At 70.9% G+C, this 42,747-nt stretch carries 41 protein-coding genes, 2 pseudogenes and 1 riboswitch; of the genes and pseudogenes, 13 read left to right on the forward strand and 30 right to left on the reverse strand.

Annotated features, from left to right (window positions below):
• Positions 1-56: 56 nt before the first annotated feature.
• Complete coding sequence (locus tag BM041_RS28410; protein WP_092963304.1) at positions 57-1,022, forward strand: IS481 family transposase; 966 nt, start codon at positions 57-59, stop codon at positions 1,020-1,022.
• A 426-nt stretch (positions 1,023-1,448) separates the two neighbouring features.
• Here BM041_RS28410 and BM041_RS28420 read toward each other — a convergent pair whose 3' ends face one another.
• From BM041_RS28420 to BM041_RS28435, 5 genes and pseudogenes are all read right to left on the reverse strand, one after another.
• Entirely contained in the window at positions 1,449-2,711 is a 1,263-nt protein-coding gene (locus tag BM041_RS28420; RefSeq protein ID WP_092963341.1) for a D-amino acid dehydrogenase, read from the reverse strand.
• 137 nt (positions 2,712-2,848) lie between these two features.
• Positions 2,849-2,949, reverse strand: a riboswitch (glycine riboswitch).
• A gap of 49 nt (positions 2,950-2,998) precedes the next feature.
• A complete protein-coding gene (locus tag BM041_RS32050; RefSeq protein ID WP_342713826.1) occupies positions 2,999-3,226 on the reverse strand; it encodes a pantoate--beta-alanine ligase in 228 nt (75 codons plus the stop codon).
• A 104-nt stretch (positions 3,227-3,330) separates the two neighbouring features.
• A pseudogene (locus BM041_RS32055) lies at positions 3,331-3,774 on the reverse strand (pantoate--beta-alanine ligase); the annotation flags it as partial.
• Positions 3,689-4,660: a Bug family tripartite tricarboxylate transporter substrate binding protein gene (locus BM041_RS28430; RefSeq protein ID WP_092963305.1), complete on the reverse strand. Its 972-nt coding sequence runs from the start codon at positions 4,658-4,660 to the stop codon at positions 3,689-3,691. The pseudogene BM041_RS32055 and the gene BM041_RS28430, both read right to left, overlap by 86 nt.
• Positions 4,660-5,349, reverse strand: coding sequence for a M20/M25/M40 family metallo-hydrolase (locus BM041_RS28435; RefSeq protein WP_175534231.1), 690 nt, complete (start codon positions 5,347-5,349; stop codon positions 4,660-4,662). Before BM041_RS28435 ends, BM041_RS28430 begins: the two co-directional genes overlap by 1 nt.
• On the opposite strand from BM041_RS28435, the gene BM041_RS30860 reads away from it, so the two are divergent.
• Complete coding sequence (locus BM041_RS30860) at positions 5,348-5,653, forward strand: hypothetical protein (protein WP_175534230.1); 306 nt, start codon at positions 5,348-5,350, stop codon at positions 5,651-5,653. The two genes, BM041_RS28435 and BM041_RS30860, sit on opposite strands and share 2 nt — an antisense overlap.
• A gap of 419 nt (positions 5,654-6,072) precedes the next feature.
• Here the strand turns inward: BM041_RS30860 and BM041_RS28445 are convergent.
• The 15 genes and pseudogenes from BM041_RS28445 to BM041_RS28515 form a co-directional block, all read right to left on the reverse strand.
• A pseudogene (locus tag BM041_RS28445) lies at positions 6,073-7,023 on the reverse strand (3-keto-5-aminohexanoate cleavage protein).
• A complete protein-coding gene (pcaD, locus tag BM041_RS28450) occupies positions 6,914-7,756 on the reverse strand; it encodes a 3-oxoadipate enol-lactonase (protein WP_092963307.1) in 843 nt (280 codons plus the stop codon). Before pcaD ends, BM041_RS28445 begins: the two are co-directional and overlap by 110 nt.
• Positions 7,757-7,781: 25 nt before the next feature.
• The gene (locus tag BM041_RS28455; RefSeq protein WP_092963308.1) at positions 7,782-8,492 is read right to left on the reverse strand and encodes an ABC transporter ATP-binding protein; all 711 of its coding nucleotides are present in this window, start codon (positions 8,490-8,492) and stop codon (positions 7,782-7,784) included.
• A complete protein-coding gene (locus tag BM041_RS28460) occupies positions 8,489-9,238 on the reverse strand; it encodes an ABC transporter ATP-binding protein (protein ID WP_092963309.1) in 750 nt (249 codons plus the stop codon). Before BM041_RS28460 ends, BM041_RS28455 begins: the two co-directional genes overlap by 4 nt.
• A complete protein-coding gene (locus BM041_RS28465; protein ID WP_092963310.1) occupies positions 9,235-10,239 on the reverse strand; it encodes a branched-chain amino acid ABC transporter permease in 1,005 nt (334 codons plus the stop codon). Before BM041_RS28465 ends, BM041_RS28460 begins: the two co-directional genes overlap by 4 nt.
• A 4-nt stretch (positions 10,240-10,243) precedes the next feature.
• Positions 10,244-11,104, reverse strand: a complete 861-nt coding sequence (locus BM041_RS28470) for a branched-chain amino acid ABC transporter permease (protein ID WP_092963311.1) — start codon at positions 11,102-11,104, stop codon at positions 10,244-10,246.
• A gap of 28 nt (positions 11,105-11,132) precedes the next feature.
• Positions 11,133-12,335, reverse strand: a complete 1,203-nt coding sequence (locus BM041_RS28475; protein ID WP_092963312.1) for an ABC transporter substrate-binding protein — start codon at positions 12,333-12,335, stop codon at positions 11,133-11,135.
• A 40-nt stretch (positions 12,336-12,375) separates the two neighbouring features.
• Positions 12,376-12,657: a muconolactone Delta-isomerase gene (gene catC, locus BM041_RS28480; protein ID WP_092963313.1), complete on the reverse strand. Its 282-nt coding sequence runs from the start codon at positions 12,655-12,657 to the stop codon at positions 12,376-12,378.
• Between the two features lie 11 nt (positions 12,658-12,668).
• Positions 12,669-13,826 carry a muconate/chloromuconate family cycloisomerase gene (locus BM041_RS28485; RefSeq protein ID WP_092963314.1) on the reverse strand — a complete coding sequence of 386 codons (1,158 nt, stop codon included), beginning with the start codon at positions 13,824-13,826 and terminating at the stop codon, positions 12,669-12,671.
• 117 nt (positions 13,827-13,943) lie between these two features.
• Complete coding sequence (gene catA, locus BM041_RS28490) at positions 13,944-14,873, reverse strand: catechol 1,2-dioxygenase (protein ID WP_092963315.1); 930 nt, start codon at positions 14,871-14,873, stop codon at positions 13,944-13,946.
• A 37-nt stretch (positions 14,874-14,910) separates the two neighbouring features.
• Complete coding sequence (locus BM041_RS28495; protein WP_092963316.1) at positions 14,911-15,714, reverse strand: 1,6-dihydroxycyclohexa-2,4-diene-1-carboxylate dehydrogenase; 804 nt, start codon at positions 15,712-15,714, stop codon at positions 14,911-14,913.
• Positions 15,715-15,721: 7 nt separating this feature from the next.
• Positions 15,722-16,762, reverse strand: a complete 1,041-nt coding sequence (benC, locus tag BM041_RS28500; RefSeq protein ID WP_092963342.1) for a benzoate 1,2-dioxygenase electron transfer component BenC — start codon at positions 16,760-16,762, stop codon at positions 15,722-15,724.
• Positions 16,763-16,777: 15 nt separating this feature from the next.
• Positions 16,778-17,299, reverse strand: coding sequence for a benzoate 1,2-dioxygenase small subunit (gene benB, locus BM041_RS28505; protein ID WP_092963317.1), 522 nt, complete (start codon positions 17,297-17,299; stop codon positions 16,778-16,780).
• Positions 17,300-17,310: 11 nt separating this feature from the next.
• Positions 17,311-18,663, reverse strand: a complete 1,353-nt coding sequence (benA, locus tag BM041_RS28510) for a benzoate 1,2-dioxygenase large subunit (protein WP_092963318.1) — start codon at positions 18,661-18,663, stop codon at positions 17,311-17,313.
• Between the two features lie 10 nt (positions 18,664-18,673).
• Entirely contained in the window at positions 18,674-18,919 is a 246-nt protein-coding gene (locus BM041_RS28515) for a (2Fe-2S)-binding protein (RefSeq protein WP_245762305.1), read from the reverse strand.
• 164 nt (positions 18,920-19,083) lie between these two features.
• On the opposite strand from BM041_RS28515, the gene BM041_RS28520 reads away from it, so the two are divergent.
• Complete coding sequence (locus BM041_RS28520) at positions 19,084-19,992, forward strand: LysR family transcriptional regulator (RefSeq protein ID WP_092963320.1); 909 nt, start codon at positions 19,084-19,086, stop codon at positions 19,990-19,992.
• A gap of 218 nt (positions 19,993-20,210) precedes the next feature.
• Here BM041_RS28520 and BM041_RS28525 read toward each other — a convergent pair whose 3' ends face one another.
• The 10 genes from BM041_RS28525 to BM041_RS28570 all read right to left on the reverse strand — a co-directional run bounded on the left by BM041_RS28525 (position 20,211) and on the right by BM041_RS28570 (position 33,019).
• Positions 20,211-20,825, reverse strand: coding sequence for an OmpA family protein (locus BM041_RS28525; protein ID WP_092963321.1), 615 nt, complete (start codon positions 20,823-20,825; stop codon positions 20,211-20,213).
• The gene (locus BM041_RS28530; protein WP_092963322.1) at positions 20,822-22,501 is read right to left on the reverse strand and encodes a DUF4384 domain-containing protein; all 1,680 of its coding nucleotides are present in this window, start codon (positions 22,499-22,501) and stop codon (positions 20,822-20,824) included. Before BM041_RS28530 ends, BM041_RS28525 begins: the two co-directional genes overlap by 4 nt.
• 93 nt (positions 22,502-22,594) lie before the next feature.
• Positions 22,595-22,942, reverse strand: a complete 348-nt coding sequence (locus tag BM041_RS28535; RefSeq protein WP_092963323.1) for a hypothetical protein — start codon at positions 22,940-22,942, stop codon at positions 22,595-22,597.
• A gap of 83 nt (positions 22,943-23,025) precedes the next feature.
• Entirely contained in the window at positions 23,026-23,349 is a 324-nt protein-coding gene (locus BM041_RS28540; RefSeq protein WP_092963324.1) for a hypothetical protein, read from the reverse strand.
• Positions 23,350-23,458: 109 nt separating this feature from the next.
• A complete protein-coding gene (locus BM041_RS32000) occupies positions 23,459-25,093 on the reverse strand; it encodes a caspase family protein (protein WP_092963325.1) in 1,635 nt (544 codons plus the stop codon).
• Positions 25,090-26,007: an OmpA family protein gene (locus BM041_RS28550; protein WP_175534233.1), complete on the reverse strand. Its 918-nt coding sequence runs from the start codon at positions 26,005-26,007 to the stop codon at positions 25,090-25,092. Before BM041_RS28550 ends, BM041_RS32000 begins: the two co-directional genes overlap by 4 nt.
• Positions 26,004-27,545: a trypsin-like serine protease gene (locus tag BM041_RS28555; protein ID WP_092963327.1), complete on the reverse strand. Its 1,542-nt coding sequence runs from the start codon at positions 27,543-27,545 to the stop codon at positions 26,004-26,006. Before BM041_RS28555 ends, BM041_RS28550 begins: the two co-directional genes overlap by 4 nt.
• Entirely contained in the window at positions 27,523-28,761 is a 1,239-nt protein-coding gene (locus BM041_RS28560; protein ID WP_092963328.1) for a serpin family protein, read from the reverse strand. The genes BM041_RS28555 and BM041_RS28560 overlap by 23 nt, the downstream gene beginning before the upstream one ends.
• Entirely contained in the window at positions 28,758-31,868 is a 3,111-nt protein-coding gene (locus tag BM041_RS28565) for a WD40 repeat domain-containing protein (RefSeq protein ID WP_092963329.1), read from the reverse strand. The genes BM041_RS28560 and BM041_RS28565 overlap by 4 nt, the downstream gene beginning before the upstream one ends.
• 11 nt (positions 31,869-31,879) lie before the next feature.
• Positions 31,880-33,019 carry an SH3 domain-containing protein gene (locus tag BM041_RS28570; RefSeq protein ID WP_217648884.1) on the reverse strand — a complete coding sequence of 380 codons (1,140 nt, stop codon included), beginning with the start codon at positions 33,017-33,019 and terminating at the stop codon, positions 31,880-31,882.
• Positions 33,020-33,235: 216 nt separating this feature from the next.
• Between BM041_RS28570 and BM041_RS28575 the strand changes: the two genes are divergently transcribed.
• From BM041_RS28575 to BM041_RS28625, 10 genes are all read left to right on the forward strand, one after another.
• Entirely contained in the window at positions 33,236-34,015 is a 780-nt protein-coding gene (locus tag BM041_RS28575; RefSeq protein ID WP_092963331.1) for a hypothetical protein, read from the forward strand.
• 79 nt (positions 34,016-34,094) lie between these two features.
• On the forward strand, positions 34,095-34,835 hold the full coding sequence (locus BM041_RS28580) for a hypothetical protein (RefSeq protein WP_092963332.1): 741 nt from the start codon (positions 34,095-34,097) through the stop codon (positions 34,833-34,835).
• Positions 34,825-35,409: a hypothetical protein gene (locus BM041_RS28585; protein WP_092963333.1), complete on the forward strand. Its 585-nt coding sequence runs from the start codon at positions 34,825-34,827 to the stop codon at positions 35,407-35,409. The genes BM041_RS28580 and BM041_RS28585 overlap by 11 nt, the downstream gene beginning before the upstream one ends.
• Positions 35,406-36,896 carry a hypothetical protein gene (locus tag BM041_RS28590; RefSeq protein ID WP_092963334.1) on the forward strand — a complete coding sequence of 497 codons (1,491 nt, stop codon included), beginning with the start codon at positions 35,406-35,408 and terminating at the stop codon, positions 36,894-36,896. The genes BM041_RS28585 and BM041_RS28590 overlap by 4 nt, the downstream gene beginning before the upstream one ends.
• Before the next feature lie 29 nt (positions 36,897-36,925).
• Positions 36,926-38,119 carry a DUF4384 domain-containing protein gene (locus tag BM041_RS28595; RefSeq protein ID WP_092963335.1) on the forward strand — a complete coding sequence of 398 codons (1,194 nt, stop codon included), beginning with the start codon at positions 36,926-36,928 and terminating at the stop codon, positions 38,117-38,119.
• Between the two features lie 417 nt (positions 38,120-38,536).
• Positions 38,537-38,716: a hypothetical protein gene (locus BM041_RS28605; protein WP_092963336.1), complete on the forward strand. Its 180-nt coding sequence runs from the start codon at positions 38,537-38,539 to the stop codon at positions 38,714-38,716.
• A gap of 111 nt (positions 38,717-38,827) precedes the next feature.
• The gene (locus BM041_RS28610) at positions 38,828-39,955 is read left to right on the forward strand and encodes a hypothetical protein (RefSeq protein ID WP_175534234.1); all 1,128 of its coding nucleotides are present in this window, start codon (positions 38,828-38,830) and stop codon (positions 39,953-39,955) included.
• A gap of 197 nt (positions 39,956-40,152) precedes the next feature.
• Positions 40,153-41,190, forward strand: coding sequence for a hypothetical protein (locus tag BM041_RS28615; protein WP_139226223.1), 1,038 nt, complete (start codon positions 40,153-40,155; stop codon positions 41,188-41,190).
• A 24-nt stretch (positions 41,191-41,214) separates the two neighbouring features.
• Positions 41,215-41,505 carry a hypothetical protein gene (locus tag BM041_RS28620; protein WP_092963339.1) on the forward strand — a complete coding sequence of 97 codons (291 nt, stop codon included), beginning with the start codon at positions 41,215-41,217 and terminating at the stop codon, positions 41,503-41,505.
• Between the two features lie 36 nt (positions 41,506-41,541).
• Positions 41,542-42,624 carry an IS5 family transposase gene (locus tag BM041_RS28625; protein ID WP_092963340.1) on the forward strand — a complete coding sequence of 361 codons (1,083 nt, stop codon included), beginning with the start codon at positions 41,542-41,544 and terminating at the stop codon, positions 42,622-42,624.
• The last annotated feature ends 123 nt before the right edge of the window (positions 42,625-42,747 follow it).

A 42,747-nucleotide genomic window follows, 5' to 3' on the forward strand; every position in this document is an offset into this window, starting at 1 on the left:
TGTTCAGTCCCCGGGAGTAGTGGTGCATCTTTGACCCGCGAGGGGGAGGATGCGCTGTGGCAGCAGGTCTTCATGGCTTAGCCAGAACGACGCCGCGTGTTCGAGCCGAGTTCCAAGCGTCGCAAGCGAGCACCCGCGCCCTGGCCTCGCGCTACGGGCTGAACCCGAAGACCGTCGCCAAGTGGCGGAGCCGGACGGGTACGGCCGATGCCGCCATGGGCCCGCGCCAGCCGCGCAGTTCCGTCCTGACCGAAGCGGAGGAGGCGATCGTCGTCGAGTGCCGCCGGCGTACCCTGCTGCCGCTCGATGACATCCTGGGCTGCCTCCGCGAAACCATCCCAACGCTGTCCCGCAGCGCGCTACATCGCTGCCTGGTGCGGCACGGCATCTCTCGCCTGCCGCATAACGAGGAGAAGACCTCGAAGCGCCAGCGCTTCGCCGAGACTGCGATCGGCTACGTCCATATCGACGTCTGTGAGCTACGCCTCGCCGAGGGAAAGCTCTTCATGTTCTTGGCCATCGACCGAGTGTCCAAACTCACCCACGTCGCCTTCCTGAACGCCAACACCACGATGAACGGTGCCGCCTTCCTGCGCGAGGTCGTCGAGACCTTCCCCTATCGGATCCACACCGTGCTGACCGATAACGGCATGGCCTTCGCCGATCTGCCGAAGTACCGCGACGGGGCAACCGCGCGCTGGGTGGGCCATATCTTCGAGCGCGTCTGCGACGAGAACAGCATCGAGCACCGCCTGACCAACCCCTACCACCCCTGGACGAATGGCCAGGCGGAGCGGATGAACCGTACGGTCAAGGACGCCACGATCAAGGCCTTCCACGATCCCAGCCTCGACGCGCTCAAGGCCCACGTCCTTGCCTTCGTCCAAGCCTACAACTTCGCCACGCACCTCAAGGCGCTGAAGTGGCGAACCCCATTCCAAGCCATCTGCGACGCCTGGACCAAGGACCCGTCCATCTTCAAAATCAAACCGCACCACCTCATCCCGGGACCAAACACTTAGTACGCGCATCGTGCAGCCTGGACCTGCAGGGCATCACTCTGACGGCCTGGGTCAGTGCGGCTGGGACGGCCTCCGACCGGTTCCAGAGCGGGACGGCGGCGGCGATCGATCTGGGGAGCGCGACGCTGCGGGTTGCCGCCGGCGCGACGGCGAACATCGACGTGACGGTCCCCGCCGCGCGGCGGGGCGACTTCGCGGACGCCTCGCTCGACACCAGCAGCATCGCCCTCGTGCTCGACTGCCATGTCTGGTCGAACAAAAGCGTGCGCGTCACTGTGCGGAGTGTCAGCGCATGCACGGTGGATGTAGCGGCGGCACCTCTGTCATCGCAGATGGTGAAGCGGCGTATTCCGTAAGAAGTTGCACGCGCCGGAAAGGGCCCGGCGCCAAGGATCGCCGGGCCACGCTGTCCTTCCAGCCTGCCGTTCAGGCGTTCGCGCGGGTGCTCATCAGCGCGGCCACAGTCTCCGCCGTCGCGGCCGAAAGAGTCCAGCCGAGATGACCGTGCCCGGTGTTGTAGAACACCCGCGGGTTCCGGCCGCGTGCCACGCGCGGCATCATGTCCGGCATCATCGGGCGCAGGCCCGCCCAGGGCACGGCGTGGCGCGTGCTCATGCCCGGGAAGTGCGCGCGGCACCAGGCGACGAGCGGGGCGATGCGCTGGGCGCGGATGTCGCGGTTGTAGCCGTTGAACTCCGCCGTCCCCGCCACGCGGAACCGCCGCGCGCCGAGACGGCTGGTCACGATCTTGGACTTGTCATCGCGCAGGCTGACCCACGGCGCGGCCGCCTGGTCCGCCGGATCGTCGAGCTGCACCGTGATGGAGTAGCCCTTCACCGGATAAACGTTGATCCGATCGCCGAGTGTCTCGCCGAGCTGGCGCGACATGACGCCGCCGCAGACCACCACATTGTCGAAGCGTAGCGTCTCGCGCGGGTGCGGGGCGCCGTCCGTCTTCGGCTCCGTCGAGCGGCAGTCGAGCGTGACGCCGTCGGCGCCCGCATCGGTGGCGAGCACCTCCGTCGAGAAGCGCATCGCGACGCCGTGGCGCGCGCAGGCCAGCGCAAGACCGTTGGTGAACTTGTGGATGTCGCCGGTGAAATCCGACGGCGTATAGAAGCCGCCGTAGACATCTCCCCGCAGTGCCGGCTCGATGGAGCGGATCTCGGCGGGCGTCACCGCGCGTCGCTCCAGCCCGCCCTTCGCCAGCAACTCGGTGACGCGCGCGGCCGCGTCGAAGTCGCGCTTCGTCTCGTAGAAATGGAGGATGCCGCGGTCCTCGGCATCGAAGTCGATGCCCTCCTCCTCGGCCATGCGGCGGAGATGCGCGCGTGCCTCGAGGGCGAGGCGGGCGGTCGTGACCGTGTTCTCCTCGTAGCGCGGGATGGAGGCGACGAACTCCGCCAGCCAGGACAGCTTGTGCCAGGACGGCCGGGGGTTCACGAGCAGCGGGGCGCCGGGGGAGAGCATCCACTTCATCCCCTTCAGCACGGTGGCCCAGCTGTTCCAGACCTCGGCGTTGGACGCCGAGAGCTGGCCGCCATTGGCGAAGGAGGTCTCCATCGCGGCGTAGGGGTGGCGGTCGAAGACGGTGACCACGTGGCCGCGGCGCGCGAGGTTGTAGGCCGTGGTAATGCCGGTGATGCCGGCACCGATCACGGCGATGGTCCCGGATTCTGAACAGGACATGCGCATTCTCCGCCCGCGCGCATCGCGCGGGTTCGAATGCCCCCTCTGTCATTGGCCTGAGAGCATCGCCGCCGTCCCATCGCGGGCCAGGAGCTTACACCGTCGGCGGGAGCTGCTGCTCCACTTTTCAGAGTTCAAGAACGGTCGCGGTACGTGGGCCTGAGAGTTTCCGGGGCGGTTGCTCCTTCGGCGTCAACGTCGGCCTCGCGACCGACGCGGACTCTCCCGCGAGTGCTCAATGCCGAACAACGGAGCCGCGCGTCAAGCCGAATGCGCGGCACCGCGCGTCAGCTCACCGCGACGTTGTCGAGCAGGCGCACCCCGCCGAGCCGCGCGGCGGCGATGGTGGCGGCCGCACGGGTGAGCGCAGCGTGCAGCAGCGGTGCACGCGCACGCTCATCGGGGGCGAGGAATCGGCTGCGCGAGGACAGCGCCAACCCGGCCGCCTCCCGCACCGTCGGCACGGGCAGGATGCGGATCGGGATGTCGAGGTCGCGCGCCGCGCGGCGCACCACCTGCAACTGCTGCCAGTCCTTCTCGCCGAAGGCCGCGACTCGGCGCCGGTCTGCAGGAACAGCTTCGTGCAGACGGTGGCGACGCCGTGGAAATGGCCGGGCCCGGCCGCGCCCTCGAAGCCCTCGGAGACACCCAAAACCTCCACGGATGTCGCGCCGCCCGTGGGGTACATCGTATCCACCGTCGGCAGCAAGGCGAGGTCGCAGCCGGCCTCGCGCAGCTTCGCGAGGTCGCCCACCTCGTCGCGCGGCTAGCGCGACAGATCCTCGTTCGGCCCGAACTGCGTCGGGTTCACGAAGATCGAGGCGACCACCACATCTGCCACCGCCCGCGCCGCCGCGACCAGCGCCAGGTGGCCCTCGTGCAGCGCGCCCATGGTGGGCACCAGGGCGAGCCGGGCGCGCCATCCGCCGAGGGCGGCCCGCAGGCCCGGGATTTCGCGATGGATCAGCATGGGCGCGTCATTCCGGCTGGATGCCGGCCCGCCGGATGAAGACGCCCCAGCGCGCCGTCTCATCGGCCAGCAGCCGCGCGAGCGTTCCGGCATCGCCCGTCATCGGCTCCGCGCCGATCCGCGCCAGACGCTCGGCGACGGCCGGATCGGCCAGCAGCCGCGACAGCAGCGCCGAAAGCGGCGGCCGCGCCGCCGCCGGCAGGGCACGCGGCGCGAGCATGGCGAACCACGGGTCCACCGCGAAGCCCGGCACCCCGGCTTCCGCCATCGTCGGCAGGTCCGGGAAGGCCACGATCCGCTGCGCCGTGGTCACGACGAGCGGCACGAGGCGGCCGGAGGCGATGTGAGGACCGGCGGAGGTGACGCTGTCGAACATCATGTCCACGCGGCCCGCCACGAGGTCCGTCACCGCCGGCGCCGAGCCGCGATAGGACACATGCTCGATCGAGATCCCGGCGAGATCCGCGAACAACGCGCCGGCCAAGTGGATCGAGGTGCCGCTGCCGGCCGAGGCGTAGGTCAGCGCACCGGGCCGGCGACGCGCTTCCGCGACCAACTCCGCCACGCTGCGCCACGGCCGCACGGCGGGCGCGACGAGGCTGTTCGGCACCACCGCGACCGGCCCAACCGGCACGAAATCGGCCTCGGCATAGGGCAGGCGCGGATAGAGCGCGGGGTTCACCGCATGCGCGATCGAGACCATCAGCAACGTGTGCCCGTCGGTCGCCTGCGCCGCGGCGCCGGTGCCGGTTGTGCCCCCCGTGCCGGGCCGGTTCTCCACGACCACCGGCTGACGCAGCGCCTCCGCCATCGGGCCAGCCAGGATGCGCGCCATGGCGTCGATCGCCCCGCCCGGCGGGAAAGGCACGACGAGGCGCAGTGGGCGGTCTGGCCAGGGGCGCAATTGCGCGAGGGCGGGCAGCGCCAGGGGGACCAACGGAAGGCCGGCGGCGCAGGCCAGCAAGGATCGGCGGTGCATCACGCCACTCCGCTGCCGGTTGCGTCGGCGACCAGGTGCAGCATCGCTCGCAGCCCGACAAGCAGCCCGGCCTCGTCCACGGTGAAGCGCGGGGAGTGGTTCGGCGCGGCGCGCGCAGGGTCCTGGCCTGGCGGCGTCACGCCGACCCAGAAGAAAACGCCGGGCGCCTGCTGCGCGAGGAAGGCGAAATCCTCGCTCGCGGTATGCCGCGGGTTGATCCGCAGCCCATCGCGCCCGGTGACCCTCGCGAGGCTCGGCGCCATGCGATCGGCCAGCGCCGGATCGTTCACCAGCGCTGCATAGCCGCCCGGCTCCCATACCACCTCCGCCGCGCCGTCCATGCCCTGCGCAACGCTTTCCGCAAGCGTGGTGACGCGGCGCCGCATGAAGGCGCGGCGGCCTTCGTCATAGGTCCGCAGCGTGCCGCTCATCTCGACGCGGTCGGGCACGATGTTGTGCCGCGCGCCGCCATGGATCGTGCCGATGGTCAGCACCGAGGGATCGTTCACGTCCACCTGCCGGCTCTGGATGGTCTGCAGCGCCGTCACGATCTGCCCGGCGATGACCACCGGGTCCACCCCGTCCCAGGGCATGGCACCATGCGCCTGCCGACCGCGCACGACGATGCGGAAGGTGTCGGAACTGGCATGCGCCGGGCCGGGGCGATAGGCGATCTGGCCGGTCGTCATGCTCGTCAGCACATGCAGGCCGAACATCCATGTCGGGCTTCGGGGCATCGAAGGCGCCCTCGGCCAGCATGCGGCGCGCGCCGCCGATCTCGCCGCCGGGCAGGCCCTCCTCGGCGGGCTGGAACAGCAGCACGGCGGTGCCGCGGAGATCAGCGCGATGCTGCGCCAGGACCTCCGCCGCAGCCATCAGGATGGCGACGTGGCAGTCATGGCCGCAGGCATGCATCACCGGCACCTCAGCGCCGTCCCAAGTGGCGCGGCGGCGCGAGGCGAAGGGCAGGCCCTCCGGTTCCTGCACCGGTAGCGCATCCATGTCGGCGCGGAGCGCGACGGTAGGCCCCTCCCCGGCACCGCCCCGCAGCACAGCGACGACGCCAGTCGCCCCCACCCCCTCGCGCACCTCGAAGCCGAGGCGGCGGAGATGCGCAGCGACCAAGGCGGCGGTGCGGTGCTCCTGGTTGCCGAGTTCCGGGTTCGCGTGGATGTTGCGCCGCCAGCCGATCATCCGGCTCTCGATCGCCGAGGCCGCTGCGTCCAGCCGGCGGTGCAGGCCGGAGGCCGCGCCGGGCGTGACCTGCGCCGCGGCAAAGCGGGGAGCGAGCGCGCCGGCGGCGCAGCAGGCGCAAGCGGCCAGGAAGCCGCGCCGCGTGGTGGCTGGCGTGACCGCCTCCGCCAGCAACGATGTGCGGGACGCAGCGCCAAGGAGGGAGCGGAGCCGGCGCATCACGCGGCCCTCCGCATGGGTACGGGCGGCAGGCCAAGGATGCGCCGCGCGGTGGCTGCATCGGCCACCGGACGGCCGGCCTCGGCGGCGAGTTCCGCCGTGCGGCGCACCAGCGCGGCGTTGGACGGCGCCAGCGTGTGCCGGTCCATCCGGATGTTGTCCTCGAGCCCGGTGCGGACATGGCCACCGCGGGCCAGCGCCCAGCGGGCGACGGTGAACTGGTCGCGCCCGATTCCGGCCGCCGTCCAGGTCGCGCCCGGGATCAGCTTGCGCATCAGGGACAGCTCAAAGTCCAGGATGTCCTCGCGCGGCGGCAGAGCGTGCTTCACGCCGAAGACGAACTGAACATGCGGTGGCGGCAGGATCAGTCCCTCGACTACAAGGTCCGCGGTGTTGGTGAGCATCGCCAGGTCGAACACCTCGATCTCCGGCTTGATGCCGAGGTCGCGCATGGTGGTGGCCAGCGTGCGCACGAAATCCGGCGGATTCTCGTAGACGATGGTGGGGAAGTTCACGCTCCCGGTGGCCAGGCTCGCCATGCCGGGGCGCAGGTGCAGCATCGCGCCACGCGCTTCCAATGCGCGGCCGCGGCCACCGGTCGAGAACTGAACGATGATGTCGGGGCAGTGGCGGCGGATGCCGTCCTAGAAGGCGGCGAACTTCCCCGGGTCGCTGCTCGTCGTCTCGTCGTCGTTGCGGACATGCACGTGAACCAGGGTCGCACCGGCCTCGTAGGCGGCGTGGGTGCTCTCGATCTGCTCGGCCACCGTGACCGGAAGCGCCGGGTTGTCCTTCTTGCGCGGCACCGATCCGGTGATCGCGACAGCGATGATGACGGGGTCAGTCATGGTTGTCTCCGGACGCCGACATGGCGTGACTAGCGTCGGCAGTGCGAGCGCCGCATTCCGCATCGACCGATAGGAAACCAAGGATGGCTTCGGCGACGGCATTAGGACGCTCCAGCGTCGGGATGTGCGCCGCCCCCATAATCATCTTCAGCTCGGCGCCGGGGATCGCGTCGCGCAGCACCTCTGCACTGGTGCGCGGGGTGGCCTCGTCGTGCTCACCGACCAGCACCAAGGCCGGCATGCGCAGGCCACGCGTCGTCTCGGTCAGGTCAGCGGCGGCGATCGCCTCCGCGGCGCCGGCATAGCCCTCGGGCGCCGTGCGGAGCAGCATGGACAGCAGACCGCGAGCTTCCGGCGTCCGCGCGAAGCCGGGCGTCACCCAACGGGCCAGCACCGCGTCGGCGATCGCCGCCATGCCGTGGCCGCGCACCGTGGCGGCACGGCCGCGCCAGAGCTCCGGCGGGGGGATCGCCATGGCGGTGTCGCAGAGCACCAGCGACGCCACGCGGTCCGGCGCCTGCGCCGCCAGCACCTGCGCGACCATCCCGCCGATCGACAGGCCTGCGACATGGACGTGCGGGAGGTCAAGAGTATCGAGCAGCGCCAGCACGTCGCGCGCCATGCCGTCGATCGAGTAGGGGCCGGGTGGGACATCCGTCAGGCCATGGCCGCGCAGGTCCGGGCGGGCGACCCGGAAGCTGCGGGCGAGGATGTTCGCCTGCGGATCCCAGACGCGGAGGTCGGTGCCGAGCGAGTGCAGCAGCACCAGCGGCGGCGCGTCCGCCGGCCCGTCCAGCCGGACATGCATGGTCAGATCACGCAGATCGAGAAACATCGTCATCCTCCCAGCGCATGTCCGCTCACACACCCAGGCATCGGTGCATGAGTTCCTCATCAGCCCGTAGCGCCGCCGGCGCGCCGTCGAAGACGACGCCGCCCTTCACCAGCACGATGCTACGGTCCACGAGCGAGAGGATCGCCGCGACAGTCTTGTCCACCACCACCGTGGCGATGCCCGTCTCGCGGATCGCGGCGATGACGCGCCAGATGTCGTCGCGGATGAGCGGTGCGAGCCCCTCCGTTGCCTCGTCCAGGATGAGCAGGCGCGGGTTGGTCATCAGCGCGCGACCGATCGAGAGCATCTGCTGCTCGCCGCCCGAGAGCTGGTCGCCGCGGTTGCCGAGCCTTTCCTTCAGGCGCGGGAAGGTGTCCAGCACGCGCTCCTCGGTCCAGAGCCGCTGCCCATCCACGCCTGGCCGCGCGGCCAGGCGCAGGTTCTCGGGCACGGTGAGGCTCGCGAAGATCCCGCGGCCCTCCGGCACGACGGCGATGCCGCGGCGGACCCGGCGGAACGGCGCCTCGCGCGAGACATCCTCGCCGTCCATCAGGACCTGTCCGCCGCGCAGCGGCACCAGCCCCAGGATGGTTCGCAGCATCGTCGTCTTGCCCATGCCGTTGCGACCCATCAGGCCGACCGCCTGGCCAGGCGCCACGGCGAAGTCCACGCCGTGCAGCACCATCCCCGTGCCGTAGCCGGCCTGCACGCCCTTGGCCTCGATGATCGGCGTCATGCTGCATGCCCCAGATATGCGTCGCGGACGGCGGCGGAACCGCGGATGGCGGCCGGTGCGCCCTGTTCCAGGACCTGGCCGTCCACCATCACGGTGACGCGGTCCGCCACCGCGAAGACCACGTCCATATCGTGTTCGATCAGCATTACGGCATGGTCCGCCGCGAGCTCCTTCAGCAGGCCCGCGAGCCGCTCGCTCTCCTCCGGCCCCATGCCGGCCAGCGGCTCGTCGAGCAGCAGCACGGTCGGGCCGGCCGCGAGCGCCATCGCGATTTCGAGCTGGCGCAGCTGGCCGTGGCTCAAAGTGCCCGCGGTGCGGCCGGTGAGCGCGCCGAGGCCGACGCGCGTGAGCGCGGCCTCTGCCGCCTCGGTGGGCGCATGCTCTCCGGTCACGACCTGCAGGTAGCGCCGCAGCGGCGTGATGCGCGCCTGCGCGGCGAGGCGGACGTTCTCGCGCACCGTCATCGGCTTCAGCACGTTGGTCTGCTGGAAGGACCGTCCGACGCCGGCGCGCGCAAAGCGCCAGGACGGCCAGTCGCCGACCTCCGCCCCGTGCAGCAGCAGCCGGCCCGCGCTCGGGCGCAACTCGCCGGAGAGAAGGTTGGTGAGCGTGCTCTTGCCGGCGCCGTTCGGGCCGATCACGGCATGCAGCTCGCCGACATGCAGCGCGAGGTTCACGTCATTGACGGCGACAAGGCCGCCGAAGCGCCGGGTGAGGCCGATGGCCTCCATCGCGGGGGTGTTCATGGCGAGACCTCCTCCGCGCGGGTGGCTGGTTCGGCCTGCGGCATGGCACGCCGCAGCGAGGGCACCCTGATCCCGGCAAGGCCGTGGCGCAGGCCCAACACGACGGCTAGGATCACCAAGCCCTCGACCAGCCGCTGCCGCTCCGTGATGAGCTGCGCGATCTCACCCAGGCCGACCCAGGCGAAGGCGCCGAGGATCGGCCCGTGCAGCGCGCCGAGCCCGCCGAGCAGGATCATCAGCAGCGCCTCCGCGCTGCGATGCCAAGCGAGCAGCTCCGGGCTGACGAAAGCCTGCGTCATGCCCCACATGTGCCCCGCGACCCCGGCCAGCGCGCCGGCAAGGGTGAAGGCACCGAGTTGCAGCCAATAGGTATGGAAGCCCATGGAGCGCATGCGGTGCTCATTGGCGCGGATGCCGAGCAGCGCGCGCCCGAACATCGTCCGCAGCAGGCCAGCGAGCCCGAGATACATCGCCACCAGCACGCCGAGGTTGACAAACAGCATCACCGCCGGCCGGTCCTGGCGCGAGACAACCCATTCCAGGCCGAAGAGCGAGAAGGTGGGTCGCGTGACGAAGACGCCGTCCGCGCCGCCGCCGAGCGGCGTGTCGTGGAACACAAAGAACAGCATCTGCCCGAAGGCGAGCGTGGTCATGAGGAAGAAGAAGTTGCGCGTGCGCAGCGCCAGCGCGCCGACGGCCAAGGCCGCCAGCCCCGACATCAGCACCGCCGCGGGCAGCGTGATCAGCACGGAGATGCTCGGGCCATGCGCGCCCATCAGGTGGATGGCGTAGGCGCCGACGCCGAAGAAGGCGGCGTGGCCCAGGCTGACCAGCCCGGTGACGCCAACCAGCAGCTGCAGGCTGAGCGCGAACATCGCGAACACGACCGCCGTGGAGACAAGCTCCAGGTGGTAGGGAGAGGCAAAGAGGGGAAGCGAGGCCACAGCGAGGGCGGCGCAGCCCAGCACGATGGATCCGGTGCGGCCGGCGACGGTGAGCATGACGTCAGCTCCTTGCAAACAGGCCGGTCGGCCGCCAGAGCAGCACGACGGCCATCAGGACATAGACGGCAAGCCCGGACGCGAAGGGCAGGTAGGCCTTTGAGAGGGTGTCCACGATGCCGATCAGCAGCGCGCCCCAGAAGGCGCCGGCGATCGAGCCAACCCCGCCCACCACCACCACGACGAAGCAGATGATGAGGAAGCCGTGGCCCATGTTCGGGTAGACCGAGTGCAGCGGCGCCGCGAGCGCACCCGCCAGCATCGCGAGCGCGGTGCCAACGGCGAAGACGACCATGTGGATCCGCCGCGCATCGAGGCCGAGCAGGTCCACCATCTCGGGCTTCTCCGCCGCCGCGCGGATCGCGGAGCCGATGCGCGTGCGCTCGATCGCCAGGAACATCGCGCCGGCAATGGCGAGGCACGCCCCCAGGACCGCGAGCCGGTAGGCGGAGTAGGAGAAGTCCCCCACCATCGGCACCGCGACGTCGAGCGCCGCGGGCACCGGCACCGAGTGGAAGTCGTTCCCGAGCAGGACCGAGCGGCCTTCCTCGAACAGCAGGATCAGCGCGAAGGTCAGCAGCACCTGATCGAGATGCTCGCGGTGATAGAAGCGCCGGAACAGCCCGCGCTCGAGCACTGCGCCGAGGGCAAGGCCGCCGACCACCGCCGCGGGCAGAGCGAGCCAGAGCGAGCCGGTCCCGCCGGAAACCACGAAGGCGATGTAGGCGCCGATCATGAAGAGGCTGCCATGGGCGAGGTTGATCACGCCCATGACGCCGAAGATCAGGGTAAGGCCGCTGCTGATCAGGAACAGCAGCAGCCCGTATTGCAGCCCGTTGAGGAGCTGCGCGGCCACGCCCGACATTGGTTTTTCCTCCCTCTCGCGCCGCTTCTCAGGCCGTCGGCATGCGGCAGCCGGTGCCGGGATCGGCCAGCTGCGCTGCCGCGACGCCGACCACCACGTTTTGGCCGCCGCGCGCCTCGCGCAGGTAGATGTCCTGCACCGGGTTGTGCTGCGGCGAGAGGGTGAAGGTGCCGCGCGGGCTGTCGATGCGCGCGCTCCGCATAGCGGCGACCAGCGCGCGCTCCGCGGCAATGTCGCCTCGCGTCGCCTCGAGCCCCGCCGCGAGCAGCTGGCCCGCATCGTAGCCCTGCACCGCGTAAACGTCGGCCTCACGCCCGGTGCGCTCCCGGAACGCGCGGCGGAAGCCGATGTTGCGCTCGGTCTGGATACCGTCGCCGTAGTGGAGCGCCGTGCGCACGCCCTCGGCGGCCGCGCCCTGGGCGGTGAGCGTCCCCTCGGTGAGGAAGCCTGAGCCGACGAGCGGGATGCGGTCCTTGAGGCCGGCCGAGGCGTAGTCGCGCACGAACTGCACCGCGCCGCCGCCGGCGAAGAAGGCACCCACAGCCTCCACGTTCAGGCCGCTGATCTGGGCGAGGACCGGTTGGAAGTTGTTCTCCGGGAAGGGCAGCGTCAGCTCCCGTACAAGTTCCGCCCCGCCGGAGCGCAGGCCCTCGCGGAAGCCCTCGGTCGCCTCCTTGCCCGCCGCATAGTCCCAGGTGACCCAGGCCGCGCGGCGCACGCCACGGTCGGCCAGCGACTTGCCGATGGCGAAGGCCGGCTGCCAGTTGGTGAAGGAGGTGCGGAAGATGGTCGGCGCGCAGAGCTCGCGCGTCGCCGCGGCGTTGCCGGCGTTCGGGATGATCAGCGGAACGCCGCGCTCGCGGGAGGCCTGCACCATTGCCATCACCACGCCCGAGTGCACAGTGCCGACCATAGCGCCGACGCGCTCGCGGCCCACCAGGCGGTTGACGTTCTGCACCGACTTCGCCGGGTCGGATTCGTCGTCGAGCCGAACGATCTGGATCGCGCGGCCGCCAAGCCGGCCGCCCTTCTCCGCCAGATACATCTCGAAGGCGGCCGCGATGTTCTCGCCGAGCGAGGCGAAGGTGCCGGAGAAGGGCAGCATCAGCCCGATGCGGAGTGCCGCGCCCTGGGCGAGCGCCGGGCACGACAGCGCGCCGGCGGCAAGGCTGGCGGCAGCGCCGGCAAGCAGCGTGCGGCGCGAGACGTTGGATGTCGTGTTCGAGTTCATGGTCGTTTCCTCTCTCGTTGTTGCTTCTTGCGGGTGGTGGTCAGGTGGCGATCGCCGAGGGATGACGCGCCAGTGGCGTCACCGCGATGTCCATGAAGGGAAACAGCGGCAGCGTGCCGAGGATGGCGTGCAGCTCGTCGTGGTCGGCCACGTCGAAGACGCTGTAGTTCGCGTAGGCGCCGGCGATCCGCCACAGGTGGCGCCACTTGCCCTCGCGCTGCAGCGCCTCGGCGCGCGCCTTCTCGGCGACCCTCAGCTTGTCGAACTCTGCGGGGTCCATGTCGCGCGGAACATGGACGTCCATGCGGACGTGATAGAGCATCTCTGCCTCCCTCAGGCGCGCGCGTAGCGGCGCAGCTTGTCGCGATCGAGCGTCACGCCGATGCCGGGACCGGCCGGCAGGTGAACGCGGAAATCCTCGAAGCGCAGCGGTTCCTCGACCAGGTCGTCGGTCAGGATCTGCGGCCCGAAATGCTCGCAGCCCCAGGCGAGCTCGCGCAGGCCGGCGAAGGCCTGCAGATGCGCCGCAGCGCCGATGGAACTCTCGAGCAGGCAGCCGCCATAGAGGCCGATGCCGGCCGCCTCCGCGACCGCCGCCACCTTGTGCAGGTTCAGCAGCCCCGCATGCTTGACGAGCTTCAGCGATACGACATCGGCCGCCGCGGCCTGCGCCACGCCGAGCATGTCGTGCGTCGAGAAAACGCATTCGTCGGCCATCAGCGGCACCGCGGAGCGCGCCCGCACGCGCGCCATGCCGGCGACGTTCCAGGCCGGCAGAGGCTGTTCCACCAGCGTCACGCCGAGCTCGGCCAACATCGGCAGGCAGCGATTGGCCGTCGTCTCGTCCCACGCCTGGTTGGCATCCACGATGAAGCGCGCACGGCCAGCGAGTGCCGTGGTCAGGCGGCGCATCCGCGCCAGGTCCGCGTCGGGCGACAGCGCGCCGATCTTGACCTTGAAGGTATCGTGCAGACGGGCCGCAAGCTTCGCCTCGGCCTCCTCGATCTCCTGCGCGGGATCGCCGGAGGCAAGCGTCCAAAGCACCGGCAGGCTGTCGCGCACCAGACCGCCGAGCAGCTGGTGCGCGGGCACGCCGAGCGTCCTGCCGACCGCGTCGAACAGCGCCGTGTCAATCGCCGCCTTGGCGGCGTTGTTCCGCTTCGCGGCCGAATCCAGCAGCACGCCAGTCGCCTCGAAGCGATCGGCCTGGTGGCCGATCAGCGCGGGGGCCAGGTGCGCGTCGATATTGGCCTTGATGGCCTCGACGCTCTCCTCGCTCCAGCGCGGGCCGCCGAGCGTTGCTGCCTCGCCGATGCCCTCGGCGCCGTTCGCGAGCCGAACCTCGACGATGACGTAGCTCTGCGCCGTGACCGACAGCGACGAAAGCTTGTGCCGGCGCACCGTCGGCACATCGACGATGGTGCTGCGGATGGCCTGGATCGTCAGGTCGCGCCGCAGATCGGCCGGAATTGTGATCGGGCTGTCGGGCATTCGTGGCTCCACTCAGGACGCAGTCGGGGGAGACGGCGCGCGGGGCGCGCGCCGCCAGGTCTCACGCAGCGTGGAAAGGAAGGGCCCGGCCGTGACGACCGGCCGGGCCGCGCGCGGTCAGCCCGCCGGGGCGTGCGCGCGGTTCACGACGGTGGCGGGCGCCACATCGCTCTCGGCGTGCAGCACGAAGTCGAAGGTGATCTCGGCGTAGGGCGCATTCAGGCGCTTGGCCCGCACATTGTCGGCGTCGTCCACGCGGCGGACTTCCGGGATGAGGCCGTCGCGGGTGGCGAAGGCGAAGTCGTCGTGCAGGTACTCGTCGCCGTCGATGTTGATCTGCGTCGTCAGCTTCCGGTAGCCGGGCGCCAAGACGAAGAAGTGGATATGCGCCGGACGGTGGCCGTGACGGCCGAGATGGTTCAGCAGTTCCTGCGTGACGCCATCCGGCGGGCATGCATAGCCGGCGGGTAGGATGGAGCGGAAGCGGTAGCGGCCCTCGGCATCGGTCTCGATGCGGCGGCGGAGGTTGTACTTCGCCTGGCTCGGGTCGAAGAACGAGTACCCGCCGAGCGTGTTGGCGTGCCATACATCGATGATCGCGCCGGCCACCGGCTTGCCGTCCATGTCGCGCACCTGGCCATCCATGAACAGCACCTCGCCCTGCTCGGTGCCGTCATCGAGCCGCGCCTCGCCCTTCGACAGCGGCGCGCCTTCGATCCAGAGCGGGCCTTCGATGGTGCGCGGCGTGCCGCCCTCGAGGCCGGCCTTCTGCTCCGCCTGGTCGAGGCGCAGATCGAGGAAGGTCTCGAGCCCGAGGCCCGGTACCAGCAGGCCGGTCTCGTTCGCCTGGCCGAGCCGCGTCAGATACGCCATCGCGGACCAGAACTCGTCCGGCTGGACGTCGAAATCCTCGATCGTGCGGAACAGATCGGACACCACGCGGTGCACGATGCGCTTCAGGCGCACGTCGCCGGTGCCGTCGCCGAGGTTGCTGACCTTCATCAGCAGATCCTTGACTTCCTTGGTCTCCATCAGGCTGTCGGTCATCTCAGCGTCCTCCGTTGGGGGTGGGTAGTCAGGTTGATCAGCCGAGATCCCCGCCCGCGACGGGCAGGGTGACCCCGGTGATGTAGGAGGCCTCGTCAGAGGCCAGGAACAGGATCGCCGCCGCCTGTTCCTCGATCGTGCCGTAGCGATGCATGAGGCTAGAGGCCTTGGTCTGATCCACGACCTGCTGCATCCAGCGATCCTCATCCGCGCTGCGAGGCGCGGCGTTGCGCTGGACGCGCACACCGGCAGTACGCGGCACGCGGCGCGGCGGCGCGTCGGTGCCGCCGGGCGCGGTGGCGCAGACGCGGATGCCGTGCCCGGCATATTCCATTGCGAGGCTTGCGGTGATCGCGTTCACCCCGCCCTTCGCGGCGGAGTAGGGCACGCGGTTCACGCCACGCGTTGCGACCGAGGAGACGTTGACGATCACGCCGCCGCCGGCCGCCAGCATCGCCGGCAGCACCGCGCGGCAGCACCAGAGAGTGGGGAAGAGCGAGCGGCGGATCTCCGCCTCGATCTGCGCTTCCTCGTATTCGGCGAAGGGCTTCGCCCAGATCGTGCCGCCGACATTGTTGACCAGGATGTCGATCCGCCCGAAGGCGGCCCGTGCGCGCGTCACGGCTTCGGTCGCGCCGGCGAAGCCTTCGAGGTCAGCGGTGATGGCGACGGCATCGCCGCCTGCATCGCGCCGCACGTCCTCGACCAGTTCGGATCGGTCCACCATCGCGACGCTGGCCCCTTCGCGCGCCAGGCGCAGCGCGACCTCCCGGCCGATGCCCTGGGCGGCGCCGGTGACGAGTGCAGTCTTGCCGGCGAAGCGGCCCGTGAAGGTCCTCATCGCGGCCTCACGCCGCCTGCCGGTGGGTCTCGCCGGTGGCGGTGACCGCGCCACTCGGCGAGAACTTCTCGTAGTAGAAATTGGCCGGTGTCACGCCCTGCGCGGCAAGCCAGGCACGGACCGCGTCCACCATCGGTGGCGGGCCGCAGAGATAGACATCCACCTCGCCGCCATGCAGGTGGACAGGCTGCACATGCGCCGTGACGTAGCCCTTGCGCGGGTGCGCGCTGTCCTCGGCCGCGACGCAGGTGGAGAAGGTGAAGGCGGGGATGCGGGCCGCGAAGGCTTCAAGCTCCGCCACGCCCACCAGGTCGGCCTCGTTGGTCACGCCGTAGACCAGGTGGACCGGCTGCACTGCGCCCGTCTCGGCAAGCTTCCCGAGCATGGACAGGAACGGCGCCAGCCCCGTGCCGCCGGCCAGGAACAGCAGCGGGCGCTTCACGTCGCGCAGGTAGAAGCTGCCGGCAGGGCCTGTGAACTCCATCGGCATGCCCGGCTCCGCGCCCTCACGCAGCCAGGTGCTCATCCGGCCGCGCGGGATGTCGCGCACCAGAAAGGAGAGTGTCGGAGCGCCCGGTGCGGAACTGAAGGAATAGGAGCGCCGCTCATCGGTGCCCGGCACGCGCAGGTTGACGTACTGTCCGGGCAGGAAGGTGAGGCCTGCCGGCGCGTCGAGCGTGAAGGCGATGCTTGTCTCCGAAAGCCGCTCCACGCCACGCAGCACCGTCGCGAAGCTCTGCCCCGCCGTCTTGCAGAGCGCCGAGGACGCCGGGATCGCCAGCACCAGGTCGCTCTCGGGGCGCATCTGGCAGGCGAGCGCGAGGCCGGACGCGGCCTCCTCCTCCGTGAGCGCATCCTCGATATAGCTGCCGCCGTCGTAGCGGCCGGATTCGACACGGCACTTGCAGGTACCGCAGGCGCCGTCGCGGCAGTCGAGCGGGATGTTGATGCCGAGCCGATAGGACGCGTCGGCGACGGTCTCGTCGGCGCGCGCTTCGATGAAGCGCGTGACGCCGTCCTCGAAGTTGATCGCGATGCTGTAGGCCATGATCATCCGCCCCGCTCAGATGTGGTAAATGTCGATGACGTGGTGGATGTAGTCGTTCTTCAGGACGACCTTCTTGGTTCGGATCAGCGGCCGCTTGCCGGTGGTATCCAGCGTGTAGAAGGACGTGCCGAAATAGGTGTCCGTCGTCTTGTAGCGGAAGCTGAAGGTCACCCAGTTGAAGCGCAGCTTCGTCAGCACGCCCGCCTGCTCCAGGATCTCGACGTTGCTGATGTTGTGGGAGGTGCGCGGCTCCGGCAGGCTCGTCGCGCTGCTGCGCTCGGTCCTGATGCGGAAGACGCGGTCCTCCAGGCCGCCCCGGTGGCCGTACCAGATCAGCGAGATCTCGGTCTTCGGGTCAGTGGTCAGCTTGTCGTCGTCGTCCCAGGACGGCATCCAGAACTCGGCGTCGGGCGCGTAGTGGGCAAGCCAGGTGTCCCAATCCTTGTCGTCGAGCGCGCGGGCTTCGCGATACAGGAACTGCGTCGCGTCCTGGACGGTGAAGGCGTTGCGGGCGGGGGCTTCGATCGCGATGGACATGGCGTTCCTCCTCAGCCTTCGGTCTTGCGAGGCTCGGCGGAAAGCGCGCGCTGCATCGCCTCCTGCCAGTACTTGTGCTGCACGACGAAGAGCCCCTCGTCCTCGGTCTTCGCGCCACTCATCAGCGGCTTCAGGCCGATCGCCTCGGCCGCCGCGTCGGGGCCGGGGAGCCAGTGCTGCGCGCCGCGCGTCATGTCGTTCCAGCGCGCCGCACGCGCGCCCATCGACATCTGACAGGCGCGGAATTCCTCGAGGTCGTCCGGCGTCGCCATGCCGGACGCGTTGAAGAAATCCTCGTATTGGCGGATGCGGTGCGTGCGGGCTTCCGGCGCCTCGCCCTTCGGCGCGATGCAGTAGATCGTGACTTCCGTCTTATCGACCGAGATCGGGCGATAGGTGCGGATCTGCGAGGAGAACTGGTCCATCAGGTAGACATTCGGATAAAGGCAGAGGTTGCGGCTGCGGCCAATCATCCAGTCCGCGCGCGCCTGGCCGAATTGCGCGGCCAGTTCCTCGCGCCGTTCCCAGTTCGGGCGGTCCTCGGGATTCGCCCAGTTCGTCCAGAGCAGCAGGTGGCCGTGCTCGAAGGAGTAGAAGCCGCCGCCGCCCTTCGCCCAGCCGCCGGCGCTCATCGCGCGCGTGGTGTCCGCCTGTGCGGCTTCCTTGCGGCGGCTGGTGGTGGCTGCGTAGTTCCAGTGCACGGCGCTGACGTGATAGCCGTCCGCGCCATTCTCGGTCTGGAGCTTCCAGTTGCCGTCATAGACATAGGTGGAGGCGCCGCGCAGCACCTCGAGCCCATCCGGCGACTGGTCCACGATCAGGTCGATGATCTTCGTCGCCTCGCCGAGGTGTTCGGCCAACGGCTTCACGTCGGGGTTGAGGCTGCCGAACAGGAAGCCGCGATAGCTTTCGAAGCGCGCGACCTTCGTCAGGTCGTGGCTGCCCTCCTTGTTGAAGCTTTCGGGGTATCCCGCGTCATTGGGATCCTTCACCTTCAGCAGCTTGCCGCTGTTGTTGAAGGTCCAGCCGTGGAAGGGGCAGGTGTAGGTCGCCTTGTTGCCGCGCTTGTGGCGGCAGAGCATCGCGCCGCGGTGGCTGCAGGCGTTGACGAAGGCGTTCAGCTCGCCCTGGCGGTTGCGCGCGATGAAGATAGGCTGCCGGCCCATCGTGGTCGTGAAGTAGTCGTTGTTGTTCGGGATCTGGCTCTCATGCGCCAGGTAGATCCAGTTGCCTTCGAAGATGTGGCGCATCTCGAGCTCGAACAACTCGGGGTCGGTGAAAATGTCGCGCGCCACCCGGAAGACGCCCTTCGTGGCATCGTCCTCAAGCGCGGTGTCCACGGTGGCCTGCACGCTGTCGAGCATGGACGGTCTCCTATCGGGTCTGGGTGGCGTGGGGGGCGGGCGCCGCGGCGGACAGACCGCGCAGAGCGCCGAGGATGGCGGCGGTGCAGCGGCCACATTGGGCGCGGCATCCGCAGCGGGCGTAGACATCGCGAGGACGGCGGGCGCCTTCGCGCACGGCGTGCTCGACCTGCGCGTCGCTGATCGCGTTGCAGAGGCAGAGATACATGCCCGCCTCCTCAGCCGGGCGGCGCGCGGTGGTGCCGCGTGCGGCCATGGCCGGTCGCGTCAGGCAGCCGCGCAGGCGCTGCCGCGGGGGCTGTGGGCTTAGGTGTGTGGGACGACGCCTTGGGCATCTGTTTCCTCCGTCCCGGCCAGATGCCCCTTTTCAGTAACGCGTTTCCAAGACTAAATGGGTCACGACCATACCTGGGAGGTATCGTGGACTCGCGGCAGCTCCGCTATTTCGTCGCCGTCGCACGTGAGCGGAACTTCACCCGCGCCGCCGAGAAGCTGCACATTGCGCAGCCGCCCCTGAGCCGGGCGATCCAGCAGCTCGAGGACGAGTTCGGCATGGCCCTGCTCGACCGTGCGAGCAGGCCCCTTGCGCTCACCGATGCGGGGCGGCTTCTGTTCGAGCAGGCCGTGCAGGTGCTCGATCGCATGGACGAGATGAAGGCCATGGTCGCACGGTTGCGCGACGCGGAACTGACGCGCCTCGGCATCGGCTTCGTCGCATCGACGCTCTACGGGTACCTGCCGGAAGTCATCCGGCGATACCGCGCCGCGCGTCCGGAGGTCGAGCTCACCCTGCTGGAGATGACGACGATCGAGCAGGTCGCCGCGCTGAAGGAGGGCCGCATCGATGTCAGCTTTGGACGCATCACCTTCAATGACGCAGCGATCGAGCGCACGGTCCTGCGCAACGAGAAGCTCTGCGTGGCCTTGCCGCTGACGCACCGCCTGTCGTCACGCACGGGACTGCTGAAGCTGGAGGAACTCGCTGGCGACGCATTGGTGGTCTACCCGAAGGCGCCGCGTCCGAGCTACGCGGACCAGGTGCTGGCGCTGTTCCGGGAACGCGATCTCAAGCCGAAGCACGTGCACGAGGTACGCGAACTGCAGACTGCGCTCGGCCTGGTCGCGGCGGACACGGGTGTCTGCATCGTTCCCGCATCCGTCGAGCGGCTACGGCGCGACAACGTCGTCTATCGGCGGCTCGACGAGCCAGGCGCGGTCTCGCCGATCATCATGAGCACGCGCAAGGGCGACCGCTCGCCGGAGATCGGCCTGATCCTTCGCATCGTGAAAGAGATGTACAAAAAGGAGGGGATCACCTTCGGCGCCTAAGCCATGGCATAGTGAACGAGATCTCTGTGATCTCCCGCTGGGGTCGCCCGCTCGTTCGGAGCCGGCGCACCGCTTCGTGTTCGAATTCCTTTGTGACCCGTCGCTGCTGCTCCATGGCGGTCCTCTCGCATCATCGGGACCTCCCCAGTTTCCCGAAGCAAGTCCACGTCTCGGATGGGCTCCAGGAGTGACGAAACGGGCAGGCCCGGGGGCACCGTTCATTGCAGGCGCCGGATCTCGATCCGGCGCTGTTGCGCCGCGTCGGGGGGGTAGTCGCCCCGCATCTCCCGCGGACCAGCGCCACGCGGGACGATCCGGCTCTGGTCGATTCCGAATTCCGCCTGAATGAAGCGTCGCGCTGCATCGGCGCGTTGCAGCGACAGCGCTTCGTTCACGGCGGCGGGTCCGGTGACGTCGGTATGGCCCGAAATCTCAAGGCGCAGCGCCGGCGCGAGCTGCAGGGCGTGACCATAGGCGCGCAGCACCGGCATCAGGCCCGACGGCAGATCGGCCGAGCCGATCGCGAAATTCGTAGCGAAGCTGATGGCGGGCTGCGGGTTGGGGCGAGGCGCCGCCGCCTGGGGCTCTCGCCCCTGCGGTGTGGCGGGCTGCGGGTGCCTGTCGGTTGTCGGCGGCGGCAGCAGCACGATGCGGCGCGGCGTCTCTGACCGGCCGGCGCGGCGAAAGCCGTCCGCCGGCATTGCCTCCGGTGCGAGGATCTCGAGGATCTCGGCGGGGGTGGGCACGCCCTCGAATTCGAAGGTCTGCGCGGCGGCGTGCCCGCCCGCGAGCCCACCTGCGAAGATGACAGCCATCATGGAAATGCGGTTCATCGGGCTGCTCCGGACGCTGAGGTGGGGGGCGGCGGCGGGGCGGGGCGACCGGAGGCCAAGGGCGCACGCCCGCCCGGCCGGTCCGCCTCGGGCGGCCTGGGGCGCGGCGCGAGGTTCCCGTCCTCAGGCTGAGGCCCGGTTCGCACCCAGCGGCCGGCCGGTGTGGCACGCGTGGTCAGCACATGCCCGACGTCCGGCCCGCCGACGGTGCGGACCGCCTGCAGGATCTCCTCGAAGCTCCGAAGCGCGACGGGCTGGAACGACCCTGTGCGGAGCGCAGTTGGCAATCGCAGCAGCAGGGGGTCGGCGCTGTTAAAGCACAGGAACCCCACTTGCCCGAAGCCAGGCCCCAAAGTGGGCATGATGGCGTATTCGGCACGCCCCCGCGGGCTTGCCGGCAGGTGTAGCGGCTCATCGACGGTGATCGGGCTGTCGCCATTCACGTCATTCGGAAAGAGCTGCACGATCGTGCCCTGGTCGTCCCGATAGTAGCAGAGCACATGGCCCGCCGGCGCGACGGAGAGTTCGAGAGCTAGTCGAGCGGTGTCGACTCCCTCCCCGGTCACCTGGACCACGTCCACCGCGATGGTCCGCCGCTGCGGTCCCTGCCGGTCCGGCCGAACCGGCGCCGGCACTTCACCCGGCCGGAGGCTGACCGTCGCAAGGCGGTGAAACGTCTCAAAGTCCAGCGTGCCGTTCGGCGAGAGGCCTACGGCATTCTGGAAGTCCACCAGGAATGCCGAGAGGCTGGCGGGCGCCGGCGGCACATCGGTGAAGCCGACATCCGCGAGGCGACGGCGCACGAAGGCGTCCCGCTCGGTCGCGGACATCTCCTGGTACCAGGCAAGGGTCTGGCGGCGGACTTCCGGGTTGTCCCGTCCGATCGAGAGGCAATGGAAATAGGGTAGCTGCGCGTATTGGCCGAGGAGCTCAACAACGGCGATCTCGAGCAGGGTGCGAACGGCTTGGTGCGGCCCCTCGCGCCGGTCCACCGAGTATCCGAGGTTGATGCCGTAGCTGCCAATCCGGAACTCGGCATTCCAGCCAAAGTTGCGATTCTGCAGAACAAGCGCATTCGAGGTCGTTGCGAGCACCGCGCGATCATTGACGCGGACGAGCCTCAGGTCCACGCCAACGGTCGAAAGGTCGCCCGTCAGGCTGACCCCGAATATGCTGTCGCGCTGAGCAAGGCCGGCCTCCGCATTGCTCGCCTGCACCCCCCGGTCTGCCTGCGAGAGCGAGCCCACGATCTGCAGCCCGCCGATCGGTGTGTCGGGCAGCCCGATCGCGACCCCCGGCACGCCCCCCTGCGACATGTAGGACGGGGTGAACTGTGCGAGGTCGAGAACCTCGATCGCGATGAACCGCTGACTGGTCATGCTGGCGCGGTTCACCGCGGAGATCAGCATGTCCCGCAGTCCTGGGTTGAGGCGACCTGTCGCATCGGGGATAAGCCCGACGCTCACCTCCGCGCGGCGGAATTGACTTCCCTGTGTGCGCTGCACACCGAGGAGCGTGTCGAGGCAACGGAGAGAGTCGCTGAAGGGCGTCGCCGGCCGCACCGGCAACTGCCCGGGCTGGGATGCGACGAGGCCCGCACCGGCGGGTACTTCGAGGCATCCCGCCAGAGCCACCGTCGCCAGCGCCACGCATGCCAGCCGGATCGCACGAGACATGGGCCGCCGCCCCCTTTGTTTCCCTATCGCATGATATCGATTAAATATCAAAACGTAAGGGGAGGCTCGCCGTGATATGGAGGGAAGCTCATCTCAGCGGCCGCAGACCAGCGTGACGTTCCCGTTGATGCGCACGTTGGTGAAGGCACGCAGGTCCCCGTAGCGGCCAGTGGCCGGCAGGATCACGGAGCCGATCCCTGTGTCACAGGCGCTCCCGGACTGGGCGCCGCCGCCCCGGGCATCGTTGGTCGTGGTACCGTAGCGGGACGGCATCGCGAGGCGCGCCGCCCTCGCCGCCGCGATTTGCGCGCGCACCTCGGCGCGTTGGCTGAGCGGCTGGCCGAAGGGGGCCGGATCCCACGGCCCCGAGTCCCAGGCCAGGGCGGGGCTCATGAGGCCGGAGACGGCAACGCCGAGGGCGGCCAGGAAAAGGTTGCGCATGGAGTTCCTCGCTCAGGCTGTCGTGTGGACGGCGGGGGGCTGCGGCGCCGCCGGCGGGAAGGCCGTCGGCGCCGCGCCGGGTCTCACCGGCGGCCGGTGACCAGGACGCCGCCGACGACATTGGTGGCGGCGGAGCGGCTGCCGAGCGCCAGCGCGATCTGGTTGCGCGCCCGACCCTCGAATGACAGCGTGTTACGGCTGCCCATCTCGAAGTCGCTCCCCACCATCATGCCGCCGGTCACGTTATGCGCATGGGCGCGATTGCCGAGCGCCAGCGCGATCTGGTTCCGGACCTCACCGCGGGCAGTGATATTGTTGTTGTCGCCCATTCGCGACTGCGCGTGGGCGGGAGCGGCACCCGCGGCAAGGGCACCAGCGATCGCCAGGGCGGACAGGATCTTGCGCATAGTCTCTCTCCTTCTTGGGTTGCACGAGGCGTTGACCTCGTGAGCCCTTTATGGAGGAGGCGCGAAGGGGGGGGTGGGGCGCCCCGACAGAAAAACTTCCACTTCGTTATCACGCTTCCCGCGTGAAGAGGCCGGTGAGGCCGACGCGCCACGCACCGCCCTCAGCCGCGGCAGCCAGCGCCTCCACCGCGGCAAGCGGCGCGCGCGTGCCGTCGAGCCCGGCGAGCGCCGCGGCGGCATCCTGGAGCGGGCGCTCGGCAGCAAAGGCGATGACGTGGTCGGCCCCGAAGGGCGGCTTGACCTCGATGTCGTCCACGACCAGCCGGCCATCCGGCGGCGTCACCGGGCGTTCGCTGGCGTTTGGGTAGAGGGCCTGCACCGTGCCGTCGCCGGCGAGGTTGAACACCACGAGATTCGGCAGGCGCACACCTTCCAGCATCAGGCGCAGCGGCGTCCGGCGCGGATGCGCGGCGTTGTTGCGGCGCTGCGCGGCGCTGCGGGTCTGCGGGCCGGCGGGTGGGTCGCGCCGCTCGACACGGATCTCGATGGCGCCGGCTGTGACCCAGGCTTGCACCCGCCGCACCGCGCGCTGCCGTGCGACCGCAGCCGGCAGCAGCGGCGGTCCCGCCTCCGCGGAAAGCAAGTCGCCGAGCGGCCCGATAATCTCACGCGCGGCGGGGCGCCAGATCAACTCGGCCTCGGCGGGGTCGGTCGCCAGCACCGCACCTGGCGGCGGTGCGAACCCCGCCGGGGCGATGCCATCGATGTGCAGCCGCAGCGGGGGTTCGGCCGGTTCGCGCAGCGCCGGCGGCCCAGCCGGCGCCCGGCGCAACAGCACCACCGGCGCGCGCGGCCCAAGGACGAAATCCGGCGTCTGCTGTGCCTCCGCCAGCGCCCGTACCGTAGCCAGCGCATGCGCGGCCAGCGCCGGCACCGTGACCTCGCCAGACCGGTCGGCCTGCGCCGCGCCGGAGAGGCCGGTGGCCAGCGCCACGCTCAGCGCCCCGTGTGGACGGTCGCGGTAGATGATCTCCGGCACCTCCTCGGTCTCGAGCCCCGCGGCAAAGAAATGCACATGGGCGAGCGCGTCCTGCGGCGGCTCGGGCGGTGGCGGCGGTTCCGCGGCGAGCGAGTTCAGCAACTGGCTGACGGAATAGCTGCCGGTCAGCGTGCGCACGCGCCGCGACCGCTGCGCGGCGGGCCTGACGCTTCGCGTCAGCGTGCCCGCATGGCAGCAATCCGCGGCGAACACCACGGCAATTCCGCGCCGGCCAAGATCGGCCAACAGCACGTTGATCTCGTTGTCGATCAGCATCTCCCGCGGTGCCTCGCGCTCATGAAAGGGCGCGAACACCAGGAAGTCGTCCATACAGTCCTGCTCCGTGCAGGGCCCGCGCTCATCCATCCGGCTGCCATGGCCGGAGAAGCTGAACCACAGCGTATCGCCCGCGCGGCAGCGGCTGGTGACCTCCGCCCAGGCGCGGTCGAAACCCGCGCGCGTGGCCTGGCGATCAAGCAGCAGGGTCATGCTGGCGGCGAAGGGCCGCAACGCGGCCTCCAGCAGCCGCGCATCGTTGACACAGCCGAGCAGCGGGTCCTTGCGATAGGCGTTGATGCCGACCAGTAGCGCGTGCAGCGCGCCCGCCCGTGCCGGCTGCGCCATCGCGCGCCAGGGCAGGATTGTCGCCGCCCCAAGGGTGGCGATTGCGCCGCGACGGGTCGGCCCGGGTCCAGGCGCGGTCATGGGCGTTGCAGTTCCACCCGGCGCAGCATCTGATGGCGCTGCGCCTCGGTGTAGGCGTCACCGCCCTCGATCGACAGCGGATCGCGCTCGCCGCGTCCTTCGGTTGTGATGCGCTCGGCCGGGTAGCCGCGCTCCGCCAGGAATTCAGCGACCGCACGGGCACGGCATATCGAGAGGCGCAGGTTGTAGTCGTCCGGCCCGACCGGGTCGGTGTGGCCGATCAGCCGGATGGCCGGCATGCCCTCCTCCTTCAGCATCTCCCACATGTCCACCGCGGCGCGCATCCCGCCCGGCGTCATGCCGCAATTGTCGAAGACGAACTGGATGGGCATGGCGACCGCGACGACGACGAAGGAGCGGACGCGGCGTGCGGCGAGGCCGCCTGCCGCGCCGCTGCGCGTCCGCGGCGAGGCCATCGGTTGGTCGGCGAGGAGGCGCGTCTGTTCCGCGCGGCGGAAGATGGAGGCGATGAGCCGCACCGGCACCGGGTCGGCCGCCGGGTCGGAGGCAGCAATGCCGTTCAGTGCCGCCTGGTAATCGAGGCTCGCGGCAGCGTAGTCGATGCGGCCGCCCGGGCCGGGCACTCGCTGCCGGAGGTCGGCGCGCAGCGCCAGGCTCTGCCAGAGATCGGCCTGCGCGATCCCTTCGTTCAGCAGCCGCATTGCCGCCGCCCGGTCGCCCGCGGCGACCGCTGCCTCGGCCGCGGTGTGGAAGCGGGCGGCGGCCAGGCGCCCGGCCCAGTCGCGTTGGCGCGCGCCGCATGCCGTGCCCGCCGCGGTGATGCCCGCGGCCGCGGCCCGCACCTCATCGAGGCTGCGGGCCGCCTGCATGGGCCCGGTCGGGCAGGCAAGCGCTGGTGCGGGGCCGGCAGCCAGGAGGAACAGGGACAGGGCCAGCAGGGCGGACCGCATCATGGCGCGGACACGACCGTGAAGCGGCGGAAACCGATTGCAAGCCGGGTCGGCAGCGCTTCCGGCGCCAGGCTGCGGGCGGCCGAGGCCAGGACGGCAACCTCACGCAGGAAGCCGTCGGCATCCGGGATCGGCGCCAGGTCCAGGTGGCGCCGGGCCAGCCGATCGCTGGCTTCGGAGCGCGGCAGGACGGCCGCGATCACCACCGCCTCACCCAGCGGCGGGCGGACCACCGCGCGGAAGCCATCAGCGGGACCTGGCAGGATCACGATCTGGCCGGGCGCGATGACGGGGCTGGCCTGACCGGCCTGGAAACCCGCCATGCGGCGGTTCGGAAAGAGCTGGACAAGTTGGCCGGCCGGGTCACGGGCAAAGACGAACAGGACGCCGTCCACGCTGCTGACGACCCGGAAGCTGGCCGGCTTGCCGACCTGCAGCCGGTTGCCTTCCCGGATGTCGATGCTGACCTGGCCGACGAGGCCAGGAGGGATGCCTGACTCGGTCTGCCCTGCATTGCAGAATTCCCTCGGCAAGGCCGGGGAGTCCGCCATTGCCCCACCGCAGGGCTGAGGCGGGTGCCGCTGGTCCGGCACCTGGGCCGAAGCCCCCACGGTGGTGGTGAAGTCGGCATCCGGCACGCGCTCGCGGATCCACGCCGCCAGCGCAGCCACGGAGGTGTAGGTCCCGTAGCCCGCGACAGGCGCGCGGCAGGGTGGGCCGAGGCTCACGACACCGATCTGCGCCACGCGCCCTGCCGGTGCCTGCACGAACAGCGGCCCGCCCGAATCCCCCTCGCAGGAATCCGTGGTGCCGCCACGGAAGCCGGCGCAGAGCTGCGAGGGGCCGATCAGCCGCTCGATGTCCGGCACCAGGGCGCGGCGGTGCGCCCGGCATTGCTCGATCGGCACGACCGGGATGGAGCCGCGCAGCAGTGTCTCCGAAGCAGGGCCGCCATGGATGACCTGGCCGAAGCCGATCACCGTCGCGGCCCTGCCCGGGGCTTCGAGCGTGGCGCGGTCGCCGCCGCCGGCCAGCAACTGGCGCGGCCGGGCGCTCGGCTCGCGCAGTTGCAGCAGGGCGATGTCGTGGGGTGCCGCAATCAGGCTGGGGACGCCACTCGGCAGCCGGGCCATGACCGTGTCGTACCGCTCATGCACCAGGATGCGCTCGACCTCGATCAGCCGGACGAGGTCGGGGCGGAGCTGCCGGTGGTCCTCGCGCCCCTCGGCGACGACGAGCGCTGCGGCCGGGACGTCGGTACGGTGCCCGTTCTCGATATCGACGACGCAGTGCGCCGCGGTCAGCACCCAGTGCGGCGCGATCGTCGTCCCGCCGCAGAGATGGGCCCGAGTACTGCCCGCCGTTGCGCCGCGGCGCTGGACACTGATCATGCTCGGGAACTCGCCGCGACCGACCGCGGCACCACCCATGACGCGGAGCCGCTCGATCTCCGGCGTGCGTTCCACGTCGGCGCGAGCCTGCGGGGCGCCCAGCAGGCCGAGGGCGAGCAGGAGGGCTTCAGGCCAGCGTCTGCGACGCATCGCTCACCTGCCCGATGAAGAGCGGCAGCCAGCCGGCGGTCGGCCCTATGGCGAAGATGAAGGGCCGGTCGGCGAGGAATTCCTCCGTCTGCCGCATCCCGCGACTGGCCAGCGCCGCGGTGGCCGCGGCCGCCACGGTGCCTTCCTCGAAGACGCGGATTCGCGTGTGGTGCTGCACTTCCGAGAGCCGGACGGGCCGGCTGATCACGCCGCGCAACTCCCCGGCGAGGCTGCGGCCCGACTCGGCCGCTGCGATGGCCGGCAGGACATCCCCGCCGGCCCTCAGCGTGAAGCGCGGGAGCGTCACCTCCACCTCGACGGCGCGCAGGGCCTGCGCCTGGAGCCAGCGGCCGGGACCGGCGGCCGCCACTCGGGCCAGGAAGGCGGCGCTGTCCTCCACGCGCTCCGCCGCCGCGGCCCAGAAGGCCAGGCGGCCACCCGCATAGGGCAGCCGCAGGATGCGCGCCCCGTCGGCCGTGCCGTGATGGGCGCGCAGGCGCTGGCGCATCATGGGGACCCCGACCGTCGAGCCGTCCAGGCGATGGAACGGCGCCATCTCCGTCGCCTCCTCGCGGAAGGGCGTCTCCCAGCGGCCGGCGAAATGTACCGCGCCCGCCAGGACGAGGTCGGCATCGCGCGGCAGGCGGTCGACAAGCCGCGGGATCTCTCCCTGCGTGGCGCGGGCGCTCCAGGCATTGACCGTCTCCGCTGCCGAGGGAGAGGCGAAGTCGAGCCGCCCGAGCCGGGCGCCACCGGCGCGGCGCACCATGTCCCGCCAGGGCTGTTCGAAGCGACGCGTCTGACGGCACCAGGCGGAGTAGCCGATTGAGATCCTCGCCTCCGGCCCGTTCGCCGCCGTCGCCAGGCCGCGCAGCCGGGCGAGCGCGTCGGCACGCGCATCGATGCGCGCGGGATCGAGGCCGAGGCTGCGCGCGAGGGGCGCCGACTGCCGTGGCGGCGCTCCCAGCGCCAGCAGCGCGAGCGTGCCGTGCAGGTTGAAGGGCGACAGGGCGAAGGACGGCAGGCTGCGGCGCAGACCGAGTTCCGCCAGCAGCCAGTCCCCGAGCTCGGTCACCGCATTGGCCAGCGGTCGCGTCGCAGTGCCTGCCGCCGGCTGAGCGCCCGCTTCGCGCGGTACCGAGGGCAAAGCCGTCGCAAGGATCAACGGCAGCAGGGCGCGGCGGGGGATCGGGCGGGGCGCTGGATCGGTGCTCATGGCCCGATCCTAGTGAGTGCGAAGGGGAGGGGGACCTCACCCGAACTCATCCGGAATGAGACGCGCTGCTCGAGCCCGACCTCCCTCGCCAGGACGGGGACGCGGTTTCGGACGTGAAAGCCGACGGCAAGCTGGTCCACGATCCCTGCCGCGCCACTAGGCCGACGCGGATCCCCGCGCAGCGCTTCCTGGACGGCGACGCTGAAGGGGCTGTTGCGCCGGCCAGCGGCCTGGTCCGCCGCCTCCTGCTGCGCGCTCGCAGCGGCCAGGACGAAGCGGCCGGTCTCGTTCTGCAGCGTGGCGGCGAAGTCCATGTTGAACGCGCCGGCATGACAGGTGTCGAGCAGCAGGATGCTGTTGCGCGCCGGCACCGCCGACCAGAGCGCGACGAGCGTCTGGTCGTCGAGCGCGAAACGGCGTGCATCGTCCAGCGATGTGCCCTCCGGCAGATGCGGGATGAACAGGTAGCGATCGGCCTGGTTGAGGCCGTGGCCGGCGAGGAAGACCACCAGCGTGTCCTGCTCCCGCACCTCACTGCGCAGGCGCTCGAAGGCGCTCGCAATGGACTCGCGGCTTGCCTCCCGGTCGGAGAGAACGGTGGCCTGCACCCGGTCGTAGTCACTCGCGAAGCGTGTCCGGAACTCCGCGGCGACCGTGCGGGCGTCGTTCACCGCGTTGGCCAGGCTGCGGATGCCCTGCGCGGCGGTCGCGGAGTAGTCGTCGACGCCGATGGCAAGAACGTGCAGCACCGGGCGCGATGGCGGCGCGATCTCCGTCACTTGCACCTCGACGATGTCGCTCTGGCCAAAGGCGGCGTTCCCGGCATCGAAGGCGCGGAGGCGAAGCGTGTTCACGCCCGGTTCCAGCCGGACGCGGCGTTCGTAGTTGTGGCCCGGCACTGTCTGGGCCTGCTGGGTCGCCGAGGGGCGGCCGAGGCCACGGGCGGCGGCGGTGCGCCCGACGTTCCGCCCGTTCAGCAGCAGGTCCACCTGCCCGACGCCACCGCCGCGATCCTGGAGGTCGGCCCGCAGGACCACCTCCGTCACCCCGGGGGGCAGCCGCACGGCCGGGGCGGGCTGTGCGGCGACCGGCGTCGCGGCCGCCTGGGGCTGCGGCCGGCCAAGGCCGCGCGTCGTGGCGATCCCACGCGGTCGCTGGCATTCCTCGCCGCCGGCCGCGCTGTAGCAGAGCGCGACAAGCGCCACCTCAGGCGGCGCGACGCGATCCAGCAGGCGCCGGACATCGCCGATCGCCGCGACGCGGGCGGCGAGCGTGGTCTCGTCACCGAAGGAGAGGCGGGCGCGCACCAGGTCGCCAGCGTGGAAGATCCGATGCAACTGCGAGAAGTCCACCCAATCCGCGGCCTCTCCCTCCGTGCGGTTCAGGTGAAAGCCGGCCAGGTCCTGGCCGCCCTCGTCGGCATGGTCGAAGAACCCTTCCGGGGTCCACAGCAGCCAGCGGCGGCGGTCGCTATGGACGAACAGCGCCACGCGCGGCTCCAGCGGCCCGCGCGGGTTGAGGTCGTACCACCGCAGCGTGCCGTCCCCGAGCGCGGCGACGGCCTGCCTTCCGTCGCCGGTGACCGCCACGCCCCATACCGCGGCGGGTGTCACCACCATGGCGCGTGGCGTGCCGTCGGGAAGAAACCAGCGCAGCCCATGATCGGTGCCGAGCAGCAGGCCCGCATCGCCCGGCAGAAGAGCAGCGCTGCGCGCCCGCTCATCGGCTTCCAGAAGGAGGGGCCTGTCGCCGAGCCGGGGCGTGAGGCCATTCACCCAGTCCCGCAGCGGCAGGCTTTGGATCGGCGACGCCGGCGGCGGTTCTGTCGTTGCGATCCCCACCTGCCGGTCGAGCAGGGAGACGCGAAGCCGCGTCGTGCTGCCTGGCTCGGTCGGCAAATCCAGCACCAGGCCGTCGGACGAGACGCGCAGCCCGGCGCGCTCCGTCAAGACACCGAATTCCGTTCGGTCGGGCAGCACGCGCAGATTAGCCGTGCCGAGGCCGCGGAAATCGAGCCGCGCCGGCGCGACGCGCAGCATCTGCCGCCCATCGGCCTGCATCAGCCCCCAGGCCGCGTCACCCGTCGCATAGGCCAGCGCGTCGCTGCGCGGCATGGCGGCCAGGTGCAGGATCGCATCACTGCCCGGCAGCAGCACCGCCTGCGCCGGCTGCGCGGTGTTCGCCCAGCGCAACGCGACAGGCCTCCCGGCAGGGTCGAGCACATGGCCGGCGGCGAACAGCACCTGCCGCCCGGCGGGCCCGGTCCAGGCCACGCTCCGCAGGTGCTGCCGTTCGCGCCCGAGCGCCTGGCCGACCGGCGGCGTGCCGCGTGGCTGCAGGTTCACGGCGTCGAGGAGCCGGACCTCCGGCATGTTGGCGAGCCCCACGGCCAGCAGGCGCCCATCGGCGGAGAAGGCAACCTCACCGGGCAGGCCGCCCTGCGGGAGCCGATGCGACGCCACCTCCCGTAGCGCCGGGGAGAACAGCCGCACCATGCCATCGCCCGAAGCGACGGCGAGATGCCCATTGGGCGCGAAAGCGAGGCCGAGGACACCGCCGCGGATGCCGAGATCGGGATAACGGTCAAGGCTGCGTTGGCGCAGGTCCACCACCGCGATCCCGGCGTCCCGCGTGAAGCCGATCGCGATGCGCTGGCCGTCCGGCGAATGGGTCAGGGCCGTGATCGTCGCGCCCACGCCCGTCGGCAACCGCCGCATCCGCCCGGTCGCGATGTTGAACACATAGACCAGCGCCTGCTGCCCCCAGGCGGCGCCGGTACTGCCGCCGACCCAGGCCGTCTCGCCATCCGGCGCGACACTCGCAGCGAGGAGCACGCCCTCGTCGCCGCTGGCGATCGGGGGACGAAAGGTACGCAGCAGCGCACCATCGGCCGACCAGACCCGCGCGGTCTTGTCACGCGAGACGGTCAGGAGGCGCTGGCCGTCCGATAGCGGCAATGCCCGCAGCACGGGCGCGACATGCGCGCCAACCTCGACGCGCAGGAACGGCGCCTGCGGCGGCCCGGGCTGCTGCGGCGTCGCCGGCTGGGCAAGCGCCAGGCCCGGCGCCAGCAGGCACCAGGCGAGCGCCAGCAGGACGCGCCACATTCGTCGCGCCCTTAGAGATCGATGGCCATACGCCGCCCTTCCGCCTCGAGCGCGTTCGCGCTTTGCGCGAAGGAATCGCGCGCCGCGACGGCGGTCACCGTCGCCTGCAGGACGTCGCGCCCGGAACTGTCCACTTCGGCGGGTCGAAGCGCCGTTGCCCGCACGAAGTTCTTCTGCTGGCCTTGGTCCACCACCAGCCAGCCCGGCATGGCGCCGACCACGCGATAGGGGCTGCCGCCACCGACCCGGCCGACCTCGGCGGCGTCATCCTGTGCGGCGGTGCGGATGCTCTGCTCCGACGTGCCCCGGAATTCGCGACCCGCCGCTTCCCGCGCCACGGCGCTGGCGCGGACGAAGCCCGCGCGGCCATTCGGCAGCGTCACCCGCAGCCACTGCCCATCGCGCGCAACGACGCGCAGCGGCTGGCCCGGGCGCAACTCCGCCACGTCATTCGCCGTGTCGGACGCCGCGGACTTCACCTTGGTCTGCCAAGCGGCGATGCCGCCGAACGGACGGAAGGCGGTCTCCGCCTCAAGCCCCACGCCGTTGATATGGCGGCTCGAATCCGCAAGGGCCTTGGAGTCGCGTTCCAGTTCGCTGTCGAAGGCCCGGACGAGGCGCGCGTCATCCTCGAGCCAGCCGCGGATCTCCTGAAGGCGACGCTGCCCTTCCTCCCGCGGCAGGCGGCCGGCGCGAACATCGGCGCGCAAGGTCTGCGCCTGCTGCCGGCGGCATTCCGTCAGCCGTTCCACGGCAAGCTGCGCGCCGGTGACGCGGAAGCCGAAGCCGTTGACCGACACCGCCTGGCGCAGCAGCGCCTCGCGCCGCTGCTCCTCCTGCATCTGGCGGAAATTGGCCTGGATGAGGGTCGCCGCGATGCCGACTCCCGCCACGGTGGCGCCCGCGACGAGCCCCTGCCGCATGTTGCCGGTCACCAAGCCTACACCGACGCCTACCGCGACGCCGAGGCCGGCAGCCGCGAGGGCCTGGCCCGTCACCTGGTCGCTGTCCGGCGCCGAGGAGCGGAACGCTGCGCGATGCACCGAGCATCCATCATGCGGCGCGTCCGTGACCTGCACATCCGACCGCGGCGCGGTGACGCAGCCGCCAAGCAGCGGCAGGGCCAGGACCATGGCGAGCGCAGGGCGCAAGGGGCGGGTTGATGTCATCGGGGCCTGCCTCACCAGATCCGCATCGCATTTTGGCAATGAGAATCGTTAACGGAACGTTCCACTTTTAATGAGGCATTATCGCTGCGGCAAGCCGGAAATCTCCATCCCCTTCCATCAAGCCCCCCCCCTCCCGGGTCCTGTAAACCGGGCGCAGCAGCCGGACCCCCGGCTGGTAACCGGAAGAAAGGCTGATCGATGAACCTCATGCCAGGCGGGCCGTTGCGCGCTCTTGCGAAGGTCGTCCTGCTCGGCGGCGTAGCGCTCGGCGCCGCCTGCCTCGTGGTGCCGGGGCCGGTGACAGGCGCGCTCGCCGAACTGCGCGACCGGCTCGGCTGGTCGGAGGCGGCCTGCCAGGCCGCGCCCTCCGCCTGCCTGGCGGATCGCAGCGCTGCCCTGGCACGCCGCCAGGCCGAGTTGCGCGAAGCGCGCGTCATCATCGAGCAGGGGCTGAGCGCGATTGAGTCAGAGGAGGCCCGGCTGCGCAATCTGCTCGACGCCAATCTCGGCCAGCAGGCACTGCTGCGCCAGCGCATCGCGGAGGTGGCCCGGAGCGGCATCGAGCGGGTGTCTTTCGTGGGCCGCTGGCTCAGCATGGCGGATGTCGAGCAGCAGGCCGGCTCTCTGGTGGCCGAGCAGGCGCTGTTCGAGGAGACGCTGCTTCGCCAGTTGCCGCCGCGCCGGGAAGCGCTGAACCGCGCCCGGCAGGAGACGATGCTGACCGACAGCCGCATCGCCTCGACCCTTGCGACGCTGGAGGCGGAGCGCGCCCTGCTGGCTGCCGGCCGCCCGATCCAGCTGGCCGGCCCGCTACTGGCCTCCCTGTCCGGCGCCGAGCGCTGGGTGAACGGCGCGGTGGGTAACGTGCGCACCACACTCGAACTGGCGCGCGGCCAGCGCGCGTCCGGGCCCGGCCAGGGGGCCGCCCCGGCCTTCGACTTCCAGTCCTGGCGCAGCGCCGGGTTGAGCGGCAGTTGATGGGGGCGGCCTGATTGCGCATCCTTAACGAAGCGGTGGCGGCCGGCCTGGCCGCCGCGACGGCTGGAGAGGGGAGCCCATGGCGGAAGAGCGGAGCGAGCGGGACGAACGGGCACGGCGGGCCGACATCCGCCAGGCGCTCGAGGCAATGCGCGGCACGCCCGGCTTCACGCGGCTTGTCCAGGGGATCCGCTCGCGCCAGGCGGCCGCGCTGAATGCGGAACCCGATCTTGGCCTGGTGCTGGCGACACTCCACCTGTTGGGCGGCACGGCGGATGGCATGGTCTTCGCGACACGCGCCGAGGAACTGCGGGCGCGCTTCGGCCGGCCGTACGAAGCCTTCACCCAAGGCAGCGATACCGCCCAGCTGCGCGCCGCGCTCGGCCTTGACGAGGCAGCGCTGCGCGATCTGCTCGGCATGGCGCTGCAGGTGCTGAACCGCATCACGGAGGCGGCGGTGCTCGCCTCCGTCGCCGGCTTCCGCCCGCCCGACCCGACGACGCAGGAGGCGGCCGCGGCGGCACTTGGCGACCGCATGGACGCGCTGACGGTAAGGGAGACGGCGATCCTGCTGCATGCCCGCAGCGACGCCCGCCCCTATGTCAGGGACGACCGCACGGCGGAAGTCATGCGGCTGCTGCACCCCGATGCGGCCCGACGGCTGCTGCACCGGGACAAGCTCGCCGCGCTGCTCGGCCTCGACGCCCGCGGCTTCCTGGCGGAGGCGTCGCGCCTCTCCCTGCTCTGGCTTCAAATGATTACCGACATCCGGCGCGAGTTCCGCGCCACACCCTTCGGAGACGAAGACGATGAACACTGACGCCGAGGCAAAGGACGGGGCTGACCCGGACGAGGCCTTGCTCGAGCGACTGCTGATGCTGCAGGCGGACGATGCCCCGCAGGTGGCACCGATCGCGCCTGCCCGCATGGCCGCGATCGCCACGGCGCCCGGATCGATGACCGCGGAGGAGCGCGCGGTGCTCCTGCTCTCTCCCGCCTCACGCCACGCCTTCGTCGAGGCTGGCCGCGCCGCAGCAGGGCGGATGGCTTCGAACGACAATCTGTTCTTCCGTGCCGCCGGGCTCGCCGCATCGGATGGCGGAAGCACCGGGTTCGAAATCCGGGTGGAAGGCTGGGCGTCTCTGACCGTGCGGCCGGGCCCTGCTGCCGTCGCGTCATTCCTGCTGGCGCTGACGCTCGATCCGGCTGTGCCGGGCGGGCGGGCGGGACGGCACGTGGCGGTGAGGAGCGAGCAGACCGGCCTCGTCTGGCTCTCCGGCATCACGGACGCCGAGGGCTGCCTCCGCGCGCCCTGGAGCCACGGTGCAGGCACGCCGCCGAGGCTGGGCGGGGAGCAGGATTTGCGGTTGCAGTTGGACGATCGCATGCCGTGACCGACAGCATCCCGATCGGCATCCCTGTTGTCCCAGAGGCTGGGTCCGGCTCCGGCAGCCTGCGCCGCTACGTCTTCTGGCTGCTGCCGGAGGCCGATACCGCGCGGGTGCAGCCTTACGGGCTGGATGATGGCCAAGCGACGCCGATCCGGGAGTCGGGCACCCTGGTGATCGGGGCGCTGCCAGGAAAGCTGCCGGGGCTTTCGAGCCAGGCGGTCGGGGTCGCGCTGCAGGACCCCGGCGGCGGGGCCGTGCTCGGGGTGAGCGGCCGGAGCAGCATGCTGGCCGGCGCGCTCGGCTTCCTGGCCGCGCATCTGCTGCCGCCGGAACGATGGGCGACGTTGCCGCCGCTGATCGCGACCGGCCGGATCGAGCCGGTCCCGGCGCGCGCAGGATCGCCGCTCACGGGGCTCGCCGTGCGGGCTGTGGATGGTGTGCCGGGCAAGCTTGCCGCCATCCAGGCGGCAGCGCCGCCGCCGGGCCTCCTGCTGCTGCCGGCCGAGGATCATCCTGCGGACGCCGCGCGCGCCGCGGAAATTCACAGGTTGATCGGCGCCCTCACCCGCACCGGGCATGAGGTGCGGCGGGTGCGCAGCCTGGACGAGGCGCTGGTCGCATGGATGCCGGAACTGGCTGGCACATCGGGTCCCATCGCCGCCGGTGCCGGGATGGCCGGGCCGCCGCGGCGGCCCTGGCGCTGGGTCGCCGGCCTCGCCGCCGCCGCCGCTGGCGCCTTGTTCGTCCCGGCGGCGCTGCAGTCGTGGCGCAACGACGGCGCCTCTGTCGAGGCAGCCTTGCTGGCGCAGCGCATCGTGGCGGACCCCGAGGGCCTTTGCGCGTCCCTCCCTTCGCTGCAGCGCGCGGGCGGCGATGCGGCCTTGCGTGCGCAGGCGGTCTGCGCGGCGCTTGCGCGGTGTGACGCTGCCGCCGGCCATCGGCTCGACCCCGATCGCCGTGCCGCCGGGCTGACCGGTGGGATCAGTGGCCCCTTCCTGGCCGTGCCGGAGCGTGCGGCGGCCGCCCGTGACGCCTGCAAGGCCGCGGTGGAACTGGCGCCGCAGGCCGCCAAGGCGCGGTGGCACCTCTCTCGCGCACTGGAAGCGCAGCAGGACGAGACGGCTGCTCAGCGCGAGCGGGCCCTGGCCGCGGAGCGTGGTGAACCGATGTCCCGGCTGCGCCTCGCGCAGGAGGCACTGCTGGCGCGCGACAGCGCGCCGGCAGGGCGCGAGCAACTCGCCCTGCTCGTCCGCCGCCCCCAACCGCCGCCTGAGGCGGTGCAGTGGCTAGCTGTGGCCCGCCTCTGCGGCATCGGCGGCGCGTCGGACCCCGCCGGTGCCCTGTCGCTCACACCGCTGCTGCGCGAGATGGCCCGGCGCTTCGCGGAGGATGCCGAGTTCCCGAACGCCGCCCTCGGCCTTGCCGAGTTGCTGGAGCGCCCAGGCGCCATGACGGTCCCACCCGGCCTCTGCCCGATGACACCCGCTTGATCCCCCACGTCCTGAAGACGGAGAGCGATATGACCCGTCCCCTGCTCACCCGACGCAGCGTCGCCGGCATGGCGCTGGTCGCAGCGGGATCGCGCCTGGCATCGGCTCAACCCGTGGGCAGCCCCCGATCGCTCGGTGGCGTCGTCGGGGAGTTCGACCGCGCGACGCCACCACCGCTTTTCCTGACACGGAGCATGCGGCCCGAGGTGCTGGAACTGGTGCCGCCGCATGACCCGGGCCCTCAACCCTTCCCCGGCCAGGTTCATGCCTGGCTGGATCGGGCGGAGCGGCGCTATGCGCTCGGCGACCTTGCCCAGATCGGCGTCGAGACGACGGCCCCGGGCTATGTGCAGATCGTCGGCATCTCCGCCACGGGCCGCCCCGAGTGGCTGTTCCCGCCTGATTCGCTGCCTGGCGACCGCCGCGGCATGCCGCAGGATCCGGCGGAGGTTGCCGCAGGATCGCCGCTGATGTTTCCGCGGCCCGGCATCGACAACTTCACCCTCCGCCTGCGGGAACCGGCGGGCGAAGCGATGGTCTTCGTCATCGTCACCAGCCAGCCCTTCACCAGATCGCTCCGCGACCGTGTCGTGCAGCGGATCGGTGCGACGGCTAGCGCGACGGAGGCGAACCGCCTGCTTCCACAGGAACTCGCCACCATCGCGCGCGAGATGCCGGCGCTACGGCTGACCCACCACGGCGTTCCCTACGTTACTGAGGCGCGCGAGGTAGGGGTACGGGCCGTCGGCGCAGCACTCGACTGGGTCCGCCCGACCCCCGGGGCCGGGCGCATGCTGGCGGTGCTCGGCGATCGGCGGGTCTTCAGGGCGGGTGAACGACTGATGCTGCGCCTGCGCGCCGAGGAGCCCTGCCAGGTCACCGTGCTCGCACTCGGGCAGGGCGGCATGATCGACATGCTGCTGCCTAACCTGCGGCAGCCCGGCATGCTGGCAGCCGGGCAGGAACTCACGCTGCCGCCCGGCGGATCGGATCTGCGGCTTCGCCTCCGAGGCCCTCGTGCCGCCCCGTCGGAGGATGAGCGGATCCTTGCCATCAGCCAGCCGCTCGGGAGACCGCCGGTGCTGTCCGTGCCACCGGAGAGCGGGCAGGCGACGCGGACCATCGCCCCGGACAGCGCTGCGGCGCAGAATCTGGCGGCTGCGCTTCGTGGCGGCCAGGGGCGGCTCGTCGTGGCGGATTGGACCTATCAGGTCAGCACCTGAGGGGGCGGTGATGGTCGCGCCGTAGGATGATGATTGCCACGTTCACATGGCGGCTACACGGGACACGACCAACGGCAGCGTCAGCAGCATGCTGCGCTGCTCTGGCGACACGGTCAGGCGGTGTGGAAGAACCTGATCCATAGACGGATTGCGGCGAGGGTGGCGAAGCCAAGGAAGCTGTCGGGGGTCTGCTCGTAGCGGGTGGCGACGCGGCGGCTGTTGTTGAAGCGGATGATGCAGCACTCGATAGGGCAGCGGAGCGCGTAGAGCGGGCGGCTGGCGCGGTGTCGGATGTGCCCGCCTCGATTCTTAACATAGCGTTAATAATGCGATTACGTATTGAAATCCCGTCATCGCACGGTCTCAATCGATCGGTGAACGCGCGGCGGCCGTCGCCCGCGAAAAGAGCAGGCAGCGATGCCGATGCCACTGCCGCGTGCCATCGGCATCCCCGAAGGCCCGCCGCTTTCGCGGCGCCACCTCTTCAACCTCGCTGGCCTGCTGGCCGCGCCGCCCATCGCCTTCCCAGCCGCCGGCGCAGCGGCGCCGCAACCGGTCACGCGGTCGTCGCCGCTGCTGGTGTTCGGCGGGCTCTAGGCCGATCTGGCGCGGCGGCCCAGCCCCGAAGCCGCGCGCTGGTCGGGCGCTGTGCTCGACCTCTGCGCCGCGCTGCACGCCGCGGGAATCGCGCCGGCCGCCGCGCTCGATGTGGGCGACAGCCTCACCGGCACGGCGCCATCCTGGCAGGATGGCGGGCAGGTCGTCGCACAGGTCCTCGGGGCGCTCGCGCCGACCCTGCACGTGCCGCACCAGGACCTGCTGCGGAACGATGATGCGCTGGCCGTCTCCTGGCGTTTCTCGTCGCCCGACCTGGTCGCCGTGCCGCCCCCGCCAGGGATGAGGCCGGCGATCGGGGCGCTGAGCCTTGCCTCCCCGATCATCCTTGCGCTCCTGTCGAGGGGCGAGGCAGACGCCACCGCGCCCGCTGAAGCCCTGGCCGCCAGCATCAGCGCCGCCGGCCGGCAGTTGCGCGCGGAAGGCGCGTCGCTTCTGGCCCTCGTGCTGCGGCGCAACCTCCCGGAAGGGCTCACCATCGATCGGCTGGACGCTGACCTGATCGTCACGCCCTCCGCCAGCGTGCGCGATGCGACCGCGATCCGGCTCCCGCGTCAGCGGTGGTTGCTCCGGGTGCCGGCCGGCCGGCCCTTCGCGCTTCTCCTGCCGCTGGAAGCCGGTCGCCTGGCTTTCGGCGGGCCTCGGCCCATCGCGCTTCGCCAGGGCGGCGCGAGCCAGGCGATTGCGCCGCACCTGACGACATTGCTGGCGAGGGCCGCGGATTCCTGCTCGGCGGACGCGATGCTGGCACCAGCCTGCACGGCGCCGCTCACGGGGAGCGTGGCGGAGGAGGTCCTCCGCCGGACGGGCGCCGATGTGGCGCTGTGGCTGCCAACCAGGCCGCTGCCCGATGCACGGGATCATGCTGCGACGCTCTCGGACCTCCCTGGCGGACCCGCGACGCGGGTCACGGTGCAGACACTCATGGGCATCGACCTCGTGGCCGCAGCAGCCTCAGCGCCGGCGCTCTGCGCACCGTTCGACCATTTGCTGCCGGCCCCGGTGCAGCGGCTCGGCCTGGATCTGGATGCAGCAGGGGAGTGGTGCCTGACTAGGCGGGGAGAAGCCGTGCGGCCGACATCATCCTACCGACTGGCGCGCTGGGGCCTGCCCGGCGCGCCGCCCGGCGGATGCGAACTCGCCGCGCTGCTCGCCGGACTCGCGCCGGCGCTTGGCGCAGCCTGTCCGGAAGAGACGATCTTGGGGGATCGAGAGGCATGACGAATCAATCGGACGCGCCAGTGAACGCGCGAACGGGGCACACAGCGTGGCGGCACGGCGCGCACGCGGCGCTGGCTGGCCTTTGCCTCACGCTGCTCGGCGCCTGTGCGGGGCGGGAAGCATCGCCGGCCGACCTGAATGGTGCGCTCACCTACCTGCCCTCCCCCGGCGGAAGCGCCATCGCCGTCGTCCCGGGCATGCGGCTGCGCATGACAATGACCAGCCTGTCCGACGCGGGCAGGAACCCGCGGCCGCCCCAACTGGCCCGCATCGACTGGACCATCCCGGCCGCGGATGGCTGGACGGCGGCCGACATGCAGGTCGTCCTTGCGCTGCTCCAGCAGGCGGAACTGCGCGACGAGGTACCGGGCGTCCCGGTGCCGCAGGATTTCACGCGGTGGACCCATCAGCGCGGCGAGGCAGTGCGGGAGGAGCCATGCGGGGAGCAGGCGTGGCGCTGCGCCGCCACCTTCGAGCGGCGGCTCGGCGCCCAGGTCTTCGCCCCGATCGCCGCGACGATGAGCATCGTCCTCGCGCTGACGAACGAAGAGGAACTGCCGCCAACCGACCAGCGCGTGGAATGGATCCGGTCGGTAGCCTGCCGCCTGCTGCCGGGCCACGTCGCCGACATCGACGCAAATGCGCCCGCGCGCCGTCAACTCGAATTCATGGCTTGGGGAACGGCGGCATCAGGCCCACCGACGCTGCCTGTCCGGACCTTCGGCTGGACAGGCGCGATCGGAACCGATGACCTCGGCCTGGCGCAGCGCGTGCCCGGCGGGCGCAACGCCACGGCCGTGCCAACCGGCGCGCTGGAGGGGCGGGGCTGGATCGAGTTGCTGATCCCGGTCCGCGTCGCCGGAGAATCGCAGCCGCGCTTCGTCAGCCCGTGCACGACGCTGCGCGAGGTGGAGAGCGCGGTCGGCATGCCGATCGCCGCGATCCGCCGCGACAGCCAGTACCAGCCCACCGGCGGCGGTGGCCTGCTCTCGCCCCCGGACTCGGCCTACCGCGCCACGGACGGGGCCTTCGCCATCCTGCTGCAGCCCGCGGTGCCGCGGCTGGGCACCATGGCCGAATGGCCGGCGGACCAGCCCGTCGTCATGGCCGCGGACAGGGCCGACGCGGACGCGATCCTGCTCGCGCCGGGCGACCTGCTCGTGCCCGGGGTCGCGCCGCAGCCGGGCGGCGGGCGCCGCCTGACGGATCCCGCGCGCGTCCGCGGCTGGGACTGAGCCAGGCGGGGAAGGAAGCAGCGAATGGCCGACGCGGTGCATCTGCTGGGCCTCGACTGGCCCGTCCGCGGCGACGGGACGCTCAACCCGCCAACCGTCGCTGGCCTTTCGGTCCAGGTCACCGAGGCGCGGCTGACCGAAACCGCCGCGGGGCAACGCGCCACGGCCGCGCTGCGCATCGCCGCGCAGCTTTCCACCGCGCTGGCGGAGATAAGGATCGCCGGAACGCTCTCGCTGCGGCGCTCTGCCGGCAGCGATCTGTGGCAACTCGCGCCTAACAGGCTGAGGAAATTCGGCTGTTCAGAACGGCTGTGACCTGATTCGCTGTATCGGGCGGGGGTGGGTCGGGCGATGCGTGGTTCGGATCGGCAGACGGGGTCGATGTTCAGCTATGTGAGCCCGGAGGCGCTGGTGCCGCCGGATTACCCGCTGCGGGCAATTCGGGTGCTGGTGAATGCGGCGCTGGAGCGGCTGTCCGGGGATTTCGATGCGCTCTACGCCGCCGGCGGGCGGGACTCGATCGCGCCGGAGAAGCTGCTGCGAGCACTGCTGTTGCAGGCCTTCTACTCGGTGCGGTCCGAGCGCCGGCTGATGGAACAGGTGACCTACAACATGCTGTTTCGCTGGTTCATCGGGCTGTCGATGGACGCGCCGGTGTGGGACGTGACGGTGTTCACGAAGAACCGGGACCGGCTGCTGCGGGGCGAGGTGGCGGCCAAGTTCTTCGCGGCCGTGCTGGCCGACCCGCAGGTGAAGCCGCTGCTGTCGTCGGAGCATTTCTCCGTGGATGGCACGCTGATCGAGGCCTGGGCCTCGATGAAGAGCTTCCGGCCGAAGGATGGCTCCGGCGCGCCGCCCGGCCCTGGCCGCAACGGCGAGCGTGACTTCCACGGCGAGAAGCGCAGCAACGAGACCCACGCCTCGAAGACTGATCCCGATGCGCGGCTGGCGCGGAAGTCGAACGGGCAGGCATCGAAGCTCTGCTATGCCGGGCATGTGGTCATGGAGAACCGGCACGGCCTGGTGGTGGCGGCCACCACGACACGGGCGACCGGGACCGCCGAGCGGGATGCGGGCAAGACCATGATGGCGGGGCTGGATCGCGCGCCGCGCAGCACGCTGGGCGCGGACAAGAACTACGACACCAGGGATTTCGTGGCGGCCATGCGCGACCTTGGGGTGACGCCGCATGTGGCGCAGCACACCAACGGCCGGCGCTCGGCGATTGACGGGCGAACCACGCGCCACCCCGGCTACGCGGTCAGCCAGCGCATCCGCAAGCGGATCGAGGAGGTATTCGGCTGGGGCAAGGAGATCGGTGGCATGCGCCGGACGCTGCTACGAGGCCTTGAGCGGGTCGGATGGAGCTTCACGCTGAGGGTGGCGGCCTACAACCTGATCCGCCTGCCAAAGCTCCTGGCGGCACCTGCCTGACAGCCGCCGGACGAAGGCCGCATACCATAGTTTGCGGCAGATAGCCGCCACGAACCCAGCGTCGCGGCTCCGCTCGCGCTACCCAACCGCCACCACAACGACGACAACTCAGGCCCGTAGCGG

Source organism: Falsiroseomonas stagni DSM 19981, from assembly GCF_900114315.1.
GTDB classification, from domain to species: domain Bacteria; phylum Pseudomonadota; class Alphaproteobacteria; order Acetobacterales; family Acetobacteraceae; genus Falsiroseomonas; species Falsiroseomonas stagni.

What these genes read in the sequence shown, in the direction of transcription:
- BM041_RS28555 (WP_092963327.1), bottom strand. Translation starts at nt 27,545, where the DNA reads ATGCGTCGCAGACGCTGGCCTGAAGCCCTCCTGCTCGCCCTCGGCCTG.
- BM041_RS30860 (WP_175534230.1), top strand. Translation starts at nt 5,348, where the DNA reads ATGCTCGTCAGCACATGCAGGCCGAACATCCATGTCGGGCTTCGGGGC.
- BM041_RS28460 (WP_092963309.1), bottom strand. Translation starts at nt 9,238, where the DNA reads ATGAACACCCCCGCGATGGAGGCCATCGGCCTCACCCGGCGCTTCGGC.
- catC (WP_092963313.1), bottom strand. Translation starts at nt 12,657, where the DNA reads ATGCTCTATCACGTCCGCATGGACGTCCATGTTCCGCGCGACATGGAC.
- BM041_RS28420 (WP_092963341.1), bottom strand. Translation starts at nt 2,711, where the DNA reads ATGTCCTGTTCAGAATCCGGGACCATCGCCGTGATCGGTGCCGGCATC.
- BM041_RS28620 (WP_092963339.1), top strand. Translation starts at nt 41,215, where the DNA reads ATGGCCGACGCGGTGCATCTGCTGGGCCTCGACTGGCCCGTCCGCGGC.
- BM041_RS28540 (WP_092963324.1), bottom strand. Translation starts at nt 23,349, where the DNA reads ATGCGCAAGATCCTGTCCGCCCTGGCGATCGCTGGTGCCCTTGCCGCG.
- BM041_RS32000 (WP_092963325.1), bottom strand. Translation starts at nt 25,093, where the DNA reads ATGACCGCGCCTGGACCCGGGCCGACCCGTCGCGGCGCAATCGCCACC.
- BM041_RS28575 (WP_092963331.1), top strand. Translation starts at nt 33,236, where the DNA reads ATGAACCTCATGCCAGGCGGGCCGTTGCGCGCTCTTGCGAAGGTCGTC.
- BM041_RS28525 (WP_092963321.1), bottom strand. Translation starts at nt 20,825, where the DNA reads ATGAACCGCATTTCCATGATGGCTGTCATCTTCGCAGGTGGGCTCGCG.
- BM041_RS28595 (WP_092963335.1), top strand. Translation starts at nt 36,926, where the DNA reads ATGACCCGTCCCCTGCTCACCCGACGCAGCGTCGCCGGCATGGCGCTG.
- BM041_RS28455 (WP_092963308.1), bottom strand. Translation starts at nt 8,492, where the DNA reads ATGACGCCGATCATCGAGGCCAAGGGCGTGCAGGCCGGCTACGGCACG.
- BM041_RS28485 (WP_092963314.1), bottom strand. Translation starts at nt 13,826, where the DNA reads ATGCCCGACAGCCCGATCACAATTCCGGCCGATCTGCGGCGCGACCTG.
- BM041_RS28530 (WP_092963322.1), bottom strand. Translation starts at nt 22,501, where the DNA reads ATGTCTCGTGCGATCCGGCTGGCATGCGTGGCGCTGGCGACGGTGGCT.
- BM041_RS28495 (WP_092963316.1), bottom strand. Translation starts at nt 15,714, where the DNA reads ATGAGGACCTTCACGGGCCGCTTCGCCGGCAAGACTGCACTCGTCACC.
- BM041_RS28625 (WP_092963340.1), top strand. Translation starts at nt 41,542, where the DNA reads ATGCGTGGTTCGGATCGGCAGACGGGGTCGATGTTCAGCTATGTGAGC.
- BM041_RS28605 (WP_092963336.1), top strand. Translation starts at nt 38,537, where the DNA reads ATGCCGATGCCACTGCCGCGTGCCATCGGCATCCCCGAAGGCCCGCCG.
- pcaD (WP_092963307.1), bottom strand. Translation starts at nt 7,756, where the DNA reads ATGTTTCTCGATCTGCGTGATCTGACCATGCATGTCCGGCTGGACGGG.
- benC (WP_092963342.1), bottom strand. Translation starts at nt 16,762, where the DNA reads ATGGCCTACAGCATCGCGATCAACTTCGAGGACGGCGTCACGCGCTTC.
- BM041_RS28580 (WP_092963332.1), top strand. Translation starts at nt 34,095, where the DNA reads ATGGCGGAAGAGCGGAGCGAGCGGGACGAACGGGCACGGCGGGCCGAC.
- benA (WP_092963318.1), bottom strand. Translation starts at nt 18,663, where the DNA reads ATGCTCGACAGCGTGCAGGCCACCGTGGACACCGCGCTTGAGGACGAT.
- BM041_RS28535 (WP_092963323.1), bottom strand. Translation starts at nt 22,942, where the DNA reads ATGCGCAACCTTTTCCTGGCCGCCCTCGGCGTTGCCGTCTCCGGCCTC.
- benB (WP_092963317.1), bottom strand. Translation starts at nt 17,299, where the DNA reads ATGTCCATCGCGATCGAAGCCCCCGCCCGCAACGCCTTCACCGTCCAG.
- BM041_RS28585 (WP_092963333.1), top strand. Translation starts at nt 34,825, where the DNA reads ATGAACACTGACGCCGAGGCAAAGGACGGGGCTGACCCGGACGAGGCC.
- BM041_RS28465 (WP_092963310.1), bottom strand. Translation starts at nt 10,239, where the DNA reads ATGCTCACCGTCGCCGGCCGCACCGGATCCATCGTGCTGGGCTGCGCC.
- BM041_RS28475 (WP_092963312.1), bottom strand. Translation starts at nt 12,335, where the DNA reads ATGAACTCGAACACGACATCCAACGTCTCGCGCCGCACGCTGCTTGCC.
- BM041_RS28435 (WP_175534231.1), bottom strand. Translation starts at nt 5,349, where the DNA reads ATGACGACCGGCCAGATCGCCTATCGCCCCGGCCCGGCGCATGCCAGT.
- BM041_RS28430 (WP_092963305.1), bottom strand. Translation starts at nt 4,660, where the DNA reads ATGCACCGCCGATCCTTGCTGGCCTGCGCCGCCGGCCTTCCGTTGGTC.
- BM041_RS28470 (WP_092963311.1), bottom strand. Translation starts at nt 11,104, where the DNA reads ATGTCGGGCGTGGCCGCGCAGCTCCTCAACGGGCTGCAATACGGGCTG.
- BM041_RS28515 (WP_245762305.1), bottom strand. Translation starts at nt 18,919, where the DNA reads ATGGCCGCACGCGGCACCACCGCGCGCCGCCCGGCTGAGGAGGCGGGC.
- BM041_RS28560 (WP_092963328.1), bottom strand. Translation starts at nt 28,761, where the DNA reads ATGAGCACCGATCCAGCGCCCCGCCCGATCCCCCGCCGCGCCCTGCTG.
- BM041_RS28615 (WP_139226223.1), top strand. Translation starts at nt 40,153, where the DNA reads ATGCGGCTGCGCATGACAATGACCAGCCTGTCCGACGCGGGCAGGAAC.
- catA (WP_092963315.1), bottom strand. Translation starts at nt 14,873, where the DNA reads ATGACCGACAGCCTGATGGAGACCAAGGAAGTCAAGGATCTGCTGATG.
- BM041_RS28565 (WP_092963329.1), bottom strand. Translation starts at nt 31,868, where the DNA reads ATGTGGCGCGTCCTGCTGGCGCTCGCCTGGTGCCTGCTGGCGCCGGGC.
- BM041_RS28550 (WP_175534233.1), bottom strand. Translation starts at nt 26,007, where the DNA reads ATGATGCGGTCCGCCCTGCTGGCCCTGTCCCTGTTCCTCCTGGCTGCC.